52 protein-coding genes and 2 pseudogenes are annotated in these 47,229 nt (G+C 55.7%); 33 read left to right on the forward strand and 21 right to left on the reverse strand.

What is annotated here, in order from left to right; genetic code table 11:
- Positions 1–689: pseudogene (locus F7C11_RS07465) on the reverse strand (hypothetical protein); the annotation flags it as partial.
- Between the two features lie 170 nt (positions 690–859).
- Here F7C11_RS07465 and F7C11_RS07470 point away from each other — a divergent pair.
- Together F7C11_RS07470 and F7C11_RS07475 are read left to right on the forward strand one after the other, a co-directional pair.
- Positions 860–1,621 (forward strand): ABC transporter ATP-binding protein, encoded by a 762-nt coding sequence (locus tag F7C11_RS07470; protein WP_297092503.1) that lies wholly within the window; start codon positions 860–862, stop codon positions 1,619–1,621.
- A gap of 9 nt (positions 1,622–1,630) precedes the next feature.
- On the forward strand, positions 1,631–3,094 hold the full coding sequence (locus F7C11_RS07475; RefSeq protein WP_297092505.1) for a hypothetical protein: 1,464 nt from the start codon (positions 1,631–1,633) through the stop codon (positions 3,092–3,094).
- Here F7C11_RS07475 and F7C11_RS07480 read toward each other — a convergent pair.
- From F7C11_RS07480 to F7C11_RS07490, 3 genes are all read right to left on the reverse strand, one after another.
- Positions 3,084–3,440 carry an Mth938-like domain-containing protein gene (locus F7C11_RS07480; protein ID WP_297092507.1) on the reverse strand — a complete coding sequence of 119 codons (357 nt, stop codon included), beginning with the start codon at positions 3,438–3,440 and terminating at the stop codon, positions 3,084–3,086. The two genes, F7C11_RS07475 and F7C11_RS07480, sit on opposite strands and share 11 nt — an antisense overlap.
- A gap of 4 nt (positions 3,441–3,444) precedes the next feature.
- Positions 3,445–3,954, reverse strand: coding sequence for an NUDIX hydrolase (locus F7C11_RS07485; protein ID WP_297092509.1), 510 nt, complete (start codon positions 3,952–3,954; stop codon positions 3,445–3,447).
- A gap of 63 nt (positions 3,955–4,017) precedes the next feature.
- Positions 4,018–4,872: a PfkB family carbohydrate kinase gene (locus tag F7C11_RS07490; protein WP_297092511.1), complete on the reverse strand. Its 855-nt coding sequence runs from the start codon at positions 4,870–4,872 to the stop codon at positions 4,018–4,020.
- Positions 4,873–4,995: 123 nt separating this feature from the next.
- Here F7C11_RS07490 and F7C11_RS07495 point away from each other — a divergent pair, with 123 nt between their 5' ends.
- From F7C11_RS07495 to F7C11_RS07505, 3 genes are read left to right on the forward strand one after another with little or no spacing between them, the layout of a single operon-like run.
- Positions 4,996–5,307 carry a Gar1/Naf1 family protein gene (locus tag F7C11_RS07495; RefSeq protein WP_297092513.1) on the forward strand — a complete coding sequence of 104 codons (312 nt, stop codon included), beginning with the start codon at positions 4,996–4,998 and terminating at the stop codon, positions 5,305–5,307.
- A 6-nt stretch (positions 5,308–5,313) separates the two neighbouring features.
- The gene (locus tag F7C11_RS07500) at positions 5,314–6,225 is read left to right on the forward strand and encodes a transcription initiation factor IIB (protein WP_297092515.1); all 912 of its coding nucleotides are present in this window, start codon (positions 5,314–5,316) and stop codon (positions 6,223–6,225) included.
- Between the two features lie 9 nt (positions 6,226–6,234).
- Entirely contained in the window at positions 6,235–6,729 is a 495-nt protein-coding gene (locus F7C11_RS07505) for a YfcE family phosphodiesterase (RefSeq protein WP_297092594.1), read from the forward strand.
- Positions 6,730–6,777: 48 nt separating this feature from the next.
- Here F7C11_RS07505 and hpkB read toward each other — a convergent pair whose 3' ends face one another.
- The gene (gene hpkB, locus F7C11_RS07510; protein ID WP_088853105.1) at positions 6,778–6,981 is read right to left on the reverse strand and encodes an archaeal histone HpkB; all 204 of its coding nucleotides are present in this window, start codon (positions 6,979–6,981) and stop codon (positions 6,778–6,780) included.
- Between the two features lie 392 nt (positions 6,982–7,373).
- On the opposite strand from hpkB, the gene rbcL reads away from it, so the two are divergent.
- A complete protein-coding gene (gene rbcL, locus F7C11_RS07515) occupies positions 7,374–8,708 on the forward strand; it encodes a type III ribulose-bisphosphate carboxylase (RefSeq protein ID WP_297092521.1) in 1,335 nt (444 codons plus the stop codon).
- A gap of 98 nt (positions 8,709–8,806) precedes the next feature.
- Positions 8,807–9,397 (forward strand): thymidine kinase, encoded by a 591-nt coding sequence (locus F7C11_RS07520; RefSeq protein ID WP_297092596.1) that lies wholly within the window; start codon positions 8,807–8,809, stop codon positions 9,395–9,397.
- Here the strand turns inward: F7C11_RS07520 and thrC are convergent.
- Complete coding sequence (gene thrC / locus F7C11_RS07525) at positions 9,384–10,553, reverse strand: threonine synthase (RefSeq protein WP_297092598.1); 1,170 nt, start codon at positions 10,551–10,553, stop codon at positions 9,384–9,386. The genes F7C11_RS07520 and thrC overlap by 14 nt on opposite strands.
- Before the next feature lie 105 nt (positions 10,554–10,658).
- On the opposite strand from thrC, the gene F7C11_RS07530 reads away from it, so the two are divergent.
- Positions 10,659–11,255, forward strand: a complete 597-nt coding sequence (locus F7C11_RS07530; RefSeq protein ID WP_297092524.1) for an ArsR family transcriptional regulator — start codon at positions 10,659–10,661, stop codon at positions 11,253–11,255.
- Between the two features lie 37 nt (positions 11,256–11,292).
- On the opposite strand, the gene F7C11_RS07535 is transcribed toward F7C11_RS07530, so the two are convergent.
- Positions 11,293–11,496, reverse strand: coding sequence for a 30S ribosomal protein S17e (locus F7C11_RS07535; protein WP_088865793.1), 204 nt, complete (start codon positions 11,494–11,496; stop codon positions 11,293–11,295).
- 88 nt (positions 11,497–11,584) lie between these two features.
- On the reverse strand, positions 11,585–11,734 hold the full coding sequence (locus F7C11_RS07540) for a hypothetical protein (RefSeq protein ID WP_297092527.1): 150 nt from the start codon (positions 11,732–11,734) through the stop codon (positions 11,585–11,587).
- A gap of 100 nt (positions 11,735–11,834) precedes the next feature.
- Here F7C11_RS07540 and F7C11_RS07545 point away from each other — a divergent pair, with 100 nt between their 5' ends.
- Positions 11,835–12,254 (forward strand): DUF371 domain-containing protein, encoded by a 420-nt coding sequence (locus tag F7C11_RS07545; RefSeq protein WP_297092529.1) that lies wholly within the window; start codon positions 11,835–11,837, stop codon positions 12,252–12,254.
- Here F7C11_RS07545 and F7C11_RS07550 read toward each other — a convergent pair.
- From F7C11_RS07550 to treT, 6 genes are read right to left on the reverse strand one after another with little or no spacing between them, the layout of a single operon-like run.
- Positions 12,251–13,162 carry a glycoside hydrolase family 130 protein gene (locus F7C11_RS07550; RefSeq protein ID WP_297092531.1) on the reverse strand — a complete coding sequence of 304 codons (912 nt, stop codon included), beginning with the start codon at positions 13,160–13,162 and terminating at the stop codon, positions 12,251–12,253. The two genes, F7C11_RS07545 and F7C11_RS07550, sit on opposite strands and share 4 nt — an antisense overlap.
- The gene (locus F7C11_RS07555; RefSeq protein WP_297092533.1) at positions 13,149–15,014 is read right to left on the reverse strand and encodes a glycogen debranching N-terminal domain-containing protein; all 1,866 of its coding nucleotides are present in this window, start codon (positions 15,012–15,014) and stop codon (positions 13,149–13,151) included. Before F7C11_RS07555 ends, F7C11_RS07550 begins: the two co-directional genes overlap by 14 nt.
- Before the next feature lie 3 nt (positions 15,015–15,017).
- Positions 15,018–16,496 (reverse strand): L-fucose/L-arabinose isomerase family protein, encoded by a 1,479-nt coding sequence (locus tag F7C11_RS07560; RefSeq protein WP_297092536.1) that lies wholly within the window; start codon positions 16,494–16,496, stop codon positions 15,018–15,020.
- 10 nt (positions 16,497–16,506) lie between these two features.
- Positions 16,507–17,625, reverse strand: a complete 1,119-nt coding sequence (locus F7C11_RS07565) for an ABC transporter ATP-binding protein (protein ID WP_297092537.1) — start codon at positions 17,623–17,625, stop codon at positions 16,507–16,509.
- A gap of 9 nt (positions 17,626–17,634) precedes the next feature.
- Positions 17,635–18,654 carry an HTH-type sugar-sensing transcriptional regulator TrmB gene (gene trmB / locus F7C11_RS07570; protein ID WP_297092540.1) on the reverse strand — a complete coding sequence of 340 codons (1,020 nt, stop codon included), beginning with the start codon at positions 18,652–18,654 and terminating at the stop codon, positions 17,635–17,637.
- A 2-nt stretch (positions 18,655–18,656) separates the two neighbouring features.
- The gene (treT, locus tag F7C11_RS07575) at positions 18,657–19,904 is read right to left on the reverse strand and encodes a trehalose synthase (RefSeq protein ID WP_297092542.1); all 1,248 of its coding nucleotides are present in this window, start codon (positions 19,902–19,904) and stop codon (positions 18,657–18,659) included.
- Between the two features lie 262 nt (positions 19,905–20,166).
- On the opposite strand from treT, the gene F7C11_RS07580 reads away from it, so the two are divergent.
- Genes F7C11_RS07580 through F7C11_RS07600 form a run of 5 tightly spaced genes read left to right on the forward strand, consistent with a single transcriptional unit; the run spans position 20,167 to position 25,379 of the window.
- The gene (locus F7C11_RS07580; protein ID WP_297092544.1) at positions 20,167–21,480 is read left to right on the forward strand and encodes an ABC transporter substrate-binding protein; all 1,314 of its coding nucleotides are present in this window, start codon (positions 20,167–20,169) and stop codon (positions 21,478–21,480) included.
- A 10-nt stretch (positions 21,481–21,490) separates the two neighbouring features.
- Positions 21,491–22,378 carry a carbohydrate ABC transporter permease gene (locus F7C11_RS07585; RefSeq protein WP_297092546.1) on the forward strand — a complete coding sequence of 296 codons (888 nt, stop codon included), beginning with the start codon at positions 21,491–21,493 and terminating at the stop codon, positions 22,376–22,378.
- The gene (locus tag F7C11_RS07590) at positions 22,375–23,196 is read left to right on the forward strand and encodes a carbohydrate ABC transporter permease (RefSeq protein ID WP_297092548.1); all 822 of its coding nucleotides are present in this window, start codon (positions 22,375–22,377) and stop codon (positions 23,194–23,196) included. Before F7C11_RS07585 ends, F7C11_RS07590 begins: the two co-directional genes overlap by 4 nt.
- A 31-nt stretch (positions 23,197–23,227) precedes the next feature.
- Positions 23,228–24,418, forward strand: a complete 1,191-nt coding sequence (locus F7C11_RS07595; protein WP_297092549.1) for a beta-galactosidase — start codon at positions 23,228–23,230, stop codon at positions 24,416–24,418.
- Positions 24,419–24,428: 10 nt separating this feature from the next.
- Entirely contained in the window at positions 24,429–25,379 is a 951-nt protein-coding gene (locus F7C11_RS07600) for a carbohydrate kinase (RefSeq protein ID WP_297092551.1), read from the forward strand.
- Here the strand turns inward: F7C11_RS07600 and F7C11_RS07605 are convergent.
- Positions 25,358–26,500, reverse strand: coding sequence for a glycosyltransferase (locus F7C11_RS07605; protein ID WP_297092600.1), 1,143 nt, complete (start codon positions 26,498–26,500; stop codon positions 25,358–25,360). The genes F7C11_RS07600 and F7C11_RS07605 overlap by 22 nt on opposite strands.
- An 86-nt stretch (positions 26,501–26,586) precedes the next feature.
- Between F7C11_RS07605 and F7C11_RS07610 the strand changes: the two genes are divergently transcribed.
- The 9 genes from F7C11_RS07610 (at position 26,587) to F7C11_RS07650 (ending at position 36,589) form a co-directional block, all read left to right on the forward strand.
- Positions 26,587–27,600 (forward strand): Gfo/Idh/MocA family protein, encoded by a 1,014-nt coding sequence (locus tag F7C11_RS07610; RefSeq protein WP_297092553.1) that lies wholly within the window; start codon positions 26,587–26,589, stop codon positions 27,598–27,600.
- Positions 27,597–28,610 carry a Gfo/Idh/MocA family protein gene (locus tag F7C11_RS07615; RefSeq protein ID WP_297092555.1) on the forward strand — a complete coding sequence of 338 codons (1,014 nt, stop codon included), beginning with the start codon at positions 27,597–27,599 and terminating at the stop codon, positions 28,608–28,610. The genes F7C11_RS07610 and F7C11_RS07615 overlap by 4 nt, the downstream gene beginning before the upstream one ends.
- A gap of 120 nt (positions 28,611–28,730) precedes the next feature.
- On the forward strand, positions 28,731–30,017 hold the full coding sequence (locus F7C11_RS07620) for an ABC transporter substrate-binding protein (RefSeq protein ID WP_297092557.1): 1,287 nt from the start codon (positions 28,731–28,733) through the stop codon (positions 30,015–30,017).
- Between the two features lie 9 nt (positions 30,018–30,026).
- A complete protein-coding gene (locus F7C11_RS07625) occupies positions 30,027–30,878 on the forward strand; it encodes a carbohydrate ABC transporter permease (RefSeq protein ID WP_297092559.1) in 852 nt (283 codons plus the stop codon).
- Entirely contained in the window at positions 30,875–31,708 is an 834-nt protein-coding gene (locus tag F7C11_RS07630; RefSeq protein WP_297092561.1) for a carbohydrate ABC transporter permease, read from the forward strand. The genes F7C11_RS07625 and F7C11_RS07630 overlap by 4 nt, the downstream gene beginning before the upstream one ends.
- A gap of 9 nt (positions 31,709–31,717) precedes the next feature.
- Positions 31,718–32,821, forward strand: a complete 1,104-nt coding sequence (locus tag F7C11_RS07635) for an ABC transporter ATP-binding protein (protein WP_297092563.1) — start codon at positions 31,718–31,720, stop codon at positions 32,819–32,821.
- Between the two features lie 9 nt (positions 32,822–32,830).
- Complete coding sequence (locus F7C11_RS07640) at positions 32,831–33,844, forward strand: TrmB family transcriptional regulator (RefSeq protein ID WP_297092565.1); 1,014 nt, start codon at positions 32,831–32,833, stop codon at positions 33,842–33,844.
- Between the two features lie 22 nt (positions 33,845–33,866).
- Complete coding sequence (locus tag F7C11_RS07645; protein ID WP_297092567.1) at positions 33,867–35,210, forward strand: glycerate kinase; 1,344 nt, start codon at positions 33,867–33,869, stop codon at positions 35,208–35,210.
- 746 nt (positions 35,211–35,956) lie between these two features.
- On the forward strand, positions 35,957–36,589 hold the full coding sequence (locus tag F7C11_RS07650; RefSeq protein WP_297092569.1) for a diacylglycerol/polyprenol kinase family protein: 633 nt from the start codon (positions 35,957–35,959) through the stop codon (positions 36,587–36,589).
- A gap of 1 nt (position 36,590) precedes the next feature.
- Here F7C11_RS07650 and F7C11_RS07655 read toward each other — a convergent pair whose 3' ends face one another.
- Positions 36,591–37,391: a radical SAM protein gene (locus F7C11_RS07655; RefSeq protein WP_297092571.1), complete on the reverse strand. Its 801-nt coding sequence runs from the start codon at positions 37,389–37,391 to the stop codon at positions 36,591–36,593.
- A gap of 38 nt (positions 37,392–37,429) precedes the next feature.
- On the opposite strand from F7C11_RS07655, the gene F7C11_RS07660 reads away from it, so the two are divergent.
- Both F7C11_RS07660 and F7C11_RS07665 read left to right on the forward strand, forming a co-directional pair.
- Complete coding sequence (locus tag F7C11_RS07660) at positions 37,430–38,077, forward strand: M48 family metallopeptidase (RefSeq protein ID WP_297092602.1); 648 nt, start codon at positions 37,430–37,432, stop codon at positions 38,075–38,077.
- 2 nt (positions 38,078–38,079) lie between these two features.
- Entirely contained in the window at positions 38,080–38,475 is a 396-nt protein-coding gene (locus tag F7C11_RS07665; protein ID WP_297092573.1) for an NfeD family protein, read from the forward strand.
- Here the strand turns inward: F7C11_RS07665 and F7C11_RS07670 are convergent.
- Positions 38,447–38,884 (reverse strand): hypothetical protein, encoded by a 438-nt coding sequence (locus tag F7C11_RS07670; protein WP_297092575.1) that lies wholly within the window; start codon positions 38,882–38,884, stop codon positions 38,447–38,449. The genes F7C11_RS07665 and F7C11_RS07670 overlap by 29 nt on opposite strands.
- A 67-nt stretch (positions 38,885–38,951) precedes the next feature.
- Between F7C11_RS07670 and F7C11_RS07675 the strand changes: the two genes are divergently transcribed.
- Positions 38,952–39,380, forward strand: coding sequence for a CoA-binding protein (locus tag F7C11_RS07675; RefSeq protein WP_297092577.1), 429 nt, complete (start codon positions 38,952–38,954; stop codon positions 39,378–39,380).
- Here F7C11_RS07675 and F7C11_RS07680 read toward each other — a convergent pair.
- Complete coding sequence (locus F7C11_RS07680) at positions 39,377–40,477, reverse strand: TRM11 family methyltransferase (protein ID WP_297092579.1); 1,101 nt, start codon at positions 40,475–40,477, stop codon at positions 39,377–39,379. The genes F7C11_RS07675 and F7C11_RS07680 overlap by 4 nt on opposite strands.
- 120 nt (positions 40,478–40,597) lie before the next feature.
- On the opposite strand from F7C11_RS07680, the gene F7C11_RS07685 reads away from it, so the two are divergent.
- Genes F7C11_RS07685 through F7C11_RS07695 form a run of 3 tightly spaced genes read left to right on the forward strand, consistent with a single transcriptional unit; the run spans position 40,598 to position 42,557 of the window.
- A complete protein-coding gene (locus tag F7C11_RS07685; protein WP_297092581.1) occupies positions 40,598–41,881 on the forward strand; it encodes a prenyltransferase in 1,284 nt (427 codons plus the stop codon).
- Positions 41,860–42,153: a hypothetical protein gene (locus tag F7C11_RS07690; protein WP_297092583.1), complete on the forward strand. Its 294-nt coding sequence runs from the start codon at positions 41,860–41,862 to the stop codon at positions 42,151–42,153. The genes F7C11_RS07685 and F7C11_RS07690 overlap by 22 nt, the downstream gene beginning before the upstream one ends.
- Positions 42,153–42,557, forward strand: coding sequence for a secondary thiamine-phosphate synthase enzyme YjbQ (locus tag F7C11_RS07695; protein WP_297092585.1), 405 nt, complete (start codon positions 42,153–42,155; stop codon positions 42,555–42,557). Before F7C11_RS07690 ends, F7C11_RS07695 begins: the two co-directional genes overlap by 1 nt.
- Here F7C11_RS07695 and F7C11_RS07700 read toward each other — a convergent pair.
- Entirely contained in the window at positions 42,554–43,111 is a 558-nt protein-coding gene (locus F7C11_RS07700; protein WP_297092587.1) for an Era-like GTP-binding protein, read from the reverse strand. The two genes, F7C11_RS07695 and F7C11_RS07700, sit on opposite strands and share 4 nt — an antisense overlap.
- A gap of 49 nt (positions 43,112–43,160) precedes the next feature.
- On the opposite strand from F7C11_RS07700, the gene F7C11_RS07705 reads away from it, so the two are divergent.
- The gene (locus tag F7C11_RS07705) at positions 43,161–43,475 is read left to right on the forward strand and encodes a GTP-binding protein (RefSeq protein ID WP_167904543.1); all 315 of its coding nucleotides are present in this window, start codon (positions 43,161–43,163) and stop codon (positions 43,473–43,475) included.
- A 2-nt stretch (positions 43,476–43,477) separates the two neighbouring features.
- The gene (locus F7C11_RS07710; protein ID WP_297092589.1) at positions 43,478–44,047 is read left to right on the forward strand and encodes an HD family hydrolase; all 570 of its coding nucleotides are present in this window, start codon (positions 43,478–43,480) and stop codon (positions 44,045–44,047) included.
- Here the strand turns inward: F7C11_RS07710 and tsaA are convergent.
- Together tsaA and F7C11_RS07720 are read right to left on the reverse strand one after the other, a co-directional pair.
- A complete protein-coding gene (gene tsaA, locus F7C11_RS07715; protein WP_297092591.1) occupies positions 44,039–44,692 on the reverse strand; it encodes a tRNA (N6-threonylcarbamoyladenosine(37)-N6)-methyltransferase TrmO in 654 nt (217 codons plus the stop codon). The two genes, F7C11_RS07710 and tsaA, sit on opposite strands and share 9 nt — an antisense overlap.
- Before the next feature lie 37 nt (positions 44,693–44,729).
- Positions 44,730–45,995, reverse strand: a complete 1,266-nt coding sequence (locus tag F7C11_RS07720) for an adenosylhomocysteinase (protein WP_297092608.1) — start codon at positions 45,993–45,995, stop codon at positions 44,730–44,732.
- A 152-nt stretch (positions 45,996–46,147) separates the two neighbouring features.
- On the opposite strand from F7C11_RS07720, the gene F7C11_RS07725 reads away from it, so the two are divergent.
- Together F7C11_RS07725 and F7C11_RS07730 are read left to right on the forward strand one after the other, a co-directional pair.
- A complete protein-coding gene (locus F7C11_RS07725; RefSeq protein WP_297092610.1) occupies positions 46,148–46,717 on the forward strand; it encodes a cyclase family protein in 570 nt (189 codons plus the stop codon).
- 229 nt (positions 46,718–46,946) lie between these two features.
- A pseudogene (locus F7C11_RS07730) lies at positions 46,947–47,229 on the forward strand (cell wall-binding repeat 2 family protein); the annotation flags it as partial.

The following is a 47,229-nucleotide window of genomic DNA, read 5'->3' on the forward strand; positions in this document are numbered from 1 at the left end:
CCGTAGATGTGCACCTCCCACCTTTCGCCGAACTCGCTCCCCTCGTCTATTCTTATGACGGTTGGCTTGTAGGTTACCTTCTCACCCGTTACGGGGTTCATGAGGAACTCAGGATGGATGTACTGCCCCATCAGGCTCTCGTTCTTGAAGTGGAGCGTTATGGCGAGGTTTTTTCCGGGGTCGGTCGAGGAGGTCAGCACGGAGACCCATTCGATGGTATCCTTCTCCCCTGGGACGCTCGCCATCGAGCTCAGAGGCCCGGTGTAGGTCATGTTGGGCATCTTAATCGGCATCAGCTTGAGAACCGGCTGGAGGGTTATGTTGAGAACTACATCGTCGGGCAGTGAGAACCCGGGACCGCTCCCTTCGTTGGTCTCGTTCGCCTCGCAGCCGGAATCTTCGTCCATATCCGCTGTGCACAGTACGTTCCCGTCCTCGTCGAACTGGACGCTCCCGCTGGCAGGTGGGCTTCCGGTGGAAGTTCCGGTGTCGGTTTCGGTTGCTGTTTCAGTCGGAGCTCCCGTGTTGGTGGGAGTGGTTTCCGTCTGGTAAGATGTTGACTCGGCTGAAGTTGGAGTGGTGTTCTGAACGGATTTTGTCCCGGTCGGGGAACCATCCCCAATACACCCGCTCAGAAAAACAAGCAGGCTCAGTGCAACGAGGAGCAATAACCTGGAACGTCTTTTCATACCTATACCTCCAAATCCAACCCAGAGCCAGAAAAGGAAATTGGAAGGCATACTGGAGTTTGGATTTTACCCAATTCTGTACCTTATTTTATTTAAGAGTTTCTCCTGTGCGAAGTCACTCAAAGGATAAAGTTTATTAATCAACTCTGATTATTACAAGCGGTGGTAGAATGATTGAGGTCGAGAACCTCATCAAGAACTTTGGCTCAACTAAGGCCGTAAGGGGGATAACGTTCACCGTCAATGACGGCGAGATTTATGGCCTCCTCGGCCCCAACGGGAGCGGAAAGAGCACCACCATGAAAATCCTTTCTGGAATAATGAAGCCCACATCGGGCAGGGTCGTTGTTAACGGTATCGACGTGAGCAGGGACGCCCTGGGGGTGAGGAGGATAGTCGGCTACGTCCCCGAAACGCCGGTTCTCTACGAGAGCCTCACCCCGGTTGAGTTCTTCAACTTCGTGGGGAGCGTGAGGAGAGTTCCAAAAGAGGATCTTCAGGAACGCGTGGAGACCTTTGTCAGGGCATTCGGGATAGAGAAGTACCTTGGCGAGATGATAGGCTCGCTCAGCTTCGGAACCAAGCAGAAGGTCTCCCTCATCTCCGCCATGCTCCACGACCCGGAGGTTCTCATCCTGGATGAGGCCATGAACGGTCTCGACCCAAAGAGTGCAAGAATTTTGCGTGAGCTTTTGCTTCAGTTTCGGGAGGAGGGCAGGAGCATAGTCTTCTCCACCCACGTCCTGGCCCTGGCCGAGACCATATGCGACCGCGTTGGAGTCATCTACAACGGCGAGATAATCGCGGAGGGAACCGTGGAGCAGCTCAAGGAGTTTGCCCACGAAGAGAGCCTTGAGGATGTCTTCCTGAAGCTCACCGAGAGCCAGGACGAGGTGGCTGGGATAGTCAGGGCGCTTAAAGAGGCCCTTTAGGGTGGGAGCATGTTCGAGATAGTCAGGATACTTTACAGGGAGCTCCACTACAGGCGTTTGAGGAGCAACCCCCAGATAGCGGCAGACCCAGAAAAGTTCAGGAAGCAGCTGAGGAGCACGGGCGATATAAAGAGGGGCATGGCGATTCAGTCAGTTGCGTTCCTGTTCTTCGGGATTATGATGGCCGGCGCGGTGATGGCGGCGGAGGATGAGACCCGGGCGGCGGTGGTATTCGCCACCTACGCCCTTCTCCCCTTCGTCATGGCGCTCTATACGACGACGGTAAACGCATCCTACGCGGTCTCGATGGGAATCTTTGAACCCCTCAGACCGCTCCCCCTGAAGACGAGTTCCATCTACCTCAGCGTACTCCTGGCTATCGATAACGTTCCCGCGGTCGTTGCACTCCTACCTGCGGTTATTGTCATGACAGTAAAATATGGGGTCTTGGGGGTACTCGGCCTGTTCTGGATACTCACAGGGGCTTTCCTCGGCCACGTCCTCGGGCTGGTAGTTTTCACGTTCTTTGGCTCTGCCAGCGTTGGTGGCAGGTTCTCGAAGCTCAAGACCCTCGCCAGAACCCTAGGGGTTATCCTGTTCATCAGCATGTTCTATGCCATCAACTATGTCCAGCAATACGTCAACGAGCACTACGAGGAGATTCTGCCCTTCTTCTCGAAGTACTCGGTGGCCTATCCTTTCTCTGTGGCTTCGATAACAGAGCCTCTCCATTCCCTCCTGCTCATCCTGGGCTATCTCGCGGTTCTCGTTCCCCTCTACCGGTTTATCCTCGGAAGGCTGTGGCGCAGAATGGAGGAGGGTGTGACAGTCTCCCGCACGAGAATCCTGAGATTTAAGGCGGAGACCCACCATCCCGTCCTGGCGCTTGCACTCAAGGATTTGAGGATAGCCTTTAGAAGGAGTGCGCTGCTCGTCGGCCTGATCTTCCCTCTCTTCATAATTCTGCCCAGTGCCATCGGCATTCTTACGTCCGGGAAGGTCGAAAACTGGGCGGTTGCATCGGTTCTCCTAATGATAGCCTGGGTGGCCTCGGTGGGAATCGACACGGTGCTAAAAATAGACGGCCAGGAGTTCGAATTCCTGCGGAGTCTTCCCATAACGGTTGGCCAGTTCGTCAGGGCAAAGCTCCTCGTTATGAACGCAGTCCCCGTAACCGCCGGCGTTGGTCTGGTTTTGATAACCTCTTACCTCGATGCCAGCCTTCTCATCCTGCTGCCCGCTGCCTTGCTCCTTCCCTTCCTCACCTCATCGATAGCGATGGCCTTCTTCTATCACGGCGAGGACGAGTTGGCGGTTCCTGAGACTGACTTCGGGCACGTCCTTGCACTCATGGTGATAAACGGGATTGCGCTTGGAGTGGTCGCGGGCCTGTGGTATTTTATGGGATACCCCTACGCGCTCGCCCTTACGCTCCTCGGGGTTCTGATGGTCCAGAAATCCCTCAGCAGGTGATGTGGAATATCGCAAGGACTTTCCTTCTTCCCCGGAGGTCGTTGAAGAGTTCGACTGCCTCACCGGTCGGCTTTTCGATGACCTCTTTGTTTGCCACCAGCTCCCCGCTCTCTGGGAGGAGCGAGAGCTTCCCCCAGGCGCCGGTTCCGACTATCAAAACATCGAACTCCTCCGTGAGGTACTCCCTCAGCTCATCCGGGTCGAGCTTATGGCTCGTGCCGTGCTTCCTCTTGCTGAGCCACTTCTTGCGCTCCCCCACCTTTCCGCTCGGATATATCACGATGTCGCCCTCGTAGACCTTACCATCCACGAGTATCCTGCCGAATCCGGGAAACTCTACCCTCATGGTATCACCTCGGGCTCAGGGCGTCCCTCAGAATCTTCCCGTGGTCGAAGGCGAGCGGCAGTTTGAGCGCCTCCTCAACTGGAACGACATGAACCTCCCCCGCATCATCCCCGGCCCTGAGTTCTCCGGAACCAATGGCCAGGAAGGCTGCCGTTACGGTGTGTCCCCTTGGGTCGCGCTTCGGGTCGGAGTAAATGCCGACGAGCTTGATGAGCCTCACGTCGAGGCCGGTCTCCTCCCTCGCCTCCCTTCTGGCGGCGTCCTCAACGGCCTCACCGTACTCGACGAAGCCGCCGGGCAGGGCGTAGTGGCCCTTAAACGGCTCGTGCTTCCGCTTTATCAGAACGACGCCGTTGTTGTGGATGATGACGATGTCTACGGTAAGGCCTATGCACCTGTGCATCTCGACCGTTAGTTCTGGATGCCTCTCCCTGAGAAAGTCCCTAAGCTCCTCCCTTACGGGGGATGTATCGTAGCCCTTCGGGGCCTTTACGAGCAGAACGTAGCGGTCCATAACACCACCTCAGGGAAGTCCCTTCTCATCATCTTCAGCATGCTGACGTTTCATCATCGGCGGTTATAGTTGTTCCCATGGATTTATATCGTTAAGCTTCTCGACCTTGACGCTCACCGCCAGCTCGTTCACGTCTTCCATGGAGAAGGAGAAGCTTCTGTGCTTCAGGAAGAGGGCGGTGAATGCGTTCGCCCTCTTCAGCGCCTGGATGAAGGGGCACTGGGAATAAAAGCTCACAAAGCCCGCGAGAAAAACGTCTCCGGCGCCGGTTGATTCTTCTACATCGACCTCCACGGGTCTGTATGTGTACCCCTTTCCCCTGAGGTATGCGAAACCCGGCTGTGCCCCGTTGGTTACCAGCAGGACCTCGGCGTCCCCCGGCCCAAAGTTCCTCAGGTAGCCAATCTCCGCGAGATCGGCATGTAGCACCTTCAGGCCGTCGAGGAAGGAGGCGTCTATCTCGATAAGCCTGACCTTTCCTGGCCTGGGGCTTCGTATGAACCCCTGAACATCGGCGGCGACGAAGGGGCTTCTCGTCTTCGCCTCCTCTACGGTTTCGGGCGGTATCTCGCCGGCCACAGGGTTGAGGACTATCATGTCGTACCTCCCCTTGGGAAGTTCTGTTATCCTCTCGGCAACTGACAGGAGGCTCAGCTCCCTCCGGTTGGCATCGAGGTAGCGGAGCTCGTAGGCGGTGCTCTTTTCGGAGGGTATTATCCGGAGCTTTATCCCGAGGGCCCTCAGCTCGTCGAGCCACCCGTCCGGAAAGTCTTCACCGACGCTCGTCAGAACCTCAACGTCGCAGAAATTTGAGAGGGCTATTGCCGAGTAGTACGCTCCCCCTCCTATCCTGGTCTCGAATTTCGAACCCTTCACAATTGTGTCGACGACGAGATGTCCGACCAGAAGGCACTTCATTTTAACCGACCTAATCTTCTGTTTTAGAGGCCACTTAAATAAAAACCTTTTGGAAATTTTGCGAAAAGTTTATAAAGTCAAAATCGAAAAGCTTAAAAGGATATGTCCTTTTGGGGTGGGGCTATGAGGCGCCTGGGCAAAGTTTCTCACTACGCAAAGCAGGGGTTCCTTATTCTGCGCACTGACTGGGTTCCTTCGCTCAACGACCCGGTGGTTGACAAGAAGCTCACCGTGGTTGGGGTAGTGAAGGATGTCTTCGGGCCAGTTAGCAGGCCGTACGTTGCGGTCAAGCCCAGGGTAAAGAATCCCGAGGGCTACATCGGGGCTCTGCTCTACGTTGATACAAAACGCAGGAAGTCAAAGCCGGGGAAGTCCGGCAGAAAACGCACCAAGGGCGGAAAGGCTAGACGCCCTGCCCCCAGAAAGAGGGGGTGAGAGCTTTTGGCTGATAAGAATATTTGTCCGGTCTGTGGCTCCGATAAGCTGTTTTATGACCCGCGGAGGGGGGAGATTGTCTGTTCTGTCTGCGGTTACGTCGTTCAGCAGAACGTCATCGATGAGGGTCCCGAGTGGCGCGCCTTCGATCCCGACCAGAGGGCAAAGCGCGCCAGAACCGGTGCACCCATGACCCTGATGATCCACGATAAGGGCCTCTCCACGGACATAGACTGGCGCGATAGGGATATACACGGCAACCAGATAACCGGGATGTACAGGACGAAGATGAGAAGGCTTAGAATGTGGCAGCGCAGGATGAGGATAAACGACGCCGCCGAGAGGAACCTCGCCTTCGCCCTCAGTGAGCTTGACAGGATGGCCGCCCAGATGATGCTGCCGAGGCGCGTCAAAGAGGTGGCCGCTTCCCTGTACAGGAAGGCGGTCATGAAGAAGCTCATCCGCGGAAGGTCGATAGAGGGCATGGTCTCCGCGGCTCTATACGCGGCCTGCCGTATGGAGGGCATCCCAAGGACGCTCGACGAGATTGCGGCCGTTTCTAAGGTAACCAAGAAGGAAATCGGGAGGAGCTACCGCTTCCTCGCGAGGGGCCTTGGTCTGAACCTCAGGCCGACCAGCCCGATAGAGTACGTTGACAGATTCGGCGATGCACTCGGTGTAAGCCAGAGGACGAAGAAGCGCGCCAAGGAGATACTTCAGGAGGCCATCAAGAGGGGCATCACGAGCGGAAAGGGTCCGACGGGACTGGCCGCCGCTGCGCTGTACGTCGCCTCGCTTTTGGAGGGGGAGAAGAAGACCCAGCGTGAGGTGGCGGAGGTAGCCCATGTAACCGAGGTCACGGTGAGGAACAGGTATAAAGAACTCGTCGAGAAGCTCGGCATAAACGTTCCAATATGAGGGATGCCCTTGCTGATAGCGGTAACGGGCGATACACATCACGGCGACAAGACAAAGAACCTCCCCTCCCTTCTTTTCGAACACCTTGGGGGTAAAAAGCCGGATTTGATACTCCACACGGGCGATGTCACCTCCCACGAACTCCTGGAAAGGCTTGAGGATTTTGCACCGGTCGTAGCCGTCAGGGGAAACGCCGACCATCTCAGACTCCCTGAGGAAGAGGTCGTCGAGGTGGGAGGCGTTAGGATCGGCCTCCTCCACGGCCATCAGTTTTTCTCGCTCAACGCCCAGTTTTTAGCGCTCAAGGCACTGGACATGGGCGTAAGCGTTCTGATATTCGGACACACGCACCGTTTCTACCACGATACCTACTCGATTCACGGTGAAAGCGTGGTTCTTCTCAATCCCGGTTCCCCGACGTTTCCCAGAATGGACTCGCCCGGTTTTGCGTTTCTGGAGATCAACGGCGAGAGCGTTAGGGTGAATAGGATACGTTTCTGGTGAAGTGTCAAAACTCGCAGAAAAGCAGAAAATGGTGGAAAAGAAAGGCCATCAGCTCTTGATAGCGAGCTTGATGTCCTCGGCCTTGACGGTCTTCCTGCCGGCGTGGTGGGCGAGGTCGACCGCCTTCTTGGCGATCTCCATGGCCTTCTCCTCAAGGTGCTCGGCCAGGAGCTTGGCGGCGTCCTCGCTGACGCGGGCGGCGCCGGCCTTCCTTATCAACCTGTCAACTGGGGCAATCGGCAACTCAGCCATTTTCCCAACCTCCTAAACGTTGTTTTGCAGGTATCTGCGTTCTATTCTAAGAACAAAGGTCTATATAAACCTTTCGGAAACCGGGCTCTCTGGAGGCGATAATCGGCCATTTTCGGGTGAGTTGTTGAGAAATTTGGCATCCTTAGGCTGCTGACTTATAAACAGCCCAATGCTAACCCGAGGGCGAAGTTTTGAAAAAGCTTATTTGCCCCTGAAATCGTGTTTATCGGCCGGACACGGCTTCAATTTTTAAAAGGGGGGCAGGAGTTTGGAGCGCTGGAGCTGGAAAAGTGTCTCCAATCGCCACATAAAGCCATGAATGTACCAATTATGTACCGTAGCCTTTTTATAGGGATTGATGCGATATCAGAATTTACCAAGGAGGTGAAAGCATGAGTGAAAGGTTCGACAAGATATACGACTACTACGTCGACAAGGGCTACGAGCCAAACAAGAAGAGAGACATAATAGCCGTTTTCCGCATAACCCCCGCCGAGGGGTACTCAATAGAAGCCGTTGCCGGCGGTGTGGCGGCAGAGAGCTCGACCGGGACGTGGACGACCCTGTATCCCTGGTACGAGGAGGAGCGCTGGGCTGACCTGTCCGCCAAGGCCTTTGAGTTCCACGACATGGGCGACGGGAGCTGGATAGTCAAGATCGCCTACCCGTTCCACGCCTTCGAGGAGGCCAACCTCCCCGGACTTCTCGCGAGCATAGCTGGGAACGTCTTCGGAATGAAGCGCGCCAAGGCGCTCCGTCTTGAGGATCTGTACTTCCCCGAGAAGCTTATCAGGGAGTTCAGCGGTCCGGCTTTTGGTATCGAGGGCGTCAGAAAGATGCTCGACATCAAGGACAGGCCGATCTACGGTGTTGTTCCGAAGCCGAAGGTTGGCTACTCGCCGGAGGAGTTCGAGAAGCTCGCCACCGACCTGCTCATGAACGGCGCAGACTACATGAAGGACGACGAAAACCTCACCAGCCCGTGGTACAACCGCTTCGAGCAGAGGGCCGAGATTATCGCAAAGATAATCGAGAAGGTCGAGAACGAGACAGGTGAGAAGAAGACCTGGTTCGCCAACATAACCTCGAACCTTCCTGAGATGGAGGAGAGGATAGAGATACTCGCCGATCTCGGTCTCAAGCACGCGATGGTCGACGTCGTCATAACTGGCTGGGGAGCGCTCCAGTACATCCGCGACCTGGCGGCCGACTACGGCTTGGCGATCCACGGCCACAGGGCAATGCACGCGGCCTTCACCAGGAATCCCTATCACGGCATATCGATGTTCGTTCTGGCCAAGCTCTACAGGCTCATCGGTATAGACCAGCTCCACGTTGGAACCGCCGGGGCAGGGAAGCTTGAGGGCGGCAAGTGGGACGTCATCCAGAACGCAAGGGTACTGAGGGAGAGCGTTTACAAGCCGGACGAGAACGACGTCTTCCACCTTGAGCAGAAGTTCTACGGCATAAGGGCCGCGTTCCCGACCAGCTCCGGTGGACTTCACCCGGGCAACCTGCCGATGGTCTTCGACGCCCTCGGGACCGACATAGTTATCCAGCTCGGAGGCGGAACCCTCGGCCACCCGGACGGGCCGGCGGCTGGAGCGAGGGCCATCAGGCAGGCAATCGATGCCTACATGCAGGGCATCCCGCTCGACGAGTACGCCAAGAGCCACAAGGAGCTCGCCAGGGCCCTTGAAAAGTGGGGTCACGTCACCCCTGTCTGACCGGTTTGACGGCTTTTTTCTTCCATTTTCGTCTTCCGTTCAACTTTTCAGCCGGAGGAGATTTAACAGCTGAGGGCCTTCTTTTCTTGGTGGGAATCATGGTTCATCCGGGTGGATTCTTGGAGGTAATCACAGGTCCGATGTTCGCTGGAAAAACGACCGAGCTGATAAAGCGCATCGAGAGGCAGATGTTCGCGAAAAGGAAGGCGGCACTGTTCAAACCGGCCATCGACAACAGGTATTCCGAGGACGAGGTTGTTGCGCACAATGGTCTCCGGTACGAAGCCTTTGTCATTCCGACCGATGAGGAAGGGGTTGACAGGATAGTGGAGATAACAAAGAGAGAGGGCTACGAGGTCATAGGCATTGACGAGGTTCAGTTCTTTCCCATGACCATCGTAGAGGCTCTTGAGAGGCTCGCCGACGAAGGTGTCTACGTCATCGCCAGCGGACTCAACCTGGACTTCAAGGGAGACCCCTTCCCGGTTACGAAAGAGCTCCTCGTGAGGGCGGACAGCATAGTTTACCTCACCGCCGTGTGCACGGTCTGCGGAAGGCCTGCAACGCGGAGCCAGCGCCTCATAGACGGAAAGCCTGCCCCCCGGGATTCACCCGTCATCCTCGTCGGCGGAAGCGAGAGTTACGAGGCCAGATGCAGGGAGCACCACGAGGTTCCTAACTCTGAATGACCCTGCTCCACGTGTTCGTGTCCTTGAGCCCGTGCCCGGTTGCCACAACGACGACGCTCTCTCCCCTCTCTATCACACCTTCCTCCCGCATCTTTTCAGCGAGTGCCAGAGCCGTGGCCGACGATGGTTCAACGAAAAGTCCCTCCCTTCCGAGGAGCATTCCGGCTTTGGCGGCGTCTTCGTTTGTAACTGTGCCGAGATGACCGCCGCTTTCCCTGATTGCCCTGAGAACGTTCTCCCCGTCCACGGGCACCTTGACGGCTATGGCGCTCGCAATAGTGGGCACCTTTTTGGTTATCTTCTCGATGGGTTTTCCGGTCTCCCATGCCCTGACTATTGCGTCGTAGCCCTCTATCTGAACTCCCGCTATTCTGGGAAGCTGGTCTATCAGGCCGACCCTCCGGAACTCTTTGAGTCCCTTCCATATGGCCCTCAGGTGGGTGCCGGCACCTATGGGCACTATTATCCAGTCGGGAACCTTGAAATGGAGCTGGTCGATGATTTCAAAGCCCGTGGTCTTTTGTCCCTCGACCCTGAAGTGGTAGTTCCCGGTCAGATAGTAGCCCTCCTCCGCGGCTCTTCTCTCCGCCTCGGCCAGCGCCTCGTCGTAGGTCTTTCCGAAGACATCCACTTTGGCCCCGTACATTCTGGCCTGAAGGAGCTTGCCCTCCGGCGTGCCCTCGGGGACCACTATCGTCACCTCAAGCCCCGCCTTTGCACCGTACGCGCTTATGGATGCCGCCATGTTGCCCGTCGATGCCACTATGACCCTCCGAGCATGGAACTCTAGGGCCTTGGTTATTTCGACGCTTGAACCCCTGTCCTTGAAGGCCCCCGTTGGGTTTTCACCCTCGTTCTTGATGTACAGTCTGGAGATCCCGAGCTTCTCTTCGAGCCGTTTTACGCGGTACAGCCTGGTGCCCCCCTCGTTCAGGGTGACGACCTTTCTCAGATTTGAGACCGGGAGGAACATCCAGTACTTCCACATGTGGGGGTGCTCCCTGAACCAGGAATCGTTATCCTGAAGAATCTCGGCTATATCCTCGTAGTGATACCGAACGTCCAATGGGGAGCCGCATTTCCTGCACTTGTAAACCCCACACGCGAGGGAGTACTCCTCACCGCACCCTGTGCAGACCATCTTTGCCGCGAACATGGCTATCACCGGTACTGGTTTCAACGACGCCTTTTAAACCTGAAGCCGACCGAAAAGCTTAAAGTAATCTTTTCTTACATCAAGTTAGGGAAAGGGGGTGAGAGCATGGAGTCAAATAAGAAAATGGGAAGGCTGCTTGACATCCTCGGAAACGAGACGCGGCGAAGGATACTCATCCTGCTCACCAAGAGACCGTACTTCGTGAGCGAGCTCAGCCAGGAGCTTGGAGTGGGCCAGAAGGCCGTCCTTGAGCATCTCAGGATACTTGAGAGTGCGGGCCTCATTGAGGGCAGGACGGAGAAAATCCCCCGCGGCAGGCCTAGGAAGTACTACACCATAAAGCGCGGCTTCCGCCTTGAGGTTCTGCTCACGCCCTATGCGTTCGGCACGGAGATGTACGAGCCCAAAGCCCCAAGGCAGACAAAGGAGTACGCTCAGGCCAGAGCGCTCATAAAGTCCACCGAACCGACTGAGGCAAAGATAGATGAGCTGCTGACCTTTCTGACGGAGATACAGGAGAGGATAGAGGAAATCATCAGGACGAAGCAGGAGCTGGAGGAAGTTCGCCTCCTCACGGAGACCTACATTGAGAACCTGTTCCGCCGCATCGCCCAGGAGAACGAGAGGGAATTCGAGAGGCTTGTGAAGGAGTTCAGGACGAGACTTCCAAAGAAAATACTCGAAGACTTGGAAGACTTTTAGGAAGCAGCTCGAAGGGAATAAATCCTAGAAAAGGGCCTCAGAGCATCTTGCCCTCTTCCTTCATCCTCACGAGCCTGGTTATGTAGCCTGCTATCCTGTTCCTGATGGTCTTGCTGGTGACGTTGGTGAGCTCCTCGACCTTTTTCTTGTTGTGCTCGAAGTCCCTGGTGAACTCGTTCGGGTAGCGGTCAAACAGCTCGCGGGCAACCCTCTTGATGAACGTCTGCTTGATGTTTCCCATCATCAATCCCCCCGTTAGCTTGATTCTGACAACCGTAACTCACAATCATGGAAGGCCTTTTAAAAGTTTTCCCGAAGGGAGAGGCAGTTCAAATCCCCTTTTTCAGCTTTGTGATTGCGGTGTCCAACAGGTCGCCGCTGGTTTTCTTTGGGTATCTGATCCCCAGGGAGTTTATCCTTACTATGGAGAACCCAATGTGCACTCTAACGAGACCCCTGAAAAGGCGTCCCCACCTCACAGTATCACCTGTCATAGTATTTTTTGTCTATCTTTAAAAAGTTTTTCATAAATTCTTCAGCCGTCCAGAGGTTTATAAACCCACGCTCCAACTCGGAACCATGCTGAGGGAAGTCATCCATTGCAGGGGCCACGAGAACGTCAGGGCGACGCATAAATCCACCCTTGAGTTCACGAAGGAGGACTATCTCACACCCCGCGGGGACTGCATACTCTGCATCGGGGCGGATAAGGGAATAGACGACCTCAGCGATGAGTTTAAAGCCGCCCTGAGGGCCGGAAAGAAGCTTCTCATCAGGATAAAAGTTGGAGAACTGGTGGACGAGGTTCTCGCCGAGGGGAGTCCGGGGCTGGTGCTTGACCACCCCTGTTCGATGGTCGTCCGGAAGAGCGAGTACATCGACGCCAGAACCCTCGCGATAAGGGCGAACAAGGCCGCAAGGGACATTGACAGGAAAATAGTGGAGCTCCTGAAGAGCCCCAGAACCACCGCCGAGGTTGAGCTGATAATCCTAGATTAAACACCTTCCCTTCTCCACCCGCCGATTGCGAGCCCCACGTACCTATCGGCGCCGCCGTAGTAGAGGTAGCGTTTTCCATCGTGTTCTATCATGGCCTCCGCGAACACCACGTTGTCAACCCATCCGTGGAGCTCCCAGTCGAAGGTCGGCTTGAGGATTGGGCTCTCGGTTCTCCAGATGAGCCTTCTCGGGTCTTCGCGGTCGAAGAGGGCCGCGTGCGTGTAGTAGACGAGCTTCCCGTCCTCGTGGAAGGCTTCGCTGTGTATCAGGAGTATCCCGTCCTCCGTGAGGATTGGTGCGGGTCCGGGCTCAACGAGGTGCCCCCTCGGCCTCATGACGGGCTCCCTCTCGTACTCCCAGTGGATGAGGTCCTTTGAATGGGCAAGCCAGACATTGGAGTCACCGAAGTACATTATGTAATGTCCCTTGAACGGACCGGACTTCATCTTTTCCGTCAGTATCGCCCCGCTCTTGGTCCAGTTCTCGGTGGTGTTTTTCTGAGCCGGGAACTCCTCAAAAACCACCCCGTGCTTCTTCCAGTTCAGCAGGTTCTTCGAGGTGGCGATGCAGAGGCGTGCCGTCCTTCCATCGTAGCCGGTGTAGGTCATGTAGTAGGTCTTTCCGACTCTCACGACGCGGGGATCCTCAACGCCGAGGCTCTCCCACTCGTATTCAGGCTCCATAACAGGCTCCGGGTGCCTGATGAAGTTGATGCCGTCTTCGCTCAGCGCCAGCCCTATTTTTCCGGTTATCTCTTCCCCCTTCGCCTCCGCACGGTAGAGCATGACCACCTTTCCCCTCCTCTTGACCACCGCAGGGTTGTAGACGTTCTTTGAGTCGAATCCTTCATCTGACGGGGAAAGCACGGGTTTTGGGAGTTTTTCAAACCTGAACTCATAGGGGCTCAACGCTAACACCTCCGTCAGCAACTACGAGGTATCTCCTTCCCCCGAATGAAGCACCCCTCAGGACGATGTTCATTCCCTCCGCCGGCCGGAGGGTGAGCCCGTCCCCCGCCTCCATTCCCAGCGCGGCCGTAACGAATGCAAAAACGCTCGCCGCGCTCCAAACCTGGGGGGAGTTAGCCCTCGGGACGGGAACGAGCTCGTTCAGGCCGCTGTACAGCTCCGGAAGCTCCCTTTCCGGCAGAAGCTTCGCGGCCGCAAAAATCCTATCGGCCAGCTCCTTTGCGAGGTCTGTCCTTCCGATTCTAGACAGTCCTAGGGCTATCAGCGCGTTGTCGTGCGGCCACACGCTTCCTCTGTGGTAGCTGAACGGGTTGTAGGCTTTCTCTCTGGTACTGAGGGTTCTTATCCCGTACCGGGAAAGCATGTCCGGCTGGAAGAGCCTCTCTGCGAGTTCCTCATCGTGCTCCGCTATCCCAGTCAGGAGCAGATGCCCCATGTTCGAGGAGACGACCCTGAGTGGCCTTCCCTCCCCGTCCAGCGCGAGGGCGTAGTAGCCGCCGACCCAGAAGTCGCGGTTGAACCTTCTTCTGAGCCGCTCCGCCTCCGTGAGGAGGGTCTTCTCAGCGATGTCTGTCAGCTCAAGCTCCCCCGCAAGTTTGAGCGCCCAGTAGGCGTAGCCCTGCACCTCGACGAGCGCTATCGGTGGCTCAGGGACGCTTCCGTTTTCGTCAACTATCCCATCTTTTGAATCCTTCCACCCCTTGTTGCCGAGTATCCCAGGAACGTAGGTTATGTAGCCGTCATCTTCGAGCTTTCCAAGCATCCACTCGACGGCGGCGGTGAGGTTTGGCCTCAGTTCCTCAATCACTTCTCTGTTCCCGGTCCAGCGCAGGTACTCGCCCGCCAGCGCCACGTAGAGTGGGGTGGCATCGACAGTGCCGTAGTAAGGGGCGAAGGGAACCTTTCCGGACTGGGCGAGCTCCCCAAGGCGGAACTCGTGCGGTATCTTTCCGGGTTCTTCCTCGTTCTTTGGGTTGGTCCCCCTTCCCTGGAGCCGCCCGAAGAGCCTCAGCGTGCCGGCGGCGTATTCCGGGTAGTACGGCAGGAGAAAGAGTGAGGTTATTATCGCGTCCCTTCCGAAGGGACAGGCGAAGTACGGAATACCTGCTAGGGGAACCGGCCCGAAGCGGGTGAAGAGCGTCAGGGCGTTAATGTTCTCGACGGCCCTTTCAAATATCCCGTCGATAGCGGGTGAGCCGGTGAAGGCAACGTTTTTTATCGTTTTTCTTTTCTCAGCTAGTATCTCCGAGACCCTGCCTTCGATTTTCGGGATGAAGCGGACGTAGAGGACGGCCTTTTCGAGGGGCGGTATCGTGAGCTTCGCCCTCAGGACGCTTCCATTCCTTTCCATGTTGGTCTCAATGAAGAGGCTCCTCCTTCCAGCTGGGCTCTCCTTCAGGTGCGCTCCCCCCGCTGGGGCTATCGCCTCTCCACCCGTCAGCCCCATGAAGCCCCTGACCTGGAATATGTCCTCCAGGGGCGCCTCGTAGGAGTATCTGACCTCGACCCTGAGCGGTTCGGGGGAGGTGTTGTAGAAAGAGAATCTTTCCTCGTAAATCCCGTCCAGCGTTCTCAGCCTCACCAGAATTCCACGTTCGCCGAGGGAGAAGTGCGAAACCGCCCGGGTGAACGTCGAGGATGCCCCGATGAAGCCCGGTTCTGGAAACGTCTCAAGCCTTGCCCTCCTGACGAACCGGGTGTCGAGAAAATAAAAGCCGTCGTAATGGGAGGGCATGTCCCCCCTCTCATCGCTCAGGACGAAGGCCCCGTTGCCAGCCAGGATGGTTCTCATGGACTACCCCTCAAGGAAGGATTTTACCTCCCTTGAGTCCTCAAGGTTTATTGCCTTTACCCCCCAGAGCCTCGCGGTAAAGCGGAGCTCCTCGGTGTAGTTGCCTGGAACCAGTGAGAGGTGGTTGGCCCCCATGGCCGAGATGAAGGTTTCTTTGTCGAGCGGGTTCTTTATGGCCGTATGCGGCCACTGTTTGCCCCACTTGAGCTTTGATTCCATATCCTCCGTTATCTCGACGCCCTCCGCGAGGAAGTAGAGGATGTAGTACTCTCCCCCGCGGCGTATGAGCCTCGCCACGGTGAACTCCGCCGGCGGGGTTCTGTACGTCAGTGCCCCGCCGCTCGCCCCCTGGCACTGCCCCTGGATCGTGGTGGCCTTGAGGTTCTCCTCGGGGTTCTCGCTCAGCCTCGCATAGTAGAGCGATGACGCCCCGCAGTTAGCTATCATGACGACCTCATCGTCCACGTACTTTATGTCCCCGAAGAGTGGTGGCTTCCCGCTCAGGTAGAAGAGGAGCGCCGAGCTTATCGTGCCCTTGACGTCGCCCTCGCAGGTGGCGGGGATTACCTCCTTCTTGCCCTCGGCATCGCGGCTGAACGGGAACAGCGCGGGAATCAGGCAGGCGGTGACGCCGTAAACCTCGCTCAGCTCCGGCTGGCACTTTATCGAGACGGCCGAAACATCCGCCTGCTCGCCCCAGCTCTCCTTTGCGGCGAGATAGATGGCTATCTGCCTCCTCAACGCCTCGGGTGTGAGCATGATGTCGTCAAACTCCACGGTCGTCTCCTGGGTCAGCCAGTCGTAGAACTCTTCCACGCGGACCCTCAGCTTTTCGTCCGAGAGCAGCTTCTCTGCCCTCCTTACCAGAACGTACTGGTCGAGCATTATGAAGTCACCGACGATTCTCTTAAGCCTCGGCAGGTCGTCCATGAGGTGCTCCATCCCGAGGGTGTACGGTGCACCCCAGAGGAGCAGGGACTTCCTGGAGAGCCTGGCCACCGCTTCGACGGCCCTCGCCCATGCCTTTACCTTCTCGACGTCGCCCTTGAGGCGGACGTGGTTCAGCGCGTACTCGTTCACGGAGCTCTCCCACAGCGAAGCCCCTACCGAGGTGACGCACGTGGTTCCGGCCCAGGCCGGGTCATCGTCGGCGTAGAGGAGTAGCGGCCTCTTCGCTTCTCTCACCATCGCCGTGACCAGGTTGCTCTCCGTCCAGTGCCATATGCCGGCTATAACCCCGCTGACACCCCTTCCGGCTATCATCTGACCGGCCCTGAAGCTCTCCTCCATCGAATCTATCCCGAAGTTTCTTCCGGCTTCGAGGGCCTCATATTTTCCAAGCCTCTCGTTCACGTCGAGAACTTCAAAGCCGGCCTTTCTCAGCTCCTCGATGAGGGTGGAGTGCTTCTCCATCAGGGCCTTCTCGCGCTCAATCGAGAGGGCCGTTGGCCGGGGGTCAGTGAACGTTACTACGGCTATCATGGATACCACCTCAGAATATTGCTTTTCCTGTGTTTTTGTTGAAGATGTGGGCTTTGTTCATGTCGAAGACGACGTCGATTTCGTGTCCTTCTTTGACTTTGGATTCTGACCTGAAGGAGCCTAAGAACGTTACTCCGCCAACGTGCAGGTGGACGATCTTCTCGCTTCCAAGGTTCTCGATGATGTCCACTCTTGCGCGCACCATGTTCTCGTCGGGAATCTTTACCTGGGCGAACATTGCGTCGTAAATGTCCTCCGGGCGAATACCAAAGATTACTTCCCTTCCGATTAGGTTTTCCTCCCTTAAAACTTCAAGTTGGTCGGGCAGGAGTTTGAGCTTGAATTCTCCGAAGTCGGCGAAACCGTCCTCGGTTATTGTTGCGTCCATGAAGTTCATTGGTGGGCTTCCAATGAAGCCTGCTACAAAAGTGTTGGCTGGTTTATCGTAAACTTCTTCTGGCGAGCCGACTTGTTGTAGGACGCCTGCGTTTATGACTGCTATTCTATCACCCATTGTCATGGCCTCGACCTGGTCGTGGGTGACGTAGATTGTGGTAACGCCGAGTTGTTTTTGGAGTTTTTTTAACTCGGCGCGCATTTTAACCCTGAGTTTTGCGTCCAAATTGCTTAAGGGCTCGTCCATAAGGAAGACCTGCGGCTTTCTGACTATTGCCCTGCCTAAAGCCACGCGTTGTCTTTGTCCTCCGGAGAGCTCCCTGGGTTTTCTTTTGAGTAATTCTGTCAGGCCGAGCATTTCGGCGACTTCTCTTACTCTTTGGTCGATTTCTTGTTTGGGGATTTTTCTGAGTTTTAGGGGGAAGGCTATGTTGTCGTAGACTGTCATGTGGGGGTATAACGCGTAGCTTTGGAAGACCATGGCTATGTCCCTGTCCTTTGGAGGGACGAATACTCCCTTCTCAGGGTCTGCTACTAGTTTGTCTCCAATGTAGATTTGGCCTTTTGTGGGTTCTTCTAGGCCGGATATCATTCTGAGAGTGGTTGTTTTCCCGCAGCCGCTTGGTCCGAGGAGGATCATGAATTCTCCGTCCTTAACGTGAAGGTTCATATCCTTCACAGCCGCAAAATCCCCAAACCGCTTCCACACGTTTACAAGTCTAACGTCCGCCATAAAATCACCTCAAACTACGGTCAGCCGGATCATGGTTGTCTCATAATCTTCCAAAACCGCAAACATTCCCCCAACCTTCACTATTCCCCTCTCCGTCTCCAGGTCGAAGTTGTCTATTCCCTCATCGAGGGCTACCGTGTAGCCCACAACACGGCCTTCGAGTTCCTCCACCTCTCCCGTGACGAGGTTTCTTCCAAGCACCTTTGCGTAGATGACGCCGTCGTTGAGGTGCCTCCTTATGATGTCCACGGCGTGGAAACTCGCAAAAAACCGCAGGTCGTCCCTGTTTTTTATCCCCTCAAGTATGAGGCTCGACTCCTTGAAGGCCTCCCTGATGAAGCTGTACTGGGAGAATATTATCTCCGGATAGGTCGCCTTAAAGCTGGGCGGATTCCTCGGTCTGAACCCTATGTTCTGGATGTCTATGACCTCCCTGCCGTCGAACATCCCTATGAAGTGGTTCAGCTTGTGGAACTTCCTCACGTAGAGGTTGCCGAGCCTGACGAAATCCGAGAGGTCTATCTGTTCCTCTGTGTAGAGGGATATCGTGGTTCCCCTCTTGAGGGCCGCCTTTATGTTGTCCTCTATCTTCTCAAGGAACTTCTCGGGGGCCACCAGTATGGCCTCGTATGAGCTGGAGTCTATTGACTCCTTCACCATCTCGACGGCTATGTTGAGGTCCTTCGTGCGCCAGATTCCGGGTCTCTCCTCGGTCTTTACCTTGACCCTCTGGAGCTCCCTCTCAAGCTCCTCCTTGATCCCATCTATGTCCCTCTTAAACTTCAGGAACGCTATCTTCGGGGAGTACGCGACGTACACCTTCGGAGAGCCCTCAACCTCGTTGACGAAGCCCCTCGCCTTCAGCGACGCTATGGTATCATAAACCCTGTTGTAGGGCACGCCACTCCTTTCAGATATCTCCTTCGCCGTGCTCGGCCCGTAAACAAGAAGCGTCCAGTATATCATGACCTCGTACTTCGTGAAGCCGATTCTGGTCAGCATGGTTATGGCCTTCTCGCTGATCTCCATACTTACCCCTCCTCCCCAGAAAATGAGAGGAGGAGGTCTAAATACCTTTCCAGGTGCTTGGTGATGAGGAAGTTCTCCCTTACCCTTTCCCTGGCGCCGATGCCAAGCCTCTCAGCCTCCTCTGGATGCTTCAGCAGATAGAGGGTCTTCTCAACCGCGTCCTCCACGCCTTTCACGAGGAAGCCGGTCTCGCCGTCAACCACCTGGAACCTGATACCTCCAACGGCCCTGCCAACCACTGGCTTGCCCTTCCACATGGCCTCCGTGACCGTCAGTCCAAATCCCTCCCTGATGGACATCTGCAGGACCACGTCACTCGCCCGCTGGAAGGCGTTGACCTCCCTGGCGTGGACTCCCGTCAGGTTCGTCAGGACTTTCACGTCATAGTCTTCCCCAATCTTCCTCAGAGTTTTCTCGAAGTAGACCCAGCCCTCTGGGTCGTCGGCCGCCATGACTCCGACGAGGAGCAGCTGAACCTCCGGGATCTTCTCCTTAACCCGCTTGTAAACGTCAATAACGTCAAACACGCCCTTCCAGGGGTCGAAGCGGGCGACTTGGGTTATAATCGGCCTGTCGGGGTCAACGTCGAACCTTTCGAGGGTTCTGAGAACTTCCGACTCGCTCAGCTCCATGTTCTTCTCGCTCAGCGGGTCGATGGAGGGGGGCATGATGATGGTTTTCTCCGGGTTCAAATCCGGCTGGACGTATTCTGGGAGGTGGAAGATGTACCTGTCGTATCTCTGCACGTACTTCCTCAAGAACGCCCAGAATTCTCTGTTAGGGTCGCTCAGGTCGATGTGACACCGCCAAATCCAGGGCTGTTTTTTCTCGTAGAAGTCTATGAGGGCTGCCGGCTGCGGGTCGTGGATAAGGACGTAGTCGAATTCTGTCAAGTCCGCTTTTTGAGCGTTTTCCTCATTGGTTTTGAGGTAGAGTTCCTTCATTTCCTCGGTGAGTTTGAGGTTTTTGTTGCCTTGGAGGGCGTTGTGGAAGCTTTTGGTGACGTTGAAGAACTCGTCGCTTCCCTCGATGACCCACCACTCCGCTCTTATTCCGACGTCGTTCATGAGGGGCACGAGGTTGTGGAGTATTTCCGCGACACCGCCGCCGTAGGCGGTTGAGTTGACGTGCACGAACTTGGCTCCCAAGAGCTTTTCTGCCTTCTCTATGATCTTCGAGACTGCGTCTTCTCCGGCAACGGAAGAATAGTCCTCAATCCTCTTCTGGGGCAGTTTCTTAACTCGGAACATACGGATACTCCTCCTTTGTATACTTTTAGTATATGAATGTCCGGCAAATGTTTGGTTATCCACATATAAAAAGTTTTTTGAAATATGTCCTGGATTTTAGTGGACGACTTGTAAATAAAGTTGGCATTTCCCATTGTTTATCTAGATATTCTCCAAAATTTTTTGGGAAACAATGAACATAAATTAGCAGGGGCTTTCCGAAAAATATAAATATACTAAAAGTATACAGCCCTAGTGAACAGCCTTGGTGAGGTGTCTATCTATGAGGTTTCATGCCAAAAGGTTTGCATTGCTTTTGAGCGTGCTGTTGTTAGCCGCCTTTGTTTCGGGATGCATCTCCGGAGGGGGAACGTCCCCCACGCAGACAACCTCCAGTCCCGGACAGACGACCACTCAGGAACAGGTTGAGATAGTCGTCTATGGTCAGTGGGGTGGAGTTGAGGGTGAGAACTTCCAAAATGCCCTGAAAGTTTACGAGCAGGAGCACCCGAACGTTAAGATAAAGTACGTGGTTCAGTCCAAGCTCAGGGATGCCGTTCTCACGGAGCTCGCCACCGGTTCACCAGGTTTTGACATAGCGATTCTTCCATGGCCGGCGCTCATTACCGAGCTCGGTCAGAAGAACCAGCTTGAGCCCATGAATTCCGTCGTTGACGCTTATAAAGGCGACATTATGGAGAACCTACTTGAACCTGTGAAGGTTGGGGACACCTACTATGCCGTTCCCATAAAGGCCTGGGCGAAGCCCGGAATATGGTACAACGTCCACGACTTCGAGAAGTACAACCTGACCCCACCTAAGACCCTCGATGACCTTAAAGCCGTCTGTAAGGTCTTTGAGCAGAATGGGATCCAGCCCATGGCCAGCGGAGCAGCCGACAAGTGGCCTCTTAGTGATATCTTCGAGGCGGTTCTTATAAGGGTTGGCGGTCCTCAGCTTCACAACGACCTCATGACCCACAAGGTCAAGTGGACCGACCCGCAGGTTCTTGAGGCCTTCAAGGTTCTCAGCGACCTCCTCAAGGAGGGCTGCTACGGTGACCCCAAGGTTGCCATCGGTGAGAAATGGGAGGTTCAGGTTACCAGGCTCGGCCAGGGAGAGGTTGCCATGTACTTCATGGGCAACTGGATCAACCTGATGCTTCAGAACCAGGGATACCAGCCCGGCACCGACTATGACCTGATTCCGTTCCCCGTCATCAACCCCAACGCAGACTTTGCCATCGTCGCCGGTGGTGACTGGGTTATCATACCCAAGGGGGCCCCGCACAAGGATGCCGCCTTTGAGCTCGCCAAGTGGCTCGCCGGTCCAGAGTACCAGAAGATAATGGTCGAGCAGAAGGGCTACCTCGCCCCCAACCTTCAGGTTCCCAAGAGCGCCTACGACCCGGTTGACGCGAAGATAATAGACATGATGGCCAAGTACACCGTGGTTCCGGACCTCGACGATAACGCTCCATCAGGATTCCAGCCGATAATCTGGGACAAGCTCTTCGAGCTCTGGGCCAACCCGGACAACTACCAGCAGATAGCCCAGGAGCTTGAACAGTACGCAGAACAGTACTACGGCTCATGAGGTGCCTGAGATGGGCGGAAGGAGGGACTGGCTCAGCAAGGATTTCCTGATCCTGATGATGCCCGCCTTCATCCTCCTTTTAGTTTTTATACTCTATCCGATTTTCAACACGTTCTACCTGGGGTTCACCAAGTGGGACGGCTTCACCCAGCCCCAGTTCGTTGGACTCGATAACTACCGAACCATGATGGGTGACCCGCTCTTCTGGACGTCGGTGAAGAACAACATATTCATATTCATCGTTTTCCTGCCCTTTGTGACCATGCTCGGCCTTGGTTTTGCGCTCCTCCTCCACAACAGCGCCGTTGTGGGGCGCAACCTGCTCAGGGGCTTCGTTATGCTCGGAATGGTGATGCCCCTTACCGTCGTAGGTATCGTCTGGATGCTGCTCCTGGACCCCAACGCGGGTATCGTCAACCACGTTCTGAGCGTCTTTGGGATTGAGCCCAGGGCATGGATTCAGGACCCCAGCACGGCGATATACTTCGTTATAATAGGCTCCCTGTGGGCGTGGCAGGGCTTCTCGACCACCGTGTTCCTGGCTGGACTGGAGGGGCTCGACGTTGAGGTTCTTGAGGCATCGGTTATTGACGGTGCAAACCCCTGGCAGCGCTTCAGATACGTCATACTGCCCCTGCTGAAGCCCGCATTAATAGTCGTCGTCACGATGAGCTCCATCTACATACTCAAGGTCTTCGACCTCGTTTACGTGCTCTCCGGTGGCGAATCCGTGCCGATGTACCTCTCGGTGCTGGCCTACATGGTGTACTACGAGATATTCCGCATGTTCAAGTGGGGCTACGCGGCCGCGATAGCGACGTTGCTGACCGTTGCAGTGTTCCTGTTCTCCATAGGGATGCTGAAGAGGATGATAAGTGAAAGGGGAGTGGGCTCATGAAGGTAAGCACTAGATACAAGGTCACCATTAATCTCGTGGCTTGGACTATAGGGCTGATGCTCCTCATACCCCTCCTGGGGCTGATAATGACCTCCGTCAGGCCGTTCGACGAGATAGTTAACGGCTGGTGGAACCTCAGGAACGCCCACTTTATCATCAACAACTACGTCAGCGTGTGGGACGCTGGCTTCTGGAGGAACATCCTCAACTCCATCCTGATAGCCACGGTGGCCACGATAGTCCCGATACTCATCGCCGGAATGGCCGCCTACGGCTTTACCTCATTCAGCTTCCCGATAAAGACGATGCTCTTCCTCACCCTCGTGGCCATCCAGGTCGTTCCGCAGCAGGCAGTCATAGTCCCGCTCCTGAGGCTCTTCCGCGACCTGCACATGTACGACCAGTATTACGGCATAATCCTCGTTCACACGGCCTTCGCGCTTCCATGGACGATATTCTTCCTCCGCAACTTTTTCATGTCCATTCCCAAGGACTATGAGGAGGCTGCAAGGATAGACGGCCTCAGTGACGTTGGGATATACTTCAGGGTGATACTACCCATAGCGATGCCAGCAGTCATCAGCGTTGCGGTGGTGCAGTTCATCTTCGTGTGGCAGGACCTATTCTTCGCCATAACCCTGCTGAGGCCGGAAAAGTGGCCAGTATCCGCCGGCGTGACTCAGTTCATAAGCCGCTACAACCCCAACTGGGGACAGCTGACGGCAGCAGGAGTGCTGGCGATAATAGTACCCATAACTGTCTACGTCGTGCTCCAGAAGTACTACATGAGGGGAGTGTCCGGCGGAATCAAGGGCTGAGCCCTTTCAAAACTTTTTTGGAGGGATATGTATGGAGTTCGTCCTCGGTGTCAACTACTGGCCGAGAAGGAAGGCCATGTTCTGGTGGAAGGAGTTTGAGGAGGATGAGGTTCGGGAGGAGTTCACGGTAATAAAGGAGCTCAACCTCGATGTCGTGAGGATTTTCCTGCTATGGGAAGACTTCCAGCCGGAACCCGAAAGGGTCGACGAGAAATCCCTCCGGAACCTGGAGAGGGTCATGGACATAGCGCATGAGCTCGGACTGGGGGTCATGCCGACCTTCTTCATCGGGCACATGAGCGGAATAAACTGGCTCCCGGAGTGGACGCTCTCCGAGACCCCTCACCCCCGGTTTCTGACGTACTCAAACGGGAGGGTCGTTGACCTCGGTGCGAGGGACATCTACGAGGAGCCTGACCTTTTGAAGGCTGAGGAGCTGCTCCTTCGGACGGTCGGCTCCGAGCTCGACGACCATCCGGCGCTGTACGCGTGGGACATCTCCAACGAGATAGACAACGTCAGGATTCCCCGCACTCCCTGGGCCGGGAAAAGATGGGTTCGGTTTGTTTACGAGACGCTGAAGGCCAGTTCCAGCAAGCCGGTAACCTTCGGCATCCATCAGGAGGACATCCAGGGGGACAAGCACTTCCGCGTGGGCGATGTCGCCGAGGGAAACGACTTCCTCTGCATGCACGCGTATTCGGTCTACACCGACTTCACCGATCCCCTTGACCCGTACTTCGTTCCCTTCGCGTGCCTGCTCACGAGGGCACTTGGAGGGAAGGAAGTTCTAATGGAAGAGTTCGGGATGCCGACGACACCGGAGGAGACCAGAAAGGTACGCTCCGTGACCGGAAAGCACGAGGCCGAGCACTACCTGATAAACGAGGGGGACGCCGCGAGATGGCTCGAAGAGACCCTCAAAGCCCTCTACGAGTTCGGAACCCTCGGTGCGTTCTACTGGAACTTCGCCGATTATCACGAGAGCGTATGGGACAGGCCTCCCCTCGACAGGGCGGTTCATGAGAGGTTCTTTGGCCTCCTGAGGAGCGACGGGAGCCTGAAGCCGACAGCACTTGTGATCAGGGAGTTCAGGAAAAAGATGGGCGAACTTAAAAGGAGAAACGTGGAGATAGATGTGCCGGAAGACTACTACTCAGACCCTAAGGGCAACCTTGTGAGGCTGTACAGGGAGTTCAGGAAAAAGCTCGGCCTTGAGTGAGGTGGTTGCCGTGATCGTATCCGTTGGGGAAGTGCTCATAGACTTCATAGCCCTCCAGGAGGGAAAGCTGAAGGACGTGAAGTCCTTCGAGAAGCATCCCGGCGGTGCCCCCGCCAACGTTGCCGTCGGACTCGCGAGGCTCGGCGTTGAGAGCGCGCTGGTAAGCAAGGTCGGTGACGACCCCTTTGGGGACTTCCTGCTCGAAAGGCTCCGTGACGAGGGTGTGAAGACATACATATCCAGGGACGCCGAAAAACACACCGGTGTCGTCTTCGTCCAGCTGATCGGCGCCAAGCCGGAGTTCATCCTCTACGACGGCGTTGCCTACTTCAACCTAAAGCCTGAGGACGTGGAGGCGGTCCTTCTTGAGAACGCGGAGGTCGTTCATTTCGGAACCGTGCTCTTCGCCAGGGAGCCCTCGCGCTCAACGCTCTTCGGAGTTTTAGGGGGACTTAAGGGGAAGGTTCCGCTGAGCTACGACGTCAACATAAGGCCCGACCTCTGGCGCGGAAGGGAGGAGGAAATGCTGAGGGACATAGAGAGGGCGTTGAAACTGGCCGATATCGTCAAGCTCGGCGACGGCGAGCTGGAGTACCTCAGAAACAACGGGGTAAGCCTCGATGACTTCGACTTCAAACTGCTCGCGGTAACTCTGGGTGAGAAGGGCAGCGAGCTGACGAGCGGGGGTGTCAGGATTCACGTGCCGGCCTATAGGGTTGAGCCTCTCGACACCACAGGGGCTGGAGATGCCTTTACAGCCGCCCTCTTGGCTGGCCTGCACTACTCGAACCTGCTCGGTGCGGGGACCATTGAGGAGGAACACCTCAGAAAAATCGGCCGTTTCGCAAACCTCATAGCGGCGCTCTCAACGACCCTTAGGGGTGCCTGGAGCGTTCCAAAAATGGAAGAAGTGGCCCTGATGAGGGAGTTCAGGGAGCTCTACCAGCGCTCCAAGAGGTAGTCCTTTTCTTCAAGGAATATCCTTGCCCTCTCCTCTATCAGTTTTTCAGCCTCAAGCGTGCTCATGTCAATCGTCCTCTTGACGAAATCTGCCGTCTTTGCAAAGTACAGCGGCACTAGGGGCTCGGCCTCGGTTAGGATTCCGTTTTTGTACGCCACCGCTCCGTCGTAGAGGACGTGGCTCCAGAGCCTGTCGTCGAACTCTAAGGTCTTGAGAGCTTCTTTCACCCCCTTGAGGGTCTCCTCGCTCAGGGCCCTTCTGAGCACTGGCTCATGCTGGGCAAAGAGCTCCTTCGCTCTTATCTCAAGAAGCTCCAGGGTCACCTTTACGGGCTCGGGTTCACCTTTCTCAAGCTCCCCAAAGACCGGAACTGGCTCTATTGTTCTCACACCATTCCAGACGTTCTCATACCTCCCCATCAGCATGAACAGCGTCCCAACGACCTGGTTGAACATGGGGCCTAACGAGGCCGCCGGGTCTTTGGGGTCGTGTATCTTCATTCCCAGGGCCGTCTGGATGATTTTGAAGCCCCTCGCTATGGCCGTCGTCGTCAGGAATATGTCCACCCCAAAGCGGGCAACGTGGGTCTTCCAGACATCTTCGTCTTCAAGGTAGACCTCCATGAGCCTTCTGCTTATTCCGAAGTCCCCGCCTATCGGCTGCCTGACGTTCTTCCCGTAGAGCGAAGCCGTCATCGGGTAGGCTATGTTGTTGGTTATCGTGCCGTCCCACTTGTGCCTTATGTACAGCGGTGCCACGAAGTCATAGCCTTCTTCTATGGGCCTGGCGAAGCGGTATATCCACTCCGGCGTTATGCTCCTCAGGTCGCTGTCAACGAACACTATGGCATCTGCGTCCCTCCCGAGGGCGAACTCCATGAGCTCCTTCATGGCGCTTCCCTTTCCAGGGATGGGCCACCTGTAGATGAAGCTGTGGACTTCCACCCCATCCGGAACCTTTGTTTTCAGCACTGCATCCCTCGTCCCGTCGGTGCTCCCCCCGTCGGCGTTGACGACGATCCCACCGCCAAAATATTTTTTCAGCCCCTCTGCAGCCTGTTTCACGACAAAAGAAATTGTTTCCCCGTTGTTGTAACTGGGAATCCCAACGATAACCCTCATCTTCTCCACCCTCATAAGTTACAACCATTTAAAGTGGTTTATTTTGAAAAGGGTTATATACCTTTCGACCGTACTGGAATCAGGCGATGCCCATGGAGCTGAGGGTAGGAGTGATAGGCTGTGGAAACATATTCAACCTCGCCCACAAGAGGGCGCTGAGGGGGATAGAGGGGATTAGGGTCGTTGCCTGCATGGATATAGACGCGGCCAGAGCCAAGGAAGGTGCTAAGGAGCTTGGGGCGAAAGCCTTCACGAGCCTTGATGAGTTTCTTGACATTGACCTCGACGTCGTGGAAATCCTCACACCAACCTACACCCACGCTGAGCTGGCCCTCGCGGCACTTAAGGCTGGAAAGCACGTCATAGTCGAGAAGCCGATAGCCCTCACCGTCGAAGAGGCCGAGAAAATGATAAGGACCGCGGAAAAGGAGGGCCTGCACCTTTTCGTTGGCCATGTAAGGCGCTTTGACCTCAGGTGGATTCAGATGAAGGAAGTCATAAAGAAGCGCAACATCCTTCCCATGCACATCAGAAAGGCCGAAGTCCAGAACCTCCCCTTCCCGAAGGACTACTGGTACTGGGACGAGAACAGGAGCGGCGGCGTTGCCGTTGACCTGGGGGTTCACGTCACGGATTTCCTGCGCTGGTTTTTCGAGAGCGAGCCGGTGAGCGTTTATGCCGTTGGAAAGTCCATCAAGGAGGAGGCAAGGGCGAACGGAACGTTCGACCACTTCATGATGATGATAGCGTTCGAGGGAGGGAAGACGGGCATAGCGGAGGTCAGCTGGGCGTATCCGTACCCCTCACGCTACGGTGTGTTCTACCACCACGTTGACATCATCGGAAAGAACGGCAGGATACGCTACACCCCTCTGGACACACCGGTGGTCGGCGTTGCCAAGGCCAACTTTGAGATGCCCCGCTTCTCACCGCTCCTTTCGACCTTCCCGGATGCCTTCGAGAGGGAGTTGAGACACTTCTTTAACTGCATCAAGGGCAGGGAGGAGCCAGTGGTCACGGCGGAGGACGGCCTGGTCGCGCTGAAGATTGCAGAGATGGCCAAGGAAAGCGCCCGGAAGGGGGAGGTGGTTGAGATATGAGGAAGCTCAGCTTCGGAATAATAAGCTACGCCCACCCGCATGCCCTTCGTTTTGCCTCTGTGATTGCGGGGGGCAAGAGAACAAAGCTCGTCGCTATATCCGGCGACGGCTCGAACTCTGACGTGGCAAGGGCGGAGGCTAAGAAGTACGGGGCGAGGTTCTACAGGAACTACGAGGCCCTCCTGAGGGACGAAAACGTGGAGGCGGTTTACGTTGCCATAGAGACGTACAGACACAAGGAAATAGCCATCCGGGCAGCTGAGGAGGGCAAGCACATACTCCTTGAGAAGCCCATCGCCCTGAACCTCAAGGACGCGGATGAGGTGATAAGGGCCGCTAAAAAGGCGGGAGTTAGGCTTATGCTGCCCTTCAACCCGCGCTTTACCGATCCCCTCAGGAAGGCCAAGGAGATGATTGATGCCGGGGAGATAGGTGCCCTGGAGTACATACAAACGATTTCTGAAAACGTCAAGCCGCCGATATTCCTCCAGGGGCTCGACATGAGCTGGTTCCTGGATGTCAGGAAGTCGGGCGGCGGGGGCTTCATGGACACAGCTCCTCACGGCGTTGACTCCCTCCTCTGGCTCACCGGAGACGTGCCCAAGAAGGTTTACGCTGACATAGGGAGCAAAATATACGGATTCCCGGTGGACGATATAGGGACGGCCGTCCTTGAGTTCAAGAAGGGTGTTCTGGCGGTTCTTACCGCGGGCTGGGGCAACCCGAGGGGCTACTCCTACGGCATCGAGATAAAGTACTACCTCGTTGGCAGGGAGGGTTTCCTAGATGTCAGAACCGCATATCCGGACTTCACGGTCTATCAGGACAGGGCCGAAAAGATATACTGGGACAGGCCGGACGTCAGGGGGATAGTGAACTCATTCACGGAGGCCGTGCTCAAAGATCGGGAGATTCCCATAACGGGGGAGGATGCCAAGAAGAATCTTGCCATAATCCTCGCGGCTTACGAATCCTCCCGGAAGGGTAGAACCGTGAAGCCCAGGCTTTAATCTCAAACTTTTACTTTTGTGTAAATACAACCACTTTCAGTGGTTTTAAACACAAATCTTATATATGTTGTTCACATAAGTTCGTTGAAGTACCTTACTTGAGGTATCGGGTGATGTCCCATGAAGAGGTTGTTTGGACTTTTGTTGGCAGGTATTGTGGTTTTCGCAGTGGTGGCCAGCGGCTGTATCTCCCCCGGAGGGGAGACTAAGGTGACAGTGACGTTTCTGTCAACACAGCTGAACCCGCCAGAGGAGAGGGCCTTCGTTCAGGAAGACCTTCTGAAGGGCTTTACATCAGAGACGAACATCGAAGTCAACTTCGTCCCCATCTCCTACACGGATATGGTTACGAGGCTTGAGGGCGAGATGCAGACGGGAAAGGTCACCATTGATGTCATAGGTGACCTTCACGGTGGTATGGACTACATGGCCTCCAAAGGCTGGCTTGAGGACCTGAGCAAGATGCCCAAGCTTGAGGGAAGAACCTTCATCAGCACCTTCGAGCAGTACTCATACATCCGCGGCCAGAAGGTCTACGTGCCCTGGATGAGCGCTACCTATGTCATGGTCGTCAACAAGGATGCCTTCAAGTACCTCCCTGCTGGGCTCACGGAGGATGACGTTATCAAGGGCACGGACAAGTGGACGTACGACGCCCTCCTCCAGTGGGCAAAGAACCTGGAGGAAGCGACCGGTCAGCCGCAGCTCGGCTTCCCGGCCGGACCAAATGGACTCTTTGTCAGGTTCCTTCACGGCTATCTCTATCCGAGCTACACCGGTTATCAGGCCAAGGAATTCGACAGTCCAGAAGCAGTGGAGATGTGGAACTACCTCAAGGAGCTCTGGCCTTACGTTCACCCATCGAGCACCACCTGGGATGCCATGGCAGACCCGCTCCTTAAGGGCGAGGTCATGATAGCCTGGGACCACACGGCGAGGATTAAGAACGCCATTGAGACCAAACCTGACCAGTTCGTCGTTGTTCCCGTTCCACGCGGGCCGAAGGGCAGGGGATTCATCGTCGTCCTTGCGGGCCTTGCCATACCCAAGGGAGCGCCTCATGAGGAGGAGGCCTGGAAGCTCATAGACTACCTGACCCAGCCTGACACGCAGGTCAAGGTTCTTGAGAAGACGGGATTCTTCCCGACCGTTGAGGAGGCGAGCGGAAAGCTGCCTGAGGGGCCGCTCAAGATACTTGCCCAGGGAGTTCAGGCGCAGGCCAGCACCAAGGACGCACTCGTCGTCATGATACCGAACCTTGGAGACAAGGGCGGACAGTTCAAGGAGTACTACAAGCAGGCATTCGAGAGGATAGTCCTCAACAACGAGGACCCAGCAACCGTTACCAAGGAGATCAAGCCCGACCTAGTCAAGCTCTTTGAGGACATTGGTGCGCCAGTGCCGTGAGGGATGGCCATGGAACGGCGCTCTCTCGTTCCCTATCTTTTAATTTTACCCGCCCTTGCATACCTGCTGTTTTTTGTTGGTTACCCTCTTATTCAGGCCCTGTACCTCGCATTCACCCAGAACGGGGCGCTCTCCCTTGAAGTGTGGAGGAGGACGTTTAGCGATTACTACTTCTGGAGCGCGTTTAAGTATACCATTGCTCTTGCCGGTGTTATAGTCCCGATTCAGGTCTCCCTCGCGGTCGTTCTTGCTCTCCTCATGAACCGCGTGTTTAAGGGTAAGGATGCCGCCCTCTATGCCCTCATAATCCCCCTCACTATAAGCGACGTGGCGGCCGGTTTGATATGGTACTCCATGCTCTCCCCTTACGGTTTCATAAACAAGCTCCTCATGAATCTGGGCATTATAACCCAGCCCATCTACATGTTCGGTTATGAGTACCGCACGAGGGAGTTCTTTGCGATAGTCATAGCGGAGCTGTGGCGCTCCACGGCGATAGTCTTCGTGATAATCCTCGCGGGCCTCCAGATGATAAGCAAGGAGTACCTTGAGGCCGCAGAGGTCTTCGGCGCCAGCTACTGGACCAAGCTCAGGCGCATCGTTCTGCCCCTCCTGAAGCCCAGCATACAGAGCGCGCTCATAATAAGGACGCTCTTCGCAATGCAGATATTCGGTGTAGTCTGGATACTTGCCGGCAGGGACATCCCCGTTCTCGCCGGTGAAGGCTACTACCAGCTCACGGAGATAAAAGATGCGGGCGTGGCATCGGTGTATGCCCTCGTCATAGCCGGTCTCTCCATACTGCTCGGTGCCCTATATATCAAATTCCTGCGCGCTGAGTACCTGGAGGTGGGAGAATGAACGACGAGACCAAGTACGCCCTCAAGAAGATAGGTTTCTACACCGCCGTTTTCACGGCCGTCGTGTGGATACTGGTGCCCATCGTGATATCCTTCCTCTATGCATTCACCAGCAAGGCTGACTACTACGACCCCACAAAGATAATCCCAACGAGCTTTACCACCGAGTACGTCAACACCATACTCTTCACCCTCGGCGCGTGGGACGGGATAAAGAACAGCATAATAGTGGCCGTAATGACCATCGTGATAAGCTTCGTTCTTGGTGTCCCTGCGGGCTACTCGATCTCCAAGTACATTTTCCCTGGAAGGGATCACATAAAACTCTTAATAATCGCCCTCAGGATGTTCCCTATTCCGGTCATGGCGATACCCTTGCTGGTTCTCTATATCGATCTGCACCTCGCGGATACGCTTCTCGGTGTCGCCCTCGCCCACGCTGCAATGGCGCTTCCATTCGTTGTCCTCATAACGTCGAGCATTTTTGCCGGCGTCTCGACGGAATACGAAGAGGCAGCAATGGTCTTCGGCCTTACCAGGTTCGGCTCCTTCAGGAAAATAACCCTGCCGCTGGCGATGCCTGGACTTACCGCGGCGGCGATGTTCACCTTCGTCATGAGCTGGAACGAGGTCTTCGTTGCATCGATTCTCACTCTGAACAACAGAACTCTGCCGGCCCAGATACTGTCGATAATGGCAGGCTCAAGTGGTGGTGCCGCCCCCGATTACTACAAGTTCGCGGCGGCCTTCATAATGACCCTCCCGGCGATGCTGTTCATCCTGTTCGCCAGGAGGTATCTGGTCACGATGTGGGGTATAACGCTCAAGTGAGGTGTTACCATGGTTGAGGTCAAACTTGATGGCATAACCAAGAGGTTTGGGAACTTCGAGGCGGTAAAGGATCTCACACTTACGATAAAGGACGGGGAGTTTCTCGTCCTCCTCGGACCGAGCGGTTGCGGAAAGACCACAACGCTCAGGATGATCTCTGGCCTTGAGACGCCCACCGAGGGCAGGATATACTTTGGGGACAGAGACGTCACGTACCTGCCTCCCAAGGACAGGAACATCTCGATGGTGTTTCAGAGCTACGCCGTCTGGCCGCACATGAAGGTCTTCGACAACATAGCCTTTCCCCTAAAAGTGAAGAAGTATCCCGAAGACGAGATAAAACGGCGCGTCAAGTGGGCGGCCGAACTGCTTCAGATAGAGGAGCTCCTCGACCGCTACCCGGGACAGCTGAGTGGCGGCCAGAGGCAGCGCGTCGCCGTTGCGAGGGCCATAGTGGTAGAACCCGATGTTCTGCTTATGGATGAGCCGTTAAGCAACCTCGACGCAAAGCTCAGGGTGGCGATGCGCGCCGAGATAAAGAAGCTCCAGACGAAGCTGAACGTCACGACGATATACGTTACCCACGACCAGGTTGAGGCAATGACCATGGGAGACAGGATAGCTGTTATGAACCAGGGGAGGCTCCTTCAGGTAGGACCCCCCACGGAGGTTTACCTGAAGCCGAACTCGGTCTTCGTGGCAACTTTTATCGGCGCACCTGAGATGAACCTGCTGGACGCCAGCCTTGTGGAAAGCGGGGGCATAGTCCTCGAAGGGGACGGCTTCAGGATACCCCTGCCCGAGGATTTCAGGGATATACTCCTTGACTACCTTGGGAAGGATGTTCTGGTGGGCATAAGGCCGGAGCACATGACAGTGAAGGGGGTATCCACCCTGGAGCACGTGACCAGGAGCGTCGAGATAGACGGAGTCGTCGATTTCATTGAGGCCCTTGGGACGGACACCATAGTGCACGCCAAGGTCGGTGGGAACATCATCAAGATAAAGCTGCCCGGACATATACCATTACCCATCGGGGAAAAGATTAAAATAGAGATCGACCTTGACAACCTTCATATCTTCGACAAGGCCACTGAAAAAGCGATAATCTGAGGCCTGCCTATGGAGGAGAAGGAGATAAAGTCCCTGCTCAAGGAGCTCGGCCTGAACGAGTACGAGGTTAGGGCGTACCTTACCCTCATCAGGAACGGCCCCCTCACGGCGGGGGAACTCGCGACGCTCTCAAAGGTTCCTCAGCCCAGAATATACGACGTGATAAGAACGCTCATGGCCAAGGGCTTCGTGACAACGAGTCAGGGACGGCCGAAGCAGGTCATTCCCCTCAGTCCCGACAGCGTCATGGATGCCATAAAGAGGCGCTACGATGAAAAGATAGAGACTCTCAAGGCCGCCCTGGAGAAGCTCTACACCCCCCGTGGGGAAATCGGAAGCGTCACGGTGGTCAAGAGCAGGATAACCCTGGAGGAATACATCAGGCGGGCGATAAAGAACAGCAGGTTTCATCTCAGCATTGCAGTGCCTATGGAGCTCCTCGACAGGCTTAAGGACGACCTCGGCGTGAAGAGGGACTCCGTGAGGATAAACCTCTTCGTTTACGGCGAGGGTGAGGTGTCCCCCATCGCGACAGAAATCCGTATGCGTGAAGTTCCTGACCCCATAATCATAATTCAGGACAGGGACATGGGCATATACCTCCCCTACGAGGCGTTAACTGCCGGCAGTTCCCTCCATGGCTACGGGCTGGTCATACACGACAACAACCTCCTCTTCATGCTTGACCGCTACTTCTACCATGCCCTCTGGCCAACGGGTAGGGTCGTTTACAGGGAGGAGCGGGCACTCAGGCTCCCGAGGGAGTACATCCACATAAGGGAGCTTGTTTCAGACCTGCGGCGGTTCAGCATTCAGAATGCTAAGGTTGAGGTTTTTGGCCGCTTCGTTCGTTCGGGAGAACCGGTTCATCTCGTGGGGAGGATCGTTGAGTTCTACGAGGACGAGGGCAAAGTTATCTCGAACATAACGGTGGAAACTGAAGATGGTGAGAGGCACGTGGTGGGTGGCTGGAACGCCTCCCTGGAGGACATAGAGGCCGAGCGCATTATCCTCTTTGAGTGAACTCTTTTGCAGGGGGAGGGAGATGGACGCCAGAACGGCCGCACTGGACATCATGAGGGCAGCCATTGAAAGCTCCGATCCCTACCGGGCGGTGAGGAGGGGCATTAACTTCGATGGGAACCGCCTGACAGTCTCTGGTGAGGAATTTCCCCTGTCCGGGAAGGTCTACCTCCTCGCCTTCGGCAAGGCCGCGTGCTCCATGGCAAGGGCCGTCGCCGACCTCCTCGGGGAGCGCATCGAGGAGGGAGTGATAATCACCAAGTACGGCTACGCCGAGAACTGTCCCAGGACGGAAAGACTGAGGATCATCGAGGCCGGCCATCCCGTTCCGGACGAGAACTCCCTTTTGGGTGGAAAGCTCGGCCTCAAACTGGCCGGAAAGGTTGGAGAGGATGACGTTCTCCTTGTCCTTATCTCAGGCGGCGGTTCTGCGCTCTTCCTCCTCCCCGAGAGAGGGATAACCCTGGAGGACAAGATCAGGACGAACGAGCTTTTACTCAAAAGCGGTGCCAAAATATACGAGATAAACACCGTGAGAAAGCACATCTCGGCCGTCAAGGGCGGCAAGCTGGCGAAACGCGTTAGGGGGACTGTGATAAGCCTCATCCTCTCGGACGTCGTGGGCGACCCGCTTGAGGCCATAGCATCGGGCCCGACCGTGAAGGACCCCACCACCTTCCGGGACGCCTTCAGAATCCTGGAGCTCTACGGCGTCTGGGAGAAGCTGCCGGAGAGCGTTAAGAGGCACATCGAGCTGGGACTCAAAGGGAAGGCCGAGGAGACCCTCAAGGAAGACCTCCCAAACGTCCACAACTTCATAGTCGGAAGCGGCAGGATGGCGTGTGAGGCGGCGCTGGCGAAAGCTAGGGAACTCGGCTACAACGCCCTGCTGCTAACCACGACCCTTGAAGGCGAGGCCAGGGAGGTGGCACTCGCGGTGGGCTCGATAGTCCAGGAGGTAGCCAGATACGACCGCCCGGTTCCAAAGCCGGCCGTCCTCATAGCCGGCGGCGAGTGGACGGTGACGATTGAAGGAGAAGCCGGCCTCGGCGGGCCAAACCAGGAGTTCGCCCTGAGCGTTGCCAGGAAGATAGCCGGGCTGAATGCAGTTGTTTTGGCCGTCGATACCGATGGGACGGACGGGCCTACCGATGCAGCAGGTGGTATCGTCGATGGAAAGACGTTGGAAGAACTTAAGAAAGCTGGAATCGACGTCGAGGAAGCCCTGAAGAGGCACGACGCCTACCGGGCGCTGGAAAGAGTGGGTGCGCTCCTCAAGACCGGGCCTACCGGGACGAACGTGAACTCGCTGGTGATAGCGGTCATACGAGATCCCGCCACTCTCTCTGGAAATACAGAATCATGAGGGCGAGGATTATCACCGGAGTGCTCACCAAAAGGAGCGCCGCGAAAACCCTGATGTCTTTGGTGTTTGAATATTTCCTGGAAGGTTTTTACAACGGGTATGAGATAAAGCATTCCAGCGAGCAGAGAGGCCGTTCTGTGGGCCCTTTTATTTTTCTTGAAAATCATAATCTTCTCCCCGTGTCTGATTGCGACTTTGGAGTTTCCAGGAATTAATCCGAGGGTCAATATCAGGAGAGTTAGTGCGAAGATGTATGGGTTTAACCACAGGAGAACTCCGCCGAGGAGGGCAAGGCCCAGGAGCGATGTGATGTTCAGGCCGATGGTTCTCTGGAGTTTGACATTCCTGCTCAGTGGATCCGTGAGGTGCAGTCTTATCCTTCTGGCGACGGATTTCCTGCTTCCCTCCAGCGATATAACCCTTCTGCCGGGGATTGGGATCTTCAGGGGAACCGTTGAAGCTATTAGAAAGCTCTTCTCTGAAAAGTCGATCAGATAAAAGTGGGTCTCGTAGCGTTCTTTGATATATCTCGGCGCGTAGCCCCAGATTTCCCCATTCGCGCCTTGAATGTAGTGTACAAATCTCAGCCTGAGTAAGGTTTCCTTCACTCTCTGGGCGTCGTCATCGTCGAGGGGAATGATCCTCTCAAACCTTACTTGCATAGGTGTCCTTATGATTATGCCTTTTTATAGTTATCGCGGGAAAAGCGATAAATACGGGCGTGTGGAATCAGTACGGGTGAAATCATGAACCGCGTTCCACGAAGGGAGCTCGTGAGAAAGGGCTGGCACGTCCTCCCGGGAATCCTCGGGGCCCCAATAATAGTGTTCACCCCGAAGTGGGTTACGCTCGTCGTCGTCTGGTTCTTTGCCTCTCTCTACACGCTCCAGCACCTCAAGCTCCTCCGCGGCTGGAATCTTACCGTACCCATAGCCGACCTGAGCTACAGGACGATGGCGAGGGAGGACGAGGCAGACAACTACCTCGGCAGCTTCCTCTTTTGGGTCACCGCGGGGATAATCTGCACGGTCTTTCCGAAAATAGCGGCCCTCTCGGCGCTGTGGGTTTCGACCTTCGGAGACTGCTGCAACGCCATAGCCGGCCAGCTCCTCGGCGGACCGAGAATCCCGTGGAACCAGAGAAAGACCCTCATTGGGAGCATCGTAATGCTCGCGGTCTCATTGATTGCGCTCCGGGCAAGCCACTGGGTTCTCAATCTTGACGCTTCCCCTGCCCTCCTGGTGGGAATCGGGCTGGTCGCTACCTTCCTCGAAAGCCTCCCCCTGCCCTCGGCCTACGATGAGTTCACCGTCCCTTTCTCAACGGCGCTCCTGCTCTGGCTGGCCTACGGGGGTGCCCTGCTGTCTCCGACATGGTGAATCAGGGCTCCACGAACTCCCAGCCTCTCCGGTGAGTCTCTATCCCCTCGGCCTTTACTCCCAGTGACCTTATCTCCTTCTTCAGCCCCCATAGGAACTCCTCGAACTTCTCCTCATCGGTCAGAACCTCGTGGCTTTCCGGGTACTCATCGCGGAGGAGTTCCCGGAACTCCCTGCCAGAGGCGCGGAGGTTGAGCACCTCGAAGAAGTAGTAGTCAGCAAAGCCCTTTGTGTCCTCGACTATGGCGGAGACGTCCGTTATCTCGGGGATTATCGGGCTGACAAAGACGTAGGTCTTCAGGCCGGCTTCCTTCAGCTCCTTCAGTGCGCTCACCCTCGCCTCGTGGAGGGGTGTAAGGGGCTCAAAGAGCCTCTTCTCTCTCCCCGTGAAGCCGTTTATCGTCAGGCCCACCTCTATCGTCCGGAACTCTTTGAAGAGGTCGATGTCCCTCGTAACGAGGGGCGACTTGGTGAGCACTGAAAGTTCGTTCCTCTTGTCCATGTAGCGGAGAACCCGTCTTGTCAGCTTGAGCTCGGCCTCTATCGGCTGGTACGGGTCGCTCACCGTCGACATGACGACGCTCCCAGAAACATGCCTCCTTGCCAGGTCGGGTGCGTTGGTCTTGACCTCGACCCATCTCCCCCATTCCCCGTAGTCCTTCCACCGGGTCAGGAACTTTGCGTAGCAGTATTCGCATGCGAAGGCGCAGCCGACGTACTGGTTGACCGCCCACTCCACGCCCGGGATTTTCGATTTGGTGTAGATGCTCCTGGCGCGCCTCTTTATAACCCGAACCTTCATAAGGACTTTTTATCCATTCTCCTTAAAAGGTGAGCGGCATGAGGTTGAGGGTTCGCCGTCGGCCGGTCAAGTATGCAAGGCTTGAGGTGAGGCCGGACGGGACGGTCCTGGTCACCGCCCCCGATGGATTCGACGTCGATAGCCTGATTGAGAGGCACAGGGGCTGGCTAGAGGGAAAACTGGCCGAGATAGACGGCCTCCGCGAGATAGCAGAGTCGGGCTTTCCCATCAACGGCGAGTTCTACCAGGTCATTCAGGGCAGGAAGGCCAAGGTGCATACGAAGTTCAAGACGGTCTTCCTCTCACCCAGCAGGGAGGAGGTTCTCTCGTGCCTCAAGAAGCTCCTCCGGAAGGAGCTCCTCCCCATCGTGGATGAGTACTCCGAAAAGATGGGCATCCAGCCGGGAAAGGTCTACATCCGCCACCAGAAGAGCCGCTGGGGGAGCTGTTCTCCCAGGGGGAACCTGAACTTCAACATCCGCCTCATAGCGATTCCGCCCGAACTCAGGGAGTACGTTGTAATCCATGAGCTTGCCCATCTGAAGTACATGAACCACTCCAGGGCTTTCTGGGAGCTGGTGGGAAGGTTCTACCCCGACTACAAAACCGCAAGAAAGGAGCTTAAGAAGTGGTGGACGATAATCGAGCTGAACCCCCACTGGAAGTGGCTGGCTGGCGGGGTCTAGGGATGTGGCGTAGAAGGGCCAGTAACCTCCTCAAGCTCCTCGCACTGATGGCCGATGAAATTATTGTTGGTGTTTTCATTTTTCTGATACTCCCTGAAATAGGTGTGGAGATACCCCTCTGGGCGGGCTTGCTTGTGATGTCCCTTCTTTTGGTCAAGGACTTCCTGATAGCGCCCTTCGTTCTCGGCGGTGGTGCGGACAGGAGGCCGGAGATTGGCCCCGAGAGGCTGATGGGAAGAACGGCTCTGGTTGTGGAAGACCTCTCCCCCGAGGGGGTCGTTAAACTCGACGGTGAGCTCTGGAAGGCGGAATGTTTAAACGGAACCGCCAAAAGGGGCGAGGAGGTCAGGATAATCTCAGTTCAGGGCACTAAGGTTCTCGTGGAACGCCGAGAGTAGCCAGAACCCTCGCGACTTCCTCCGGGTTGTTGGTCGTGAAGGAAACAGTCCATCCCTTCTTCTGGTGTATCGTGATGCAGCCCCTGGCAGGCAGGTTGAAGTGTATCGTCCCGTAGCAGGAACTCCAGCCCTCTCCAACCCGGAAGCTCGCGATGTTCTCGATGGGAACGGTCTTCCTGACCACAAGCCCCAGGATGCCCCTAATCCGCAGCTCGCGCTCGTCTATCTCGATTTTAATCGCCATTACATCTATGAGCAGAATCACAACGCCCACCGTGGTTGCGAGCATTATCTCAACGCCCTCGTTTGCCCGATACGTCGCATAGAGGCCCGCAAACATCGCTAGTATTGGGGCCAGCATGATGATCTGAAACACCCTGCTCGTCAGTGTCTCCTCGTAGAGCGCCATTTTATCACCGGAGAAACTTCTCGGTTAGAGCTTTAAAGGTTGGCTTCCAAACCCCTCCGGTGATGGTATGGTCAGGATAATGCCAGTTGACAGGCTTAGCGACGATGAAATTAGGGAAATACTGACGAACTACAGGAAGATAGCCCTCGTTGGGGCCTCTCCAAATCCGGAGCGCGCCTCCAACGACGTCATGCGCTACCTGCTTGAGCACGGCTACGAGGTCTATCCGGTGAACCCGCGCTACGATGAAGTCCTCGGAAGAAAGTGCTATCCGAGCGTTCTCGATATCCCCGATGACGTAGAGATAGTCGACCTCTTCGTAAGGCCGGAGTTCACGATGGACTACGTCGGACAGGCGATAGAGAAGGGCGCGAAGGTCGTCTGGTTCCAGTTCAACACGTACAGCAGGGATGCCTTCAAAAAGGCCAGGGAAGCGGGCTTAATCGCGGTTGCCCACCGCTGCATAAAGCAGGAGCACGAGAGGCTTATCGGCTAACCCCTGTACCTCAGCACGTGGATGTCCCTCACCAGCCTGTGCCTCTCCTCGTGGTCGGTGTACCTCCCCAGAACCTCAAAGCCGAGCTTACCGAGCCACTTTCTGTCTTTTCTGTATATCCCCCCGCCGCTCAGCTTGTAGGCAGGGAAGACGAAGACGACCCTTCCGTTCCTCTTCAAAACATCGGCAAAGCTCTCGAAAACGGGGTAGTAAAGTCTGTCCAGCTCGTTGGCGAGCTTTATTGCCTCACCCTTAGTAGGGTTTCTCCTGAGGGGCTTTCCGAGGTAGGGTTCAGTAACTACAGCGTCGAACCGCTGGCGGAAGCACCTCTTGAGCTTCCTCGCGTCGCAGACCTCAAGGTGGGCCGAGTTCTTGAGCCGGAACTCTTTCCTGAGCCATGCAAGGTTCTTTTTGGCGTCCCGTATCCTCTCAGGGTCGCGGTCGCTACCGTAGGCGTTCAATCCCTGAAGAACGAACTCCTGGACAATGGTCCCTATGCCGCAGAATGGGTCTAGGAACGAGCCCTTTCTCACTTCCGTCAGGTTCACCATTATCCTCGCGAGCCTGGGCGGAATAGAGAGGATGGGTCTCTGAACCGGCCTCTCCACATCGAGCTTCTTCAGCTCGAAGGGGTCGGCAACCTTAACAGTCTCACCGACCCAGAAGCTCCCATCCTTGGGAAAAAGGAAGACGAAGTCCCTGGTTTCGGGGAAGCCCTTGAGGATGAGTTCCGCCGGCATTGCGTAGGTCTTAGCAGGCTTGAAGAACTTTGAAGGCCCTTCCGCCTTGAACTTCCTCTTTATCGCACTCCCCAGCTTCCGCCAGAGCTTCCAGTCGCTCTCACCGTAGAGGCTGACCGTGAAGAGCCTCGCGTATTCGAGGTCGCCTATCGCGTCCTCCCCTTCGCCAACAATTCTCACGAGCTTCAGAGAGCCGCCGAGCCAGTGGAAGTATCTCTCGACCTTCGGGCTTGAGTCAAATACCATCCAGTCACGGTCTGCCCCGATAATATTCACTTTCAGGTTAAACCTTTTCGCAAACGCATGAAACTCTGCCTCACTCAGACGGGGATTTTTTCCGAATATCACAGCGTACATAGTCGTTCACTCCACACCGGTTCTTAAAAACGTTCCGAGGGTTAGATTAATAAGAAGAAGCGCGTAATATGTTAAATAGGAGTTTAGGTAAAATCTACAATCCTGCGGGGGATATGTCGTATGATTGCCAAAGAGGTGCTGGCATCCGTTGAGGTAATTCCAGACCCCTATATAAAATCTGCAACATATGCTAAAATTGGTGAGAGATTAGCCAAGGCCAGGAACAACCTGTACAGAACCGCATTTCTCCGTGCCGTTGAGACCGCCAAGGAGATAGAGGATCCCGTGACGATGTTCCGCGCCCTGCTGTCCGTTGGTTATTCCATGGGGAAAGCAGGACTTAAATCGGCGAAAAGGATATATCTGGGGGTTCTGGAGGACTCCAAGATACTTCCAGCGCCCCAGCGGGACATGCTCATGCAGAGCGCCGCGGCGTACATGCTGGCCCTTGGAGATGTAAACGAAGCCATAACCTATGCCTTGGAGATAGAGAACCGCGGGGCCAGGAACGAGATGCTTCTCCAAATCCTCCGCACGAACACACGCATGATCGGAAAGGAGCGCCTGAAGGTGGCCTACAGGCTCAGGAAGAGCAAGCTCATTGTGGACTACATCGACTCCGAGCCCCACCGCTCCAAGGCAATGCTGGAGCTTATAAAGGCCTACCTCTTCCTGGAGAGCTACGAAAACGCCATATCTCTCCTCAGAGAAATAGGCATCAGGGACTGGGCCAGACAGGCCTTTAAGGAAGTTGCCTTCTACCTGAAGGAAAAGGAGGTTCTCGGGCACTACATAGACACGCTTGAGGCAGTGGCCAACGACCTCATAGAGAAGTTTGGAAATGACTTCACGGTGGAGCTTGCTTTTGTCTTTGCCCTCAGCGGTGAAGGCACGCCTGCCCTCGACCTTATCAGGCGTCTCGACAACAGGGAGACAATACTGGTGGAGATGGCCCTGGAGCTCCTTGAGAGGGATCATGACGTTCTCCCGAACTTCATCTCGGCCATGAACGAGGAGGAGGTGGCCCTTGCCGGAAAGGCCGTGATGAACAAAATCCTTGAGAAGCCCGAAAAAGGCAGCTGGGCAATTGTACGGGCCATAGGGAACGGCACAACCAGTGAGGAAGTCTGGGCTAAAATCGCCCGCTACTACGTTATCAGGGGCGAGCTGGAGGGGGCAATGAAGATAGGGAACCTGATTCGGAATGAGCGGTTACGTTCGATAATAATGGCCGATGTCGCCCACCACCTCGTTAAGAGGGGGGAGGTCGAGAAGGCTATAGACGCTGCGCTTGAAGTCAGAAACCCGAGGTTCTCCTCGATTCTCGTCTCGGAGATACTCATTAAGGCCCTGGAACAGGAGCTTCCGGGGAGGGTCAGGTCATGGAACGGCTCAAGGCACTGATAGGCAGAAAAGAGAACCGGGTCGATTTCGTCAGTTACCTCATCACCATCCTTCTGACGAACAAGGAACTGTACTCCGATGAGGTGCTCTTCAGAGACGCGGTTGAAGAGATATACAGAACCCTCCGCACGGAGGTCTTGGAGAAGAACAGAAAAGACCTCATAGATGCGTATGAAACAGCCGTTCTCCTCAGAGTCACTGTTTCCGGTTCCCTGGACTCCCCGGACAAACTTCTGCTGGAAATCAAGAAAAACCTCACCAGGTGGGGCTGATGCTGTTTGAGGTTAAGGTTCCTACGGAGGAGAAGTTTCAGATCGTTGACATAACCGACGAGATCCAGCACCTGGTGTGGAAGAGCGACGTTACCAGCGGCATCGCGGTCGTTTTTACCTCCCACACCACGACGGGACTGGTGATAAACGAGAACGAGGGCGGATTGCTGGAGGACATTAGGGCAAAGATGAAGGAGCTTGTTCCCAGAGGAGCGGGTTATGTCCACGACCGCATAGACAGCAACGCCCACTCACACCTCAGGGCGGCCCTCTTTCTGAATCCCGAGGTCGTCGTCCCGATAGAGAACGGAGAGCTGCTCCTCGGAACCTGGCAGAGAATCCTCTTTATCGAGCTTGACGGGCCGAGGCACAGGAAGGTTCTGGTGAAGATCTGCAGGTGCTAGACGTACTGGGCGTAATATGCCAGCCTCCTGATCAGCTCGTTGAATCCCTCGTACGTGACCAGGGAGAGGGGTATCGCGTCCTGTTCAAGGCGCTTCTTTATTGTCCGCCTTATCTCTTCCACCCTCTCCGGTGGGACAAGGTCTATCTTGTTGATCACAACGATTATTGGCTTCTCGTAGCGGAACTTGAGCATGTGGTGGAGCTTTTCCATGCCCCTGTGCAGGCCGACGGTGGCGTCGACCATATGGATGACTATATCCGAGGAGACTATCTCGTTGATTATCTCCCGGAACTTCTCCTCGCTCAGAACCTTGCCCCTCAGCTCCCTCTGGGGGTCAAAGAGACCGGCGGTGTCTATGAGCACGAACTCATCGGCTCCCCCGAGGGGGTTCTTCATGCTCTTCGGTATCTTGAGCTTTCCAAAGCGCCGTCTTATCGTCCCCTTGGTCGTTCCGGGGAGGTTCTCCACCTCCGATATTTTACCTCCTATGAGGGCGTTCATGAGCGTTGACTTGCCGACGTTCTCGGCACCTATAATCGCAACCTTTATCATACCCTCACCCCACAGATATTTACAAGGCTGGCCTATAAAGGTGATGAGCATGCCCAAGCGGGTCAAACTCGGTCATCATTATTATTACATTGTTACGGTTGATGAGCTGAATTCCGGCGGTTTTCGCGGTAAGAACGTCGTCATCGAGGGCACCATAGAGGACAAACCCCTGGTGGAGTTCCTCCCCATGGAGTTACCTGGTTACAGGACGACCTTTAAAGTTTCCGGCCTCAGGGTGGAGTTCTCGGGAAGCCCCTGCCTGGGGAAGGGCGAGTGGGTGAAGGTCTATGGCAGATTCCTCGGTGACTGCATAATGGCCAGCGCCATCGAAACAGAGAAGGCCGTTTTCACGACGGAGGAGTGAAAATGTCCCTTTTAGACCTTTTTATCGAGGCAGGAAACCTGAAAAGACTCCCCAGAACCGGCTGGCTCCTCAGGGGCGTTTCAAGCCCGGAGAGCATAGCGGACCACAGCTACCGCGTCGCCCTCATCACGCTCTTCCTGGCCGACGAGCTGAGGGCGAAGGGTATTGAGATAGACGCTGAACGGGCACTCAGGATAGCGGTTCTCCACGACCTCGCCGAGGCGAGGATCACCGACGTACCCCTAACGGCTCAGTACTACCTCGACAAGGGCAGGGCCGAGAAGAAGGCCGCGATGGAGCTTTTCATCAAGACATCGAATCCAAGGGAGTACTTCAGGCTCTGGCGCGAGTACGAGGAGGGATTGAGCCCCGAGGGCAGGCTCGTAAAGTTCGCCGACAAGCTGGAGATGCTGATTCAGGCACTCGAATACGAAAGGGCCGGCTTCAAAGACCTCGACGAGTTCTGGAGCGCCCTTGACTCCATCAGGGAGAGCGAGTTCTACGGACACTTCCGGGAGCTCGTTGAAGAGCTGGCTGAAATGAGAAAGGAACTGTCGCGGGCATCACGTTGAGCCGTGATGCTGCCTCAGCTTATCCTTTATTTCCACAGGCAGGTTCTCGTACACTTCCATCAGGGCTTCGAGGAGCTCCACCAGATCTTTTGCTGTCAGTGTCGTCGTCTTTGGCCCCAGCTCAAGAACCAGCGCCTCGTACTCCTCCGGAGGGACTTCCTCCAGCTCGTCGAGGTGCTCGTTTTTCCGCGGTATCAGGTTGACCTCCCCGACCTGCCTCGATGAGGGGATATCGAGTTCCCCCTCCGGAATCTGGGTTTCCCCCGGGCAGTCGAGCCTCTCCACGAGTATCTTGATGTCAACAACCGGCGTTCCGTCCATCGCGTCTATCCAGTCTATGTAGAGCCTGTTTCCCTCTATGCGGTTTATCCTCACCGCGTATATGGCCAGGGGGTTGGGCCTGACCGGCGAGCGCGTGGCGAAAACTCCCCTGAGAGGGTTCTCTGGGTTGTTGTAGGGATGAACCTTCAGAATGCTCCTCCTCTCCGGCCTGTCGCTGGCGTGAAACCAGAGGATCAGCTTTATCCAGTCGCCCTCGGCGAGGCCGTCCATCGCTTCCCTGAACTCGGGAAGGATTTCAATGAGGGTCTCTCCGTTCTTCCTCACGTAGCCGACGGGAACGAGTTTGAAGGGCTCGAAGTCCATTGCCGGTTCCTCCAGGTGAAAAGAAAAATATTGGGACTCAGGTCCCGTGCTCCCAGCTCTCCAGGTATTTCCTCTGCTCCTCCGTGAGCTCCTCGATCTTTATGCCCATCGAGGCGAGCTTTATGCGGGCGACCATCTCGTCTATCTCCCTCGGGAGCACGTAGACCTTCGGTTCAAGCCTCTCGTGGTTGTTCCGTATGTATTCGGCCGCCTTTGCCTGCAGGGCGAAGCTCATGTCCATTATCTCCGCCGGGTGGCCGTCGGCCGCCGCGAGGTTCACCAGCCTGCCCTCGGCGAGCAGGTATAACCGCCTTCCGTCCTTGAGCTTGTACTCGGTTATGTTCGGCCTGGGCTCGCTTATCTCGACCGCGAGCTCCTTGAGATCCGGCTTGCTTATCTCCACGTCGAAGTGGCCGGCGTTGGCGAGGATCACCCCGTCCTTCATGACCTCGAAGTGCTCCTTTCTTATACAGTTGATGTTACCGGTAGAGGTGACGAATATGTCGCCCACCCTCGCCGCTTCCATCATGTCCATGACCATGAATCCGTCCATCCTTGCCTCAAGCGCTCTAATCGGGTCAGTCTCCACCACTACCACCGTCGCACCGAGGCCCCTCGCACGCATCGCTATGCCCCTGCCGCACCAGCCGTAGCCAACAACAACGACGTTCTTACCGGCTATGAGGAGGTTCGTTGTCCTCAGGATTCCGTCCCACGTTGACTGGCCGGTTCCGTAGCGGTTGTCGAACAGGTATTTGGTGTAGCTGTCGTTCACAGCTATGATGGGGAACCTCAGCACGCCGTCCTTCTCCATCGCGCGGAGCCTTATCACGCCGGTCGTTGTCTCCTCACTCGCGCCCCAGACACCATCGACGAGCTCCTCTCTCTCCCGCATTAGGGTGCTTATCATGTCAGCGCCGTCGTCTATGATGATGTTAGGTTCTATATCGAGCGCCCTGTGCATGAACTCGTAGTACTGCTCCCTGTCTTCCCCCCTTATTGCGTAAACCTTGACCCCTGCCTTTGCCAGTGCCGCCACCACATCGTCCTGTGTCGAGAGCGGGTTGCTCGCCGCCGCCGAGACCTCCGCACCGGCGGCTTTGAGCGTAAGGAGCAGGAAGGCCGTCTTCATCTCAAGGTGGAGCGTTGTGGCTATCCTGACCCCCTTGAAGGGCTTCTTTCTCTCGAAGTCGGCCCTTATGTGCTGGAGAACCGGCATGAAGCGGGATACCCAGTCTATCTTTTTCTCTCCGCTTGGGGCGAGTGATATGTCCTTAACGCAGTAATCCTTCGTGCAGTCCATACTCATCACCGGTGAAGCATTGGGGCTGTCCCTTAAAACCCTTGGGTTACCAATTTTGTGTCTTTGGAACATTTTCCTTTGATAGTCCCACAAAACTCAGCATACTCAGAAAAGGTTTTTAGGTGGAAGTTGCTAGAAAGGTTGGTGTTCCCATGATAGTCGACCTTTCGATGCCCCTCTCGGACGATACCCCCATCTATCCGGATGACCCGCCGGTGAGCGTTAGGCTCTGGGCGGTTATCGAGAGGGACGGCTACTACATGAACGTTCTGAAGATGGGTGAGCACTCGGGGACACACGTTGATGCTCCGGCGCACTTCATCCCCGGGGGGAAGACAATTGACGAGATGCCCCTGGACCGGTTCGTGGGAAGGGGCATGGTGGTGGACGTCAGGAACGGAAACGGCACGGTGCGCTTGGACGAGATTCCGGATGAGGGCTACTTTGACAGAGTGGTGCTGTTCCTAACCGGGGGAAGGGAGCTCTCGCCGGAGGTTGCGCTGTTTCTTGTTGCCGAGGGAGTTAAAGCCGTGGGCACCGACTCCATGAGCATAGGGGACGATGCCGTTCACAGAATATTCCTCAGTGAGGAGGTGCCCGTGTTTGAGAACCTGGTCAACCTGGAACTTCTCGCGGGCAGAGAGTTTACGTTCATGGCATTCCCCCTTAAGATCGAGGGCGGTTCGGGGAGTCCGGTGAGGGCTGTGGCATTTGTGGAGTAAGATTCACGTTTGTTTTCTAATCCGGCTGCCGTTGACCCTTTGTGTGGCCGTTCCTCCCTATCTATCCGAGATTAAACGCAATTAAACGTTGTGAAACCTTCGTTAACGGTTAAAGAAGAAAAACCCTCTCTCAGAGCTTTTTTCTAAACAATCGGCAATATAAATAGACGATTTCGTGAAAAAAGCTTAAATATTGCTTTTTTCATAGAAACACACTGGGTGAAGTGCCATGATGTGGAGAAAAGTGATGGCAATCCTCTTCGGGTTGCTGATTGTAGGAATGCCCCTGGCGTCCAAGGGCGTCAGCGCCGCCACCACCGTCACGGTGATCTTGGTGAGTGACAATGAGGCCGATTGCGCCATCGCTGAGTACCTGGCCAATGTGACTGGTGCGGTGATTGTCACAACCACGTGGGGTGCTTACGACCCGAACGTGACGGCGGAGATCATGAGTTACGCCCCAGATGAAGTGATAATCATCGGCGGGCCTGATGCGGTCGTTGAACAGTACG

The sequence above is a fragment of the Thermococcus sp. genome (assembly GCF_015521605.1).
Taxonomy (GTDB): domain Archaea; phylum Methanobacteriota_B; class Thermococci; order Thermococcales; family Thermococcaceae; genus Thermococcus.

Excerpts from the sequence above, each read along its gene's own strand:
- F7C11_RS07470 (WP_297092503.1), top strand. The coding sequence starts at position 860 with ATGATTGAGGTCGAGAACCTCATCAAGAACTTTGGCTCAACTAAGGCC.
- F7C11_RS07475 (WP_297092505.1), top strand. The coding sequence starts at position 1,631 with ATGTTCGAGATAGTCAGGATACTTTACAGGGAGCTCCACTACAGGCGT.
- F7C11_RS07480 (WP_297092507.1), bottom strand. The coding sequence starts at position 3,440 with ATGAGGGTAGAGTTTCCCGGATTCGGCAGGATACTCGTGGATGGTAAG.
- F7C11_RS07485 (WP_297092509.1), bottom strand. The coding sequence starts at position 3,954 with ATGGACCGCTACGTTCTGCTCGTAAAGGCCCCGAAGGGCTACGATACA.
- F7C11_RS07490 (WP_297092511.1), bottom strand. The coding sequence starts at position 4,872 with ATGAAGTGCCTTCTGGTCGGACATCTCGTCGTCGACACAATTGTGAAG.
- F7C11_RS07495 (WP_297092513.1), top strand. The coding sequence starts at position 4,996 with ATGAGGCGCCTGGGCAAAGTTTCTCACTACGCAAAGCAGGGGTTCCTT.
- hpkB (WP_088853105.1), bottom strand. The coding sequence starts at position 6,981 with ATGGCTGAGTTGCCGATTGCCCCAGTTGACAGGTTGATAAGGAAGGCC.
- rbcL (WP_297092521.1), top strand. The coding sequence starts at position 7,374 with ATGAGTGAAAGGTTCGACAAGATATACGACTACTACGTCGACAAGGGC.
- F7C11_RS07520 (WP_297092596.1), top strand. The coding sequence starts at position 8,807 with ATGGTTCATCCGGGTGGATTCTTGGAGGTAATCACAGGTCCGATGTTC.
- thrC (WP_297092598.1), bottom strand. The coding sequence starts at position 10,553 with ATGTTCGCGGCAAAGATGGTCTGCACAGGGTGCGGTGAGGAGTACTCC.
- F7C11_RS07530 (WP_297092524.1), top strand. The coding sequence starts at position 10,659 with ATGGAGTCAAATAAGAAAATGGGAAGGCTGCTTGACATCCTCGGAAAC.
- F7C11_RS07535 (WP_088865793.1), bottom strand. The coding sequence starts at position 11,496 with ATGGGAAACATCAAGCAGACGTTCATCAAGAGGGTTGCCCGCGAGCTG.
- F7C11_RS07545 (WP_297092529.1), top strand. The coding sequence starts at position 11,835 with ATGCTGAGGGAAGTCATCCATTGCAGGGGCCACGAGAACGTCAGGGCG.
- F7C11_RS07555 (WP_297092533.1), bottom strand. The coding sequence starts at position 15,014 with ATGAGAACCATCCTGGCTGGCAACGGGGCCTTCGTCCTGAGCGATGAG.
- F7C11_RS07560 (WP_297092536.1), bottom strand. The coding sequence starts at position 16,496 with ATGATAGCCGTAGTAACGTTCACTGACCCCCGGCCAACGGCCCTCTCG.
- F7C11_RS07565 (WP_297092537.1), bottom strand. The coding sequence starts at position 17,625 with ATGGCGGACGTTAGACTTGTAAACGTGTGGAAGCGGTTTGGGGATTTT.
- trmB (WP_297092540.1), bottom strand. The coding sequence starts at position 18,654 with ATGGAGATCAGCGAGAAGGCCATAACCATGCTGACCAGAATCGGCTTC.
- treT (WP_297092542.1), bottom strand. The coding sequence starts at position 19,904 with ATGTTCCGAGTTAAGAAACTGCCCCAGAAGAGGATTGAGGACTATTCT.
- F7C11_RS07580 (WP_297092544.1), top strand. The coding sequence starts at position 20,167 with ATGAGGTTTCATGCCAAAAGGTTTGCATTGCTTTTGAGCGTGCTGTTG.
- F7C11_RS07585 (WP_297092546.1), top strand. The coding sequence starts at position 21,491 with ATGGGCGGAAGGAGGGACTGGCTCAGCAAGGATTTCCTGATCCTGATG.
- F7C11_RS07590 (WP_297092548.1), top strand. The coding sequence starts at position 22,375 with ATGAAGGTAAGCACTAGATACAAGGTCACCATTAATCTCGTGGCTTGG.
- F7C11_RS07595 (WP_297092549.1), top strand. The coding sequence starts at position 23,228 with ATGGAGTTCGTCCTCGGTGTCAACTACTGGCCGAGAAGGAAGGCCATG.
- F7C11_RS07605 (WP_297092600.1), bottom strand. The coding sequence starts at position 26,500 with ATGAGGGTTATCGTTGGGATTCCCAGTTACAACAACGGGGAAACAATT.
- F7C11_RS07610 (WP_297092553.1), top strand. The coding sequence starts at position 26,587 with ATGCCCATGGAGCTGAGGGTAGGAGTGATAGGCTGTGGAAACATATTC.
- F7C11_RS07615 (WP_297092555.1), top strand. The coding sequence starts at position 27,597 with ATGAGGAAGCTCAGCTTCGGAATAATAAGCTACGCCCACCCGCATGCC.
- F7C11_RS07620 (WP_297092557.1), top strand. The coding sequence starts at position 28,731 with ATGAAGAGGTTGTTTGGACTTTTGTTGGCAGGTATTGTGGTTTTCGCA.
- F7C11_RS07625 (WP_297092559.1), top strand. The coding sequence starts at position 30,027 with ATGGAACGGCGCTCTCTCGTTCCCTATCTTTTAATTTTACCCGCCCTT.
- F7C11_RS07630 (WP_297092561.1), top strand. The coding sequence starts at position 30,875 with ATGAACGACGAGACCAAGTACGCCCTCAAGAAGATAGGTTTCTACACC.
- F7C11_RS07635 (WP_297092563.1), top strand. The coding sequence starts at position 31,718 with ATGGTTGAGGTCAAACTTGATGGCATAACCAAGAGGTTTGGGAACTTC.
- F7C11_RS07640 (WP_297092565.1), top strand. The coding sequence starts at position 32,831 with ATGGAGGAGAAGGAGATAAAGTCCCTGCTCAAGGAGCTCGGCCTGAAC.
- F7C11_RS07645 (WP_297092567.1), top strand. The coding sequence starts at position 33,867 with ATGGACGCCAGAACGGCCGCACTGGACATCATGAGGGCAGCCATTGAA.
- F7C11_RS07650 (WP_297092569.1), top strand. The coding sequence starts at position 35,957 with ATGAACCGCGTTCCACGAAGGGAGCTCGTGAGAAAGGGCTGGCACGTC.
- F7C11_RS07655 (WP_297092571.1), bottom strand. The coding sequence starts at position 37,391 with ATGAAGGTTCGGGTTATAAAGAGGCGCGCCAGGAGCATCTACACCAAA.
- F7C11_RS07660 (WP_297092602.1), top strand. The coding sequence starts at position 37,430 with ATGAGGTTGAGGGTTCGCCGTCGGCCGGTCAAGTATGCAAGGCTTGAG.
- F7C11_RS07665 (WP_297092573.1), top strand. The coding sequence starts at position 38,080 with ATGTGGCGTAGAAGGGCCAGTAACCTCCTCAAGCTCCTCGCACTGATG.
- F7C11_RS07670 (WP_297092575.1), bottom strand. The coding sequence starts at position 38,884 with ATGGCGCTCTACGAGGAGACACTGACGAGCAGGGTGTTTCAGATCATC.
- F7C11_RS07675 (WP_297092577.1), top strand. The coding sequence starts at position 38,952 with ATGGTCAGGATAATGCCAGTTGACAGGCTTAGCGACGATGAAATTAGG.
- F7C11_RS07680 (WP_297092579.1), bottom strand. The coding sequence starts at position 40,477 with ATGTACGCTGTGATATTCGGAAAAAATCCCCGTCTGAGTGAGGCAGAG.
- F7C11_RS07685 (WP_297092581.1), top strand. The coding sequence starts at position 40,598 with ATGATTGCCAAAGAGGTGCTGGCATCCGTTGAGGTAATTCCAGACCCC.
- F7C11_RS07690 (WP_297092583.1), top strand. The coding sequence starts at position 41,860 with ATGGAACGGCTCAAGGCACTGATAGGCAGAAAAGAGAACCGGGTCGAT.
- F7C11_RS07695 (WP_297092585.1), top strand. The coding sequence starts at position 42,153 with ATGCTGTTTGAGGTTAAGGTTCCTACGGAGGAGAAGTTTCAGATCGTT.
- F7C11_RS07700 (WP_297092587.1), bottom strand. The coding sequence starts at position 43,111 with ATGATAAAGGTTGCGATTATAGGTGCCGAGAACGTCGGCAAGTCAACG.
- F7C11_RS07705 (WP_167904543.1), top strand. The coding sequence starts at position 43,161 with ATGCCCAAGCGGGTCAAACTCGGTCATCATTATTATTACATTGTTACG.
- F7C11_RS07710 (WP_297092589.1), top strand. The coding sequence starts at position 43,478 with ATGTCCCTTTTAGACCTTTTTATCGAGGCAGGAAACCTGAAAAGACTC.
- tsaA (WP_297092591.1), bottom strand. The coding sequence starts at position 44,692 with ATGGACTTCGAGCCCTTCAAACTCGTTCCCGTCGGCTACGTGAGGAAG.
- F7C11_RS07720 (WP_297092608.1), bottom strand. The coding sequence starts at position 45,995 with ATGGACTGCACGAAGGATTACTGCGTTAAGGACATATCACTCGCCCCA.
- F7C11_RS07725 (WP_297092610.1), top strand. The coding sequence starts at position 46,148 with ATGATAGTCGACCTTTCGATGCCCCTCTCGGACGATACCCCCATCTAT.